At 67.3% G+C, this 57,671-nt stretch carries 47 protein-coding genes, 1 tRNA gene and 2 pseudogenes (1 of these 50 only partly in view); 33 read left to right on the top strand and 17 right to left on the bottom strand.

The features are described 5' to 3' along the window. Positions 1-851 (top strand): alpha/beta fold hydrolase (locus ASD67_RS10960; RefSeq protein ID WP_235535634.1); only part of this gene is annotated, 851 nt, incomplete at its 5' end. Here the strand turns inward: ASD67_RS10960 and ASD67_RS10965 are convergent. The 7 genes from ASD67_RS10965 to ASD67_RS10995 all read right to left on the bottom strand — a co-directional run bounded on the left by ASD67_RS10965 (position 805) and on the right by ASD67_RS10995 (position 7,547). Beyond that, positions 805-1,557 (bottom strand): alpha/beta fold hydrolase, encoded by a 753-nt coding sequence (locus tag ASD67_RS10965; RefSeq protein ID WP_056346768.1) that lies wholly within the window; start codon positions 1,555-1,557, stop codon positions 805-807. The two genes, ASD67_RS10960 and ASD67_RS10965, sit on opposite strands and share 47 nt — an antisense overlap. Before the next feature lie 49 nt (positions 1,558-1,606). Then, positions 1,607-1,855, bottom strand: a complete 249-nt coding sequence (locus ASD67_RS10970) for a hypothetical protein (protein ID WP_056347314.1) — start codon at positions 1,853-1,855, stop codon at positions 1,607-1,609. 273 nt (positions 1,856-2,128) lie between these two features. Then, entirely contained in the window at positions 2,129-3,211 is a 1,083-nt protein-coding gene (locus ASD67_RS10975) for a helix-turn-helix transcriptional regulator (RefSeq protein WP_056346770.1), read from the bottom strand. Positions 3,212-3,289: 78 nt separating this feature from the next. Next, the gene (locus tag ASD67_RS10980; protein ID WP_056346773.1) at positions 3,290-3,829 is read right to left on the bottom strand and encodes a phosphatase PAP2 family protein; all 540 of its coding nucleotides are present in this window, start codon (positions 3,827-3,829) and stop codon (positions 3,290-3,292) included. Between the two features lie 258 nt (positions 3,830-4,087). Further along, positions 4,088-5,341, bottom strand: coding sequence for an N-succinylarginine dihydrolase (locus ASD67_RS10985; protein WP_056346775.1), 1,254 nt, complete (start codon positions 5,339-5,341; stop codon positions 4,088-4,090). Beyond that, positions 5,338-6,339 carry an arginine N-succinyltransferase gene (locus tag ASD67_RS10990; protein ID WP_056346777.1) on the bottom strand — a complete coding sequence of 334 codons (1,002 nt, stop codon included), beginning with the start codon at positions 6,337-6,339 and terminating at the stop codon, positions 5,338-5,340. Before ASD67_RS10990 ends, ASD67_RS10985 begins: the two co-directional genes overlap by 4 nt. Next, positions 6,336-7,547: a hydrolase gene (locus tag ASD67_RS10995; RefSeq protein WP_056346779.1), complete on the bottom strand. Its 1,212-nt coding sequence runs from the start codon at positions 7,545-7,547 to the stop codon at positions 6,336-6,338. Before ASD67_RS10995 ends, ASD67_RS10990 begins: the two co-directional genes overlap by 4 nt. Positions 7,548-7,720: 173 nt before the next feature. On the opposite strand from ASD67_RS10995, the gene ASD67_RS11000 reads away from it, so the two are divergent. From ASD67_RS11000 to ASD67_RS11015, 4 genes are all read left to right on the top strand, one after another. Beyond that, positions 7,721-8,935, top strand: coding sequence for a GGDEF domain-containing protein (locus ASD67_RS11000; RefSeq protein WP_056346781.1), 1,215 nt, complete (start codon positions 7,721-7,723; stop codon positions 8,933-8,935). Between the two features lie 90 nt (positions 8,936-9,025). After that, the gene (locus ASD67_RS11005; protein WP_056346783.1) at positions 9,026-10,696 is read left to right on the top strand and encodes an MFS transporter; all 1,671 of its coding nucleotides are present in this window, start codon (positions 9,026-9,028) and stop codon (positions 10,694-10,696) included. After that, a complete protein-coding gene (locus ASD67_RS11010) occupies positions 10,693-11,886 on the top strand; it encodes an HlyD family secretion protein (RefSeq protein ID WP_056346784.1) in 1,194 nt (397 codons plus the stop codon). The genes ASD67_RS11005 and ASD67_RS11010 overlap by 4 nt, the downstream gene beginning before the upstream one ends. Then, positions 11,886-13,244, top strand: a complete 1,359-nt coding sequence (locus ASD67_RS11015) for an efflux transporter outer membrane subunit (RefSeq protein ID WP_056346786.1) — start codon at positions 11,886-11,888, stop codon at positions 13,242-13,244. Before ASD67_RS11010 ends, ASD67_RS11015 begins: the two co-directional genes overlap by 1 nt. Here the strand turns inward: ASD67_RS11015 and ASD67_RS11020 are convergent. Further along, positions 13,241-13,912: a spermidine synthase gene (locus tag ASD67_RS11020; RefSeq protein ID WP_056346788.1), complete on the bottom strand. Its 672-nt coding sequence runs from the start codon at positions 13,910-13,912 to the stop codon at positions 13,241-13,243. The genes ASD67_RS11015 and ASD67_RS11020 overlap by 4 nt on opposite strands. 114 nt (positions 13,913-14,026) lie before the next feature. On the opposite strand from ASD67_RS11020, the gene ASD67_RS11025 reads away from it, so the two are divergent. The 3 genes from ASD67_RS11025 (at position 14,027) to ASD67_RS11035 (ending at position 19,042) form a co-directional block, all read left to right on the top strand. Next, the gene (locus ASD67_RS11025) at positions 14,027-15,688 is read left to right on the top strand and encodes a phage tail sheath family protein (protein WP_056346790.1); all 1,662 of its coding nucleotides are present in this window, start codon (positions 14,027-14,029) and stop codon (positions 15,686-15,688) included. Between the two features lie 69 nt (positions 15,689-15,757). Beyond that, complete coding sequence (locus ASD67_RS11030) at positions 15,758-17,857, top strand: malate synthase G (protein WP_056346792.1); 2,100 nt, start codon at positions 15,758-15,760, stop codon at positions 17,855-17,857. A gap of 207 nt (positions 17,858-18,064) precedes the next feature. Further along, positions 18,065-19,042, top strand: a complete 978-nt coding sequence (locus ASD67_RS11035; protein WP_056346794.1) for a magnesium transporter CorA family protein — start codon at positions 18,065-18,067, stop codon at positions 19,040-19,042. Positions 19,043-19,109: 67 nt separating this feature from the next. Here the strand turns inward: ASD67_RS11035 and ASD67_RS11040 are convergent, their stop codons facing one another. Beyond that, positions 19,110-19,595 (bottom strand): hypothetical protein, encoded by a 486-nt coding sequence (locus ASD67_RS11040; RefSeq protein ID WP_156377664.1) that lies wholly within the window; start codon positions 19,593-19,595, stop codon positions 19,110-19,112. 22 nt (positions 19,596-19,617) lie between these two features. On the opposite strand from ASD67_RS11040, the gene ASD67_RS11045 reads away from it, so the two are divergent. The 3 genes from ASD67_RS11045 (at position 19,618) to trhO (ending at position 22,886) form a co-directional block, all read left to right on the top strand. Further along, positions 19,618-19,965 carry a hypothetical protein gene (locus tag ASD67_RS11045; RefSeq protein ID WP_200938006.1) on the top strand — a complete coding sequence of 116 codons (348 nt, stop codon included), beginning with the start codon at positions 19,618-19,620 and terminating at the stop codon, positions 19,963-19,965. Positions 19,966-20,007: 42 nt separating this feature from the next. Next, a complete protein-coding gene (locus tag ASD67_RS11050; RefSeq protein ID WP_056346800.1) occupies positions 20,008-22,029 on the top strand; it encodes a GMC family oxidoreductase N-terminal domain-containing protein in 2,022 nt (673 codons plus the stop codon). A 131-nt stretch (positions 22,030-22,160) separates the two neighbouring features. After that, complete coding sequence (trhO, locus tag ASD67_RS11055; RefSeq protein ID WP_082544965.1) at positions 22,161-22,886, top strand: oxygen-dependent tRNA uridine(34) hydroxylase TrhO; 726 nt, start codon at positions 22,161-22,163, stop codon at positions 22,884-22,886. A 128-nt stretch (positions 22,887-23,014) separates the two neighbouring features. Here trhO and ASD67_RS11060 read toward each other — a convergent pair whose 3' ends face one another. Then, positions 23,015-24,310 carry a caspase family protein gene (locus ASD67_RS11060; RefSeq protein ID WP_056346801.1) on the bottom strand — a complete coding sequence of 432 codons (1,296 nt, stop codon included), beginning with the start codon at positions 24,308-24,310 and terminating at the stop codon, positions 23,015-23,017. Positions 24,311-24,329: 19 nt separating this feature from the next. After that, complete coding sequence (locus tag ASD67_RS11065) at positions 24,330-24,953, bottom strand: class I SAM-dependent methyltransferase (protein WP_056346804.1); 624 nt, start codon at positions 24,951-24,953, stop codon at positions 24,330-24,332. Positions 24,954-25,045: 92 nt separating this feature from the next. On the opposite strand from ASD67_RS11065, the gene trxB reads away from it, so the two are divergent. Continuing rightward, a complete protein-coding gene (trxB, locus tag ASD67_RS11070) occupies positions 25,046-26,011 on the top strand; it encodes a thioredoxin-disulfide reductase (RefSeq protein ID WP_056346805.1) in 966 nt (321 codons plus the stop codon). Positions 26,012-26,108: 97 nt separating this feature from the next. Here the strand turns inward: trxB and ASD67_RS11075 are convergent, their stop codons facing one another. The 4 genes from ASD67_RS11075 to ASD67_RS11090 are packed head-to-tail and all read right to left on the bottom strand — an operon-like array spanning position 26,109 to position 28,999. Continuing rightward, positions 26,109-26,933, bottom strand: a complete 825-nt coding sequence (locus ASD67_RS11075; RefSeq protein ID WP_056347316.1) for a hydrolase 1, exosortase A system-associated — start codon at positions 26,931-26,933, stop codon at positions 26,109-26,111. Next, positions 26,918-27,586, bottom strand: a complete 669-nt coding sequence (locus ASD67_RS11080; protein WP_056346807.1) for a hypothetical protein — start codon at positions 27,584-27,586, stop codon at positions 26,918-26,920. Before ASD67_RS11080 ends, ASD67_RS11075 begins: the two co-directional genes overlap by 16 nt. Positions 27,587-27,603: 17 nt before the next feature. Continuing rightward, on the bottom strand, positions 27,604-27,888 hold the full coding sequence (locus tag ASD67_RS11085; RefSeq protein ID WP_056346809.1) for a phosphopantetheine-binding protein: 285 nt from the start codon (positions 27,886-27,888) through the stop codon (positions 27,604-27,606). 7 nt (positions 27,889-27,895) lie between these two features. Beyond that, entirely contained in the window at positions 27,896-28,999 is a 1,104-nt protein-coding gene (locus tag ASD67_RS11090) for a GNAT family N-acetyltransferase (RefSeq protein WP_056346811.1), read from the bottom strand. A gap of 35 nt (positions 29,000-29,034) precedes the next feature. Between ASD67_RS11090 and ASD67_RS11095 the strand changes: the two genes are divergently transcribed. The 19 genes and pseudogenes from ASD67_RS11095 (at position 29,035) to ASD67_RS11185 (ending at position 49,890) form a co-directional block, all read left to right on the top strand. Then, a complete protein-coding gene (locus ASD67_RS11095; protein ID WP_056346813.1) occupies positions 29,035-30,558 on the top strand; it encodes an acyl-CoA ligase (AMP-forming), exosortase A system-associated in 1,524 nt (507 codons plus the stop codon). Next, a complete protein-coding gene (locus ASD67_RS11100; protein WP_056346816.1) occupies positions 30,555-31,784 on the top strand; it encodes a pyridoxal-dependent decarboxylase, exosortase A system-associated in 1,230 nt (409 codons plus the stop codon). Before ASD67_RS11095 ends, ASD67_RS11100 begins: the two co-directional genes overlap by 4 nt. A gap of 321 nt (positions 31,785-32,105) precedes the next feature. Continuing rightward, on the top strand, positions 32,106-32,765 hold the full coding sequence (locus tag ASD67_RS11105; protein WP_056346818.1) for an XrtA/PEP-CTERM system exopolysaccharide export protein: 660 nt from the start codon (positions 32,106-32,108) through the stop codon (positions 32,763-32,765). Between the two features lie 52 nt (positions 32,766-32,817). Further along, complete coding sequence (locus ASD67_RS11110; protein WP_056346819.1) at positions 32,818-34,365, top strand: XrtA system polysaccharide chain length determinant; 1,548 nt, start codon at positions 32,818-32,820, stop codon at positions 34,363-34,365. 373 nt (positions 34,366-34,738) lie between these two features. Then, positions 34,739-35,429: pseudogene (locus tag ASD67_RS24030) on the top strand (AAA family ATPase); the annotation flags it as partial. 2 nt (positions 35,430-35,431) lie between these two features. Next, positions 35,432-37,159 carry a hypothetical protein gene (locus ASD67_RS11120; RefSeq protein WP_235535635.1) on the top strand — a complete coding sequence of 576 codons (1,728 nt, stop codon included), beginning with the start codon at positions 35,432-35,434 and terminating at the stop codon, positions 37,157-37,159. 13 nt (positions 37,160-37,172) lie between these two features. After that, positions 37,173-37,973 (top strand): annotated as a pseudogene (locus ASD67_RS11125) (XrtA/PEP-CTERM system-associated ATPase); the annotation flags it as partial. Positions 37,974-38,936: 963 nt separating this feature from the next. Further along, positions 38,937-39,797 carry an XrtA system polysaccharide deacetylase gene (locus ASD67_RS11130; RefSeq protein WP_200938007.1) on the top strand — a complete coding sequence of 287 codons (861 nt, stop codon included), beginning with the start codon at positions 38,937-38,939 and terminating at the stop codon, positions 39,795-39,797. Further along, positions 39,794-40,840, top strand: coding sequence for a FemAB family XrtA/PEP-CTERM system-associated protein (locus ASD67_RS11135; protein ID WP_056346824.1), 1,047 nt, complete (start codon positions 39,794-39,796; stop codon positions 40,838-40,840). Before ASD67_RS11130 ends, ASD67_RS11135 begins: the two co-directional genes overlap by 4 nt. After that, positions 40,840-42,045 carry a TIGR03087 family PEP-CTERM/XrtA system glycosyltransferase gene (locus ASD67_RS11140; RefSeq protein ID WP_056346825.1) on the top strand — a complete coding sequence of 402 codons (1,206 nt, stop codon included), beginning with the start codon at positions 40,840-40,842 and terminating at the stop codon, positions 42,043-42,045. Before ASD67_RS11135 ends, ASD67_RS11140 begins: the two co-directional genes overlap by 1 nt. After that, complete coding sequence (gene xrtA, locus ASD67_RS11145) at positions 42,042-43,559, top strand: exosortase A (protein WP_056346828.1); 1,518 nt, start codon at positions 42,042-42,044, stop codon at positions 43,557-43,559. The genes ASD67_RS11140 and xrtA overlap by 4 nt, the downstream gene beginning before the upstream one ends. Before the next feature lie 13 nt (positions 43,560-43,572). Continuing rightward, entirely contained in the window at positions 43,573-45,468 is a 1,896-nt protein-coding gene (locus ASD67_RS11150; RefSeq protein WP_056346829.1) for an XrtA/PEP-CTERM system amidotransferase, read from the top strand. 151 nt (positions 45,469-45,619) lie between these two features. Continuing rightward, positions 45,620-46,825 (top strand): GNAT family N-acetyltransferase, encoded by a 1,206-nt coding sequence (locus ASD67_RS11155; RefSeq protein ID WP_056346831.1) that lies wholly within the window; start codon positions 45,620-45,622, stop codon positions 46,823-46,825. After that, positions 46,822-47,688, top strand: a complete 867-nt coding sequence (locus ASD67_RS11160; RefSeq protein ID WP_082544967.1) for a cupin-like domain-containing protein — start codon at positions 46,822-46,824, stop codon at positions 47,686-47,688. The genes ASD67_RS11155 and ASD67_RS11160 overlap by 4 nt, the downstream gene beginning before the upstream one ends. A 73-nt stretch (positions 47,689-47,761) precedes the next feature. After that, positions 47,762-47,980 (top strand): translation initiation factor IF-1, encoded by a 219-nt coding sequence (gene infA / locus ASD67_RS11165; protein WP_010162480.1) that lies wholly within the window; start codon positions 47,762-47,764, stop codon positions 47,978-47,980. Further along, positions 47,977-48,567 carry a Maf family protein gene (locus ASD67_RS11170; RefSeq protein WP_082544968.1) on the top strand — a complete coding sequence of 197 codons (591 nt, stop codon included), beginning with the start codon at positions 47,977-47,979 and terminating at the stop codon, positions 48,565-48,567. The genes infA and ASD67_RS11170 overlap by 4 nt, the downstream gene beginning before the upstream one ends. Beyond that, positions 48,551-49,534: a ribonuclease gene (locus ASD67_RS11175; RefSeq protein ID WP_327197015.1), complete on the top strand. Its 984-nt coding sequence runs from the start codon at positions 48,551-48,553 to the stop codon at positions 49,532-49,534. The genes ASD67_RS11170 and ASD67_RS11175 overlap by 17 nt, the downstream gene beginning before the upstream one ends. Continuing rightward, positions 49,524-49,718: a DNA gyrase inhibitor YacG gene (locus tag ASD67_RS11180; protein WP_056346836.1), complete on the top strand. Its 195-nt coding sequence runs from the start codon at positions 49,524-49,526 to the stop codon at positions 49,716-49,718. Before ASD67_RS11175 ends, ASD67_RS11180 begins: the two co-directional genes overlap by 11 nt. Before the next feature lie 96 nt (positions 49,719-49,814). After that, a tRNA-Phe gene (locus ASD67_RS11185) sits at positions 49,815-49,890 on the top strand. A gap of 40 nt (positions 49,891-49,930) precedes the next feature. Here ASD67_RS11185 and ASD67_RS11190 read toward each other — a convergent pair. Further along, entirely contained in the window at positions 49,931-51,058 is a 1,128-nt protein-coding gene (locus tag ASD67_RS11190; RefSeq protein WP_056346838.1) for an EF-hand domain-containing protein, read from the bottom strand. Between the two features lie 286 nt (positions 51,059-51,344). Here ASD67_RS11190 and ASD67_RS11195 point away from each other — a divergent pair, with 286 nt between their 5' ends. Continuing rightward, on the top strand, positions 51,345-53,987 hold the full coding sequence (locus ASD67_RS11195; RefSeq protein WP_056346840.1) for a TonB-dependent receptor: 2,643 nt from the start codon (positions 51,345-51,347) through the stop codon (positions 53,985-53,987). 126 nt (positions 53,988-54,113) lie between these two features. Here the strand turns inward: ASD67_RS11195 and ASD67_RS11200 are convergent, their stop codons facing one another. Next, positions 54,114-57,146 (bottom strand): TonB-dependent receptor, encoded by a 3,033-nt coding sequence (locus tag ASD67_RS11200; protein WP_156377666.1) that lies wholly within the window; start codon positions 57,144-57,146, stop codon positions 54,114-54,116. A 437-nt stretch (positions 57,147-57,583) separates the two neighbouring features. On the opposite strand from ASD67_RS11200, the gene folE reads away from it, so the two are divergent. Then, on the top strand, positions 57,584-57,671 hold the 5' end (the start) of the coding sequence (gene folE / locus ASD67_RS11205) for a GTP cyclohydrolase I FolE (protein ID WP_056346841.1). It continues 509 nt past the right edge of the window; only the first 88 of its 597 coding nucleotides appear in the window; its start codon is at positions 57,584-57,586; its stop codon lies beyond the right edge, outside the window.

Consider the following 57,671-nt stretch of genomic DNA (forward strand, 5'->3'; position numbering starts at 1 on the left):
CCGGTCCGGCGGGGCAGACCATCCATTACCGCGATCAGGGAAAGCGCGACGGTCCGGTCATCGTCCTGCTCCACGGGTCGAACTCCAGCCTCCAGACGTGGGAGCCGCTGGTGAAGCGCCTCGGCGGCGATTACCGCATCGTCACCCTCGACCTGCCCGGCCACGGCCTGACTGGCGGTACCCCCGACAAGGATTATGGCGCGAGCGGCATGATGGCGGCGGTCGACGTCGTCGCGGCCAAGCTCGAACTCGACCATTTCACCCTCGGCGGCAATTCGATGGGCGGCTGGGTCGCCTGGCGCTATGCGCTGGGCCATCCCGAGCATGTCGATGCGCTGCTTTTGCTCGACGCCGCCGGTATGCCGCTGCGCGCGGGCGAAAAGCGCCCGCCGTCGAACATCGGTTTCCGCATCCTGCAATATCGTTCGGGACGCTGGCTCGCGACCCAGATCACCCCGCGTTCGCTGGTCGAGGAATCGCTGCGCGGGTCGGTGTCGAAACCGGCGATCATCGACGACGCGATGATCGACCGTTATTGGGAATTGCTGCGTTTCCCCGGCAATCGCGAGGCGACGTCGCTGCGCGCGACCCTCGACCGCGAGCCCGCGATGGCGGACCGGATCGGCGACATCAAGGCGCCAACGCTGATCCTGTTCGGCAAGCAGGACCGGCTGATCAATCCGAGTGCGGCGCAGAGTTTCCACGACCGTTTGCCGGGGTCGGAGGTCGTGTTGCTCGATGGCATCGGCCACCTGCCGATGGAGGAAGCGCCCGACGAAACCGCCGCGGCGATCGCCGATTTCCTCAAGCGGCGGCTTGTTGCCCCGCCGGCGCGTCCAGAAAGTCGCTGATCCGCCCGGCGATCTTCGCCGCATGGGTAAAGGGAAACATGTGCGACCCCTGCACCACTTCGAGCAGCGCGCCGTCGATCAGTTCGGCGATCAACTGGCCGTGGCACGCGGGTACGACCCCGTCCTGCTCGCCCATCAGCACCAATGTCGGGATGCTCTTCAGCGTCGGCAGCATCGCCGCGCTCGTCCAGCCCGCCATCGCCATGCTCTGATAGGCCAGGCCGAGCGGGGTCGCGGTCGGCAGCTTGAGGCCGCTCGCCAGCATGTCGTCGTCGAGCAGCGCTGCCCAGCCGATGCCCGGCGCCGACACGGCCGGGGTCGTCGCCATCAGCACCATCCGCCGGATGCGACCGGGGAATTGCACCGCGACCTGCTGCGCCATGGCACCACCCCAGCTGAAGCCGGCGATGTCGATCGTCTTGTGGCCGAGGCGATCGGCGATCTCGATCAGGACCGCGGCCATCGTCGGGGCGCCATAAGGCAGCAGCGCATCGGGCGACCCGCCGACGCCCGGCATGTCGAGCGTCCAGACCTCGCGGTCGTGAAGCTGCGCCAGCAGCGGTGCCGCGGCGGCGATATCGGCGCCGATCCCGTTGAGGAACAGCAGGGGCGTCTCGCCCGCGCCGACGCGCCAGCGCGCGACGCGCAGCGTCAGGCCGTACACATGTTCCATGCTGAGGGCGGGGGCGCCGCTGATCCTGCTCATGGCGCGATCCTTGGCAGCTTTTGGTGACGCGCGAAAGTCCGCGCGCGCCTCAGCCCGGCTGGTGGACGGGGGCGGCCGCCTTCTCGGCGCGCTCGTAGCGCAGGCAATCGAAAATCTTGGCGCCGGCGAGGAACACCGACCCGCTGCACGCGGCGAGCAGCAATTTGCCGCCGAACCCCGGATATTCGTGGAGATAGATCATCCCGCGCGCCATCGCCCCGACCCCGAGCGCGTAGATGATGAGGCAAGCCTCGAGCTTGGTTTTGATGACGAACAGGCGTCCGATTTTTTTCAGCATCACCATCTATCCAGCAAGAGCCGTGCCAGTGGCGCAAATCGGGGATTCGGCGCGACGGGCTTATGGTAAACTGTAAGTTAATCCGACAAGCGAGGGAAGGGCGGGGAAAGATTGTTCCAAAACGCATCGCCGAAATGGAAAGCGGCACCCCCGCATCGCTGCAAGGGTGCCGCTGACTGACAACCCAGGGTCGCAGAAGGGCCGGCAGTTGCGCACCTTATCGCTACCCCGGACCCACCCCGCATCCTCCATATGGAGGATGGAACGAAATATTCAGCCGGGTGTCGTCGCGCCGATCCGCGCCAGCAGCGACGCGAGGTCGGCCTGCCGCGCACAGCCGGTCTTTTCGAGCACACGGCGCAGTTGGGTGCGCACCGTGCTGATCGCGACGTCGCCATCGGCGGCGATCGCCTCGGGGGTCTCGCCCCCCGCGATGCCCCTCGCGACGCGGGCCTCGGACGGGGTCAGGTCGAACAGCGACTTCATCAGCGTCGCCGACGGCGCGCGTTCCGACGCGACCGGGATCAGCAGCAATAACGCATAGGAATCGCCGAACACGTCGTGCGCGCTGCGCCGTACCGGGACGACATGCGCGACCAGTTCGGGATCGCCCGTAAAATCGCGGATCGGAAAGGATCGCACCCGGTCGCCGGCATCGCTGCCCAGCGCCGCGAGCGCCTCGGCCAGCATCGTGTCGGCCTGTTTGTCGGCCAGCCGCAACCGCCCCATCGCGCCCCAGACCAGATGGTCGCCCAGCTCCTCGACCAGCGGGCTCGCCTCGGCGACGTCGCCGTTCGCGTGGAGCAGCAGCGCGGGCAGGCGCAGCGCCGCCAGCGCCTCGGTCGCCCCCTCGGCGCGCTTCAGCTGCAAGCGTGCGCTGACCAGCGCGCTGCGCGCGATATGCGGGCGGAGCCCATTCAGCCGCGCGACATTCTCGGGCTCGATCGGCCCGCCGTCGAACGCGCGCTCGACGCTGAACACGATATTGTCGCCGGTCGGCAGTTGCAGCCCGGTCCCCGCCGACCAGCCGAGCCCGCGCGGGCGAAAGAAATCGCGGTACACCGGATCGGCGCTCAGCTGCTCCTCGCTCCAGAAATCATATTCGACGAAGAAGGAGGGCGCCTCCTGGCTCATCAGGCAGACGCGGCGGCTGCATTTGCCGAACCAGCCGTCGTTGACATAGGCATCGAACGCCTCGGCGACGCTGTCCGACGCCGTCCAGTTCAGCGCCTTGCGCGCCGAGAACAGCAACCCGCCGGTCGACCCGGCAAGCGCCGCGACCTCGTCGAGCACGGCGGGCCAGGCCTCGGGCACCACCGAACATTCGTAGATGCGGTCGATCAGATCGTCTTGCATCGAAAAGCCCCCCGGCGAATTGTCGCCATAGTCGGACTTTGACGGTGGAATGCAAGCGCGTCGCGACGGCGCGGGTCTTCAGAAGCGCATCGTTATCGCGACGCCGCCGCTTTTGGTGCCGCCCCAGGGCAATATCTGGACGCGGTCGTTCGCCTTGCGGGTGATCAGAAAACCCGCGGCTTCGCCGATGGCGGCGCCGACGAGTACGTCGTGCACATGATGCTTCTCCGCCTCGACGCGGCTCAATCCGACGAAGGCCGCAACCAGCTGCGCGGGAACGCCGACCTTCCAGCCGTAGCGATTCTGCAGCGTCGCCGCAGCGGCGAAGGAAATCGAGGTATGCCCGGACGGGAAGCTCTTGTTGTCGCTGCCGTCGGGGCGGCGTTCGGGAAAAGCCTCCTTCAGCCCATAGGACAGGCCCCCGGCCACGCCGACGCTTCCCCCGGCTTGCAGGACGCCGTCCCAGTCGCCCTGCGCCGCCGGCACGCCGAAAGCCGCGACGACGAGCGCGTCGCGCGCGAGCGATCCGGCATCATTCCATCCCTTGTCGCTCGCGTGAGCGGAGGGGGCAAACGCCAGCGCCGTGGCGCCACCAAGAACGATCAGCGATCTACGCACGGCATCTCTCCCGACCGGCGACCAAAAGGGTCGAATCGCTGCCGTACCGGAGTGCGTTTGCGTCAGCGACGCACAGGAACGGCGGAGCACCGCGCGGCGCAATTCGACGACGGCAGGCCCGTCGCTCAAAGGCTAGGGCCGCGACCGGATCATGCCCATAAGCAGACGCTCAAAGCGCCCGACATAAGCGGGAGTCCTACGCCGTCACGGCGCCGCGAGGGTCAGGTGCCGGTCGGGTTGTCCGGCCGTCCGGCAAGATCAGGCCAGCTCGCTCAGCTCCAGCGCCTCCAGCAACGCCGCGCGCGCGCGCCGTACGTCGGCGGTCAGACCCGCCGAAGCGAGATCGGCCGCTGCAATCGCCTCCGGCCAATGCCGGGCCACGATCTCGGAAATCCGGTCGAGCCTGTCGGTATCGGCCATGAAGCGCGGATCGACCGTCGCCGGATCGGCGACGACGCGCAGCCGCAGGCAGGCCGGGCCACCGCCATTGGCCATCGACTGGCGGACGTTGACCGGCAGCAGCTTGCGGATGGGTCCGTTGCCCGCGACATGCGCTTCGAGCCAGTTCCACACCGAAGCGGTGTCCTGCGCCTCGGTCGGCAGGACGAGTCCCATGCCGCCGCCGTCGGGCAGTGAAACGAGCTGGGCGTTGAACAGATAGGATTTGATCGCGTCGGGCAGGCTCACCGCCTCGGCGGGCACCTCGACGATTTCGACAGCGGGGAAGGCGGCGCGGATTTCGGCGTGCGCCGCTTCGCGGTCGTGGAAGGCGGTCTCGTGGGTGAACAGCACGCGCTCGTTCGCCACCGCGACGACATCGTTGTGAAAGGCGCCGCCCTGGATCGCGGTGTCCGACTGGCGGATGAAGAGGATGCGTTCGGGATCGAGCCGGTGATGCCGCGCGATCGCCTTCGACGCGTCGAGGTGCTGGCGCGCCGGATAGCGCCCGCCACCGACGCCATAGACGAAGATCTCGACCCCGGCGGAGCCGTGGCCGTCGCACAGCCGCATATGGTTCGCCGCGCCCTCGTCGCCGAAGGGGGCAGGGACGGGGCCGTGCACCGCAAAGGCGGGGTCGGCGAAAGCCACCCTGAGCTGCTTCAGCGTGCCCTGCCACTCGTGGCTGCGGTGCGGCATGGTGACGAGGTTGGCGACGGTCAGATGGCATTTACCGTCGTCGCTGTCGGGCGCGGGCGAGACCGTCGCGGCGTTGGCGGCCCACATCGACGACGCCGACCACGCCTGTGCGCGCAGGTGCGGTTCGGCGCCTTCCAGCGTCGTTCCCAGCACCTCCAGCCATGCGGCATCGGGTCGGTCGAGCGGGGTGAAGAAGCCTTGCGGCAATCCGAGCGCCAGATTGTGGCGCATCTTGTCGATGCCCTGCAGTGCCGCGGCGCGCGGCTGCGACACGTCGCCGGCGTTCGACGCCGACGCGATATTGCCGCGGCTCAGCCCCGCATAATTATGCGTCGGGCCGATGATCCCGTCGAAATTGATTTCGGTGAGCATCAACGCCCGATCCAGCTGATGTCGTCGCCCTCGCCCACACCCAACAGCTTCGCGGCCGCGCCGTCGAGCGTGTCACCATCGCCGACTTTGCCGAAACAGCAGCGGAAATCGGCGAGCCGCCCGGTCGCGACCAGCGCATCGGCGCCGCCTTCCGCAACCGCCGTCACCGTGCCATGCCGGGCGTCCTTGATGCTCGCGACCTGGTCGGTGCGCGCGGTCATCGTCGGGCCGCCGTCGAAGATGTCGACGTAATTTTCATAGGCGAAATTCTCATTTTCCAGCATCCGCATCGCCGCGCGGCCGCTGGGGTGCGGCACCCCGATGACGCTGCGGGCATGGTCGTTCAGCATCGCGATATAGACCGGATGCTTGGGCATCAGGTCGGCGATGAACTGGTTGCCATGGACCGCGTTGAACTGGTCGGCCTCCTGAAAACTCATCCCGAAGAATTTGCCCGCGACCCCGTCCCAGAAGGGCGATCCGCCCGCCTCGTCGATCACCCCGCGCAACTCGGCGAGGATGCGGTCGCCAAAGCGCGCGCGGTGCCGCGCGATGAACAGATAGCGCGAGCGTGCGAGCAGCAGCCCGAGCCCGCCGGCACGCGCCGCGGGGTGGAGGAACAGCCCGCCGACCTCGCTCGCGCCGTTGAGGTCGTTGCTGAGCATCAGCACCTGCGCGTGAAAGGTGCGGCCGAGCTGCTCGCTATGTTTGCTGTCGGTGCCGATGCGATAGGAGTAGAAGGGCCAGCGCTGGCCGACCTGCCCGAAAATCTGGCACGTCCCGCGCACTTCGCCGCTGTCGAGATCCTCGAGCACGAGCAGATACAGCTCGTCCGACGGATATTCCTTCTCGCACGCGAAGCTCGCCTCGGCGCGCTCGAGCTTGGCGCGCAGCGCCTGCCGGTCGGGGGGCAGGTTGGTGAAGCCGCCGCCGGTCAGTTTCGCCATCTCGTAAATGCTCTGCAAATCGCCCGGCTTGGCCGCCCGGATCACATAATTCACACCGTCCCCCGTTCCGCTATTTTCATCATGGTCAGCGCCGACAATTGCGCCCGTTCGGCCAGGCTGTCGACGATCAGAAATTCGTCCGAAGAGTGAATCGCGCCGCCGCGCGGTCCCATGGTATCGACGACGGGCACGCCGCACGCCGCGATATTGTTGCCGTCGCACACCCCGCCGGTCGCGTTCCAGCTGATCGGCGGCAGGCCGAGCGCCGCGCCGCAGTCGCGCACCAGCTCGAACAGGCGCGTCGCCGCGGCGTCGAGCGGCTTGGGCGGGCGGTTGAAACCGCCGTGGAGGTGGCAGTGGACGTCGTGGTCGCGCGACACCGCAGCGATCGCATCGCGCAGCGCGACCTCGGCGGCGACCATCGCTTCGGGGGTCGAGGGGCGCATGTTGATGCGCAGGATCGCTTGGTCGGGGACGACATTGTTCGGCCCGCCGCCGTCGATTTTCGCCGGATTGACTTTCAATTCCAGGGATTTGAGCGCGTTCAGGCGCAGGGCCAGATCGGCCGCCGCGATGAGGGCGTTGCGCCCGTCGTCGGGGTTGCGCCCGGCATGCGCCGAAAGGCCGTGCACGGTGATGCTGAAGTTGCCGCTTCCCGGCCGCGCGCCCGCCAGCGTGCCATCGGGCAGCGCGGGTTCGTAGGTGAGGGCGGCGGTCTTGCCCTTCGCCAGTTCGGCGATCAGCGCGGCGGAGGCGTGGCTGCCCGTCTCCTCGTCGCTGTTGATCATCACGTCGTAGCCGACACGAGCGGCGAGCGGCGAGGCTTCGAGCGCGGTCAGCGCGGCGAGGATCACCGAGATGCCCGCCTTCATATCGGCGGTGCCGGGGCCGTTGAGCACGCCGGGCTCGCGCCATTGCAATGTCTGGAACGGATGATCGGCGGCGAACACCGTGTCCATATGGCCGGTGAGCAGCAACTGCACCGGCGCCGCGGGCCGCACCCGCAGGTGCAGGTGGTCGCCGCGCTGCGTCGTCCGGATATTCCCCGCCGCATCGACGCTTTCGACCGGATCGGGCGCGACCAGCCGGATGTCGCCGGGCAGTACCGCAAAAGCATCGGCGAGCATGGCGGCGACGGTCTTCAGCCCGGCAAGGTTGCCGGTGCCGCTGTTCACCGCCGCCCAGCGCTCGACCTGTCCGAGCATCGGCGCATCGGCGGCGCGTTCGATGGTGGCGCTTTCGCTGGTGGTGAGGCTGGTCATGCGAAGGGGTATAGCGAGCGAGGACTCGCTTTGGCACCCCCCGCGCTGCAATATCGTTGCGGATGATACCGTAACAATCTGGCCCGCCGCATCATCGCGTCGCAAGGGGCGCCATTAACGAAAGATTCGTCGCTGCGATCCTATCGACCGCGACATCATCGCAGTCCGGGTCCATGACAGCCGCCTTCATTCTTTCCACCAACATGTCGCTCGTCGGCATCTTCGCGATCGCTTTTGCGGTGGTCGCGGCGATGAATCGCGACGCGCGCGGCGTGCGCTGGATCGCGCTCGGCTATGCGATGGGAATCGTCTATCTCGCGCTCGAATATCTGCAGACGACGCAGGTCGACCCGACCCCCGTCGGGGTCGGCATCTTTCTGGTCTTCCTGCTCTCGCAGAGCTTTTGCATGATCGGCGTCGCGCGCCATTATGGCGTCGCGCCGCCGTGGATCGCGATGGCGGCGATCTGGAGCCTGACCATCTTCGCGGTGCCGGTCGTTTTCAGCCTCGTCTATGGCTCGCCGTTGCGGTCGATCCTCTATCAGGCGCCCTATGTCGCGATGCAGTTGCTGTTCGCCGCGCTGGTCTGGCGATCGCACCGCCGCCAGCCGCTCGACATGCTGTTCCTTGCGCTGCAACTGGTCGTGGCGCTGCTCTATCTCGCCAAGCCGCTGATCGCCGCGATCGTCGGCGCGGCAAGCTCGCCGCAGGGCTATATGGACTCGGCCTATGCCGCCATCTCGCAGAGCGCGAGCGTCGTGCTGCTCGTCGCGATCGCGCTCGTGTTGCTGCTCGTCATCATGCGCGACACCGCGGCGGAGATGGTCGCGCGGTCGGAGACCGACGTGCTGTCGGGGCTGCTCAACCGGCGCGGGTTCGATGCGCGGGCCGAAGATGCGCTGGCCCGCGCACTTCGGCTTGGCGAGCCTGCGGTGGTGGTCGCCGCCGACCTCGACCATTTCAAGGCGATCAACGATAGTTTCGGCCATGCCGCGGGCGATGACGTGATCGCGGCCTTTGCCGGATTGCTGCACGACCATATGCCGCCCGGCGCGGTTGTGAGCCGTCTGGGGGGTGAGGAATTCGCGGTGTTCCTGACCGGGGCATCGCTCGCCGAAGCACGTGGCTATGCCGAAGCGGTTCGCATGGCGTTCGCCACGGCGTCGCTTGTCCATCTCGGGATCGCGCGCGCGGTCACCGCCTCGTTCGGCGTCGCACAGGCCGTGGCGGATGACAGCCTGCTCACCCTTTCGCGGCGCGCCGACGCCGCGCTCTACCGGGCGAAGGCGGGCGGCCGGAATCGCGTCGGCACCACGCTTTCCGAACTCGCTCCGACGACGGCGGCGCCGGGGCTCGCGATGGGATGGGAGGCGCGCCGGGACCGATAAGGCGTATCGCATCCGGCCCACGCTGCTATAGGAGGCCGATGATCGGAAACGGCCGGCCCATCCGCGCGGGAACCGCGCCCTTTACTCGCCATGGCTGAGGGGGCCGCATCCGGCGGCTATGTCTACAAGCCGCACGAACGCCCGATCATGCCGGGATCGCCGGCGAACCCCGACCATCCGGGGCGGCGCAAGCTTTTCTACCTGTTCATCGGTTTTTATCTCGCGATCGTCGGGGGTTTCCAGAACGGGCTGCTGCTCGCCAACCTGACCGTGTTGCAGGGTCATCTCGACCTCACCCCCGTCGAGTCGGGGTGGGTCACCGCCGTCTACAGCATGACCAACGCCTGCATGAGCATATTGCTGTTCAAGGTGCGGCAGGAATTCGGCATCCAGCGCTTCGTGCGCGCGACGATGTGGGCGCTGCTGCTCGCCAATTTCCTGCAATTGTTCGACGCGGGATACCGGCTCGAACTGGTGTCGCGCGGCATATCGGGGATCGCGGCGAGCGGGCTGTCGACGCTCGCGGCCTTTTATCTGATGCAGGGCATGCCCGCCAAGGCGCGGATCGGCGGGCTGCTGCTGGCGATCGGCATCTCGCAGGTCGGCCTGCCGCTGGCGCGCGCGATTTCGCCGCTGCTGCTCGCCGACGGCAATGTCTATAATCTGTTCGTGCTGCAATTCGCGATGTCGCTGGTCGCGGTCGGGCTGGTCAATGTCCTGCAATTGCCGCAGGGCGATACCGTCCGCTCGTTCGGCAAGCTCGACCTCGTGACCTTTCCGCTGCTCGCGGTCGGGGTGGGGTTGCTCTGCGCCTTTTTTGTCCAGGGCCGCATCGTGTGGTGGACCACCCCCTGGCTCGGCGGCACGCTGGCGGCGGCGATCCTGCTGATCGGTATCGCGTTCCTGATCGAGCATAACCGGGCCAATCCGATGCTCCACACGCGCTGGATGGGGAGCAGCGACCTGCTGAAATTCGCGCTGACCGGCGCCGCGGTCCGGGTGCTGCTGTCCGAACAGAATTTCGGCGCCTCGGGCCTGCTCACGGCGGTCGGCATGGGGAACGACCAGCTTGTCACTTATTATGCGATCCTCGCGGCCGCGACGCTGGCGGGCGGCGTGCTCGCGGTGGCGCGGCTCAACCCGCTCGACCTCCGGCGGCCGATCCTCGTCTCGCTCGCGGTGATCGCGGTCGCCGCGTTCGCCGACACCCATTCGGGCCTGATGACGCGGCCCGGGAACCTGTATCTGACCCAGGCGGCGCTGGCTTTTGCCGCGGTCTATTTCATGGGACCGATGCTGATGGAGGGCTTTGTGCGCGCGCTCGCCAAGGGGCCGTCGTACGTCATCAGCTTCCTCGCGGTCTTCAATCTGTCGCAGACCTTGGGCGGCCTCGCCGGGGTCGGCGCGCTGTCGGCGTTCCACACGCTGCGCACCAAGCAGCATCTGATGACGCTGGGCAGCAGCCTGTCGACGAGCGACCCCGGGGTGGCGCAGGCGATCAACGCGCTGGCGAACGGGCTGGGCGGCACGATGACCGACCCGGCGCTGCGCAGCGGGGTCGCGGGCGCGCAGGTGGTGCAGGAGGTGGCGCGCGAAGCCGCGATCCTCGCCTTCAACGATATTTTCTTCGTCATCGGCAGCCTGTCGGCGCTGGCCTTCGTGGTCATGTTCGCGCGCTGGCTCTATGATCGCCGGCGCGGGGTCAACCCGCTGGCGAAGGAACTCGAAGCCCTCCAGAAAATGTTGGCAAGGACTCAATGACCGACAAGACCACAATCGATCCCGCGCCAGCCGGCCCGCCGCCGGTTCCCGCCGAAACGGCAAAGCCTGCGCCCGCGCCGACGCCCGCACCCGAACCGGCCGCGCCGCCCGCCGATGCCGCGCCCGCCGAAAGCGGCGAAGCCAGCGGCTGGCGGCCCGATCGTTCGCGGCGGCAGATGGTGCTGTTCGGCCTCGTCATCGTCGCCGGGGTGCTCGCGGCGCTCTATGCCTGGGGCCTGCCGCCGTTCCGCGCGTCGAGCCAGACCACCGACAACGCCTATGTCCGCGGCCAGACGACGATCATCGCGCCGCAGGTCGGCGGCTATGTGACCGAGGTGCTGGTGCAGGATTTCCAGACCGTGCAGCCCGGGCAGGTGCTGGTGCGGATCGACGACAGCATCTATCGCCAGCGTGTCGCGCAAGGGGCCGCCAGCATCGCGGCGCAGACCGCCAGCCTCGACAACAGCGCGCAAAGCCAGCGCTCGGCCGAGGCACAGGTCAAGGCGCAGGACGCCGCCGTCGCCAATGCCCGCGCCCAGTTGCAGCGCGCGCAGGCCGACATGCGCCGCGTCAATGAACTGGTCGACGCGGGGTCGGTGTCGCTGCGCGAACGCGACCAGACGCTCGCGGCGCTGCGTCAGGCCGAGGCCGGGGTCCGCGCGGCCGAGGCGCAGCGCCAGATCGCGCTCGAGCAGGTGCGCTCGGTCACCGTCGGGCGCGGCGGGCTGCAGGCCGGGGTCGAGAATGCCAAGGCGACGCGCGGTCTTGCCGACATCGACTTGATGCGGACGGTCGTGCGGGCGCCGCGCGCCGGCAAGTTGAGCGAAGTGACGGTGCGCGTCGGCCAGCTCGTCAATCCGGGCACCCAGATGATGTATCTGGTACCGCAGAAACATTGGGTCGTCGCCAATTTCAAGGAAGCGCAGACCGCGAAGATCCGCGTCGGCCAGTCGGCGACGCTGCGCATCGACGCGCTCGGCGGCGCCGAACTCAAAGGGGTGGTCGAAAACATCGCTCCCGCGGCGGGCAGCGAGTTCAGCATCGTCAAGCCCGACACCGGGTCGGGCAATTTCGTCAAGGTGCCGCAGCGCATCGCGGTGCGGATCCGCATCGAACCCGGCCAGAAGCTCGCCGAGCGATTGGGACCCGGCATGTCGGTGATCGCGACCGTTCGTACCGGGGCCGAGTGATGCGGCGCGTTCTTCCGATCGCGGTGCTGCTGCTTGCGGGCTGCGCCCCGGCGATCACGCCGCGCCCCGATGCCAGCCTCGTCGCGCCGCCCGCCGACTGGCGCACCGCGATGCCCGCCGCCGGTCCGGTCGAGCGCGCCTGGTGGGCGGGTTTCGGCGATGCGCGCTTGTCGGCGCTGGTCGACCAGGCGCGCGCGAACAATACGGATCTGGCGATCGCGGCGGCGCGCGTCGCCGAGGCGCGGGCGCAGGAACGCGTCGCCCGATCGCTGCTCCTGCCGACGCTGTCGGCCAATGTCCCCGGCGCCGAGGCGCGCAGCGTCAACGCCTTCGGCCAGCCGAGCGAGAGTTTCTCGGCGCAGCCGGCGTTCCAGGCGGCCTATGAGATCGACCTGTTCGGGCGCAACGCTGCGACGGTCGACGCGGCGCGCGCCAATGCCGCCGCCGTCGCGGCGGCGCGCGAGGCGGCGACGCTGTCGGTCAGCGCCGCGACCGCGAGCAGCTATATCGTGCTGCTCGCGCTCGACGAGCGGCGCGCCTTGCTGGTGCAGACGCTGGCGTCGCGCGGCGAGGCGCTGCGCATCGCGCGCGACCGGGCCGAGGCGGGCTATACGTCGCGGCTCGAACTCAGCCAGGCCGAGGCCGAATATCGCGGCACCGAGCAGCAGATTCCGGCGATCGAGGCGGCGATCGCGCGGCAGGAAAATGCGCTGTCGGTTCTGGTCGGCGACGCGCCGCGCGCGATCGATCGCGGCGCCGATTTCGACGCGCTCGTCACCCCCGGGGTGCCCGCCGTATTGCCCTCCGACCTTGTCCGCCGCCGCCCCGACATCGCGCAGGCCGAATATGCGCTCGCCGCGACCGACGCCAATCTGCGCGGCGCACGCGCGCAGTTCCTGCCGCAAATCCGCCTGTCGGCGTCGGCGGGGGCGGCGATCTCGTCGCTGCTCGATGATCCGATCTCGGTCTGGTCGATCGGCGGCAGCATATTGGCGCCGATCTTTTCGGGCGGGCGGCTGCAGGGCCAGTTCGACGCCGCGACCGCGCAGCGCGACCAGGCCGCCTTCGCCTATCGCCGTACCGTGCTCACCGCCTTTCGCGAGGTCGAGGACCAGCTGGCGGTGATCGACCGGATCGGGGTGCAGCAACAGGCGCTGCTCGCGCAGCGCGCGGCGGTCGCCGAAACATTGCGCCATGCGACCAACCGCTATCGCGCCGGCTATTCGCCCTATCTCGAACAGATCGACGCGCAGCGCGCGCTGTTCGCGGTCGACATCGCGCTGATCCAGCTGCGCACCGACCGGCTCACCGCCTATGTCGCGCTCTATCAGGCGCTGGGGGGCGGGGCGCCGACCTAGGGCGTGCGCGCGAACCAGATGACATGGCGGCCGCCCTTGCCGTTCGCGCGGGCGCGCACTGCCGCCTCCTCGACCGCGAAGCCCGCATCCTTGAGCTGACGGGTGAAGCGGACGTCGGGTGCCGCCGACCAGATGGCGAGGATGCCGCCGGGACGCAGCGCCGACCGCGCCCGCGCCAGACCAGCCATCGAATAGATGCGGTCGTTGCCGGTGCGCGTCAGCCCATCGGGGCCGTTGTCGACGTCGAGCAGGATGGCGTCGTAGCGCCGCGTCGCACCGCCGATCAAAGCGCCGACATCGTCCAGCACCAGGTCGACGCGCGGGTCGTCGAGGCAGCTCGCGGTGAGCGCGGCCATCGGCCCGCGCGCCCAGTCGATGATCTCGGGCACCAGCTCGGCGACGGTGATGCGGGCGTCGGCGCCGAGCCGCGCAAGCGCCGCGCGCAGGGTGAAGCCCATGCCGTAGCCGCCGATCAGCAGGTGCGGGGCGGCGTCGTCGCGCAGCCGGTCGCACGCCATCTCGGCGAGTGCTTCCTCGGACCCGCTCATCCGGCTGGTCATCAATTCGCTGTGGCCGAGCGTGATGAAATAATCGTCGCCGCGCTGGAACAGGCGCAGCGGGTCGCCGCCGGGGACGTCGGCGGTGGCGAGGAGGATGCGCGGGGTCATGCGGCGCGTATAGACGGATGGCGGGGCGTTTGGCGAGGCCTCGGCGCCGCGGTCACGCCAATCCGCTGGCCGCCCTGCGCCGGCTCTGCCATTGTGAGCCAAAGGAGATACCGGATGGCGACCCAGTATAGAACGCCCGGAGTCTATATCACGGAAATGAGCGCCTTCGGGTCGTCGGTCGTCGGCGTCGCGACCGGCGTGCCCGTTTTCGTCGGCTATACGCAATTTGCCGGCAACCCGGTCACCGGGGCGTCGCTTTACAACACGCCGGTCGCGATCGCGTCGATGGCCGAATTTGTCAGTTATTTCGGCGGCCCGGCGGTGCAACGCTTCGTGGTTGCGGCGGACGCGGCCGCCGCGGACGGCTTCACCCTGGCGCCGGTCGCGGGCGGGGCGGGCCCCGACGCCTTCAACCTTTATTGGCAGATGCGCCTGTTCTTCGCCAATGGCGGCGGCGATTGTTTTATCGTGTCGGTCGGCAGCTATGGCGCCGACGACTATCCGAACAACGCGGAAAATATCGGCACGTCGCCGCCCGGCGCCATCCGCGCCGCCGACCTGATCGGCGGGATCGACGCGGCCGGCCATGCGGTCGGCCCGGCGATGCTGGTGGTGCCCGAGGCGTGCCAGCTCGATCTTGCCGGTTATGGCAGCGTCGCCTGTGCGATGCTGACGCAGGCGGACAGCCTGCAGGACCGTGTGGCGATCCTCGACCTGCCGGGCTGCCTTGCCGCCGATAGCTTCGCTTCGCTGACCGCCGCGCAGGATGACTTCTGGACCGCGATCGCCCCGGCGCTGGCCAGCGTCCGCTATGGCGCGGCCTATGCGCCCGCGGTCCATGCGTCGATCGTCGCGCCGGCCGACACAAGCTATACGCAGTTGCGCGCGGCGGACGGCGGCAATGATGCGATCAACGGCTTGCTGACGGCCAATGCGGTGGAGCTGTACCGGGACCCCCAACTGGCGACGGTGCAGGCGGCGATCGCGACGGCGTTTCCGCCCTCGGCCGGGATGACGGGCAACAGCGCGACATATTCGGCCGACGGCAGCGCCTATCCCGTACTCGCCCCGCCGCAGACGCCGGCGCAATGGCAGCTCACGCTCGATGATCTGTTGCGGGCCGCGCTGCCGCTGTACGCCCGAATCGCGCAGGCGATGACCGATGCGCTGAATGTCCAGCCGCCGAGCGGCATCGTTGCCGGGGTGTGGGCGCAGAACGACCAGCAACGCGGCGTGTGGAACGCCCCGGCGAACGTCGCGCTCGCCGCGGTGACGTCGCCGCTGTGGGTCTTCACCGACGACGAGCAGGGCGGGTTCAACGCCCCCGTCAATGGCCTGGCGATCAACGTCCTGCGCGCGCAGACGGGGCGCGGGGTGGTGGTATGGGGCGCCCGGACGCTCGACGGCAACAGCAATGACGATCGGTATATCCAGGTGCGGCGCGAACTGATCTATATCGGGCAGTCGATCAAGGCGGCGCTGCAGTCCTTCGCCTTCGCGCCCAATGACGCGACCACATGGGCGACGGTCAGCGCCGCGATTTCCAGCTTCCTGACGGGGCTGTGGCAACAGGGCGGGTTGATGGGCGACAAGGCGAGCGATGCCTTTCAGGTGCAGTGCGGTCTTGGCAAGACGATGACAGGACAGGATCTTCTCGACGGCCGGCTGGTCGTTTCGGCGACGCTGGCGATCACCCATCCGGCGGAGTTTATCGTGCTGACGTTCGAACAGATGATCGCGAGCGGCGCACCCCCCATTGCCAATATGCCGCAATGAAGGCATAGGGCGGCACCCTTTCCTCCCCGGACCAACGGGCGCGAATGCGCCGAACCAAAGGGTGCTGCAATGACCGAATTTCTGGACCGCCACGGGCTGTCGATCGATGCGCGGCTGGTCGATTTTGTCCAGGATCGCGCGCTGCCCGGCACCGGGCTCGACGCCGACAGATTCTGGGCGGACTTCGCCGCGCTCCTCGGAAAATTCGCGCCCGAAAATGCGGCTTTGCTCGCGAAGCGCGAGGATTTGCAGGCAAAGATCGACGCCTGGCATATCGAACGGGCCGGGCAGCCGCACGACCCCGCCGCCTATCAGGCTTTCCTTCGCGAGATCGGCTATCTCGTCCCCGAACCCGCCGCCTTCCAGGTCGGCACGCAGAATGTCGACCCCGAAATCGCGACGATGGCGGGACCGCAGCTTGTCGTCCCCGCATTGAACGCGCGTTTCGCCCTCAACGCCGCCAATGCGCGCTGGGGCAGCCTGTACGACGCCTTTTACGGCACCGACGCGCTCGATGCGCCGCCCGCGCAGCCCGGCGGTTATGACGCGGCACGCGGCGCGGCGGTGATCGCGCGCGGCAAGGCTTTCCTCAATGAAGTCGCGCCCTTGGCGGTCGAATGGGAAGATGTTGTCGATCGGGCCGAAGTCGAACTGTTCGTCTGTGAAGACGGCCAACCGGTGGGCTCGACCGACCGGTCGCTGCTTTTCCGGCACAATGGCTTGCATATCGAAGTGGTTTTCGACCGCAACCACCCGATCGGAAAGACCGATCCGGCCGGCATTTGCGATGTGATCGTGGAAGCCGCGCTGACCACGATCATCGACCTCGAGGATAGCGTCGCGGCGGTCGACGGCGAGGACAAGACCCTCGGCTATACCAACTGGCTCGGGCTGATGCGCGGCGATTTGACCGAGGTGTTCGCCAAGGGCGGCGCCACCGTCACCCGCGCGATGGAGCCCGACCGCGAGTGGACCGCGCCGGACGGCGCCGCCTTCACGCTGCCCGGCCGCAGCGTGATGTTCGTGCGCAATGTCGGCCATCTGATGACCACCCCGATGGTCAAGCTGTCGGATGGCAGCGAAGCGCCCGAGGGGATTTGCGATGCGGTGTTCACCAGCCTCTGCTCGCTCCATGATTTGAAGGGCCTCGGCACGCTCCGCAACAGCCGCGCGGGCAGCATCTATATCGTCAAGCCCAAGCAGCACGGGCCCGAGGAATGCGGCTTCACCGACCGGCTGTTCGACGCCGTCGAGGATATGCTCGGCCTCGCGCGCCACACGATCAAGGTCGGGGTGATGGACGAGGAACGCCGCACGAGCGCGAATCTGGGTGCGTGCATCCATGCGGTGAAGGACCGCATCGTCTTCATCAACACCGGCTTCCTCGACCGCACCGGCGACGAAATCCACACCTCGATGCGCGCCGGCCCGATGATCCCCAAGGGCGAGATGAAGGCGAGCGACTGGATCGCGAGCTACGAGGACCGCAACGTTCGCATCGGGCTTGCCTGCGGGCTTTCGGGCAAGGCGCAGATCGGCAAGGGCATGTGGGCGATGCCCGACCTGATGAAGGGGATGCTCGACGCCAAGATCGGCCATCCGAAGTCGGGCGCCAATACCGCCTGGGTGCCATCGCCGACCGCCGCGACCTTGCACGCGCTCCACTATCATCAGGTCGATGTCTTCGCCCGCCAGCGCGAGATCGCGGGCGAGGCGGTGCCGTCGCTCGACCGGCTGCTCAACATCCCCGTCGCGACGGGGCGCAACTGGAGCGAGGCCGAAGTCACCCGCGAACTCGACAACAATTGCCAGGGCATTTTGGGCTATGTCGTGCGCTGGATCGACCAGGGCGTCGGCTGCTCGAAGGTGCCCGACATCGATGATGTCGGCCTGATGGAAGACCGCGCGACGCTGCGGATCGCCAGCCAGGCGCTCGCCAACTGGCTGCTTCACGGCGTCTGCACCGCGGCGCAGGTCGACGCCGCGCTGGTCCGCATGGCGGCCAAGGTCGACGCACAGAACGCGGGCGATGCGCTCTACGAAAAGCTGACCCCCGACGGCATCGCTTACCAGGCGGCGCGCGCGCTGATCTTCGAGGGCGTGACCCAGCCGTCGGGCTATACCGAACCGCTGCTCCACGCCTATCGCCAGAAGAAGAAGGCCGCGTAGCGGCGGCTGCCTCGCGAATTGACAGGCCAAACCGGCGGGCGCATAGCGCCGCCCGCCGGGGCGCGACTCCGGCATCAACCCAAGGACAGAAAAATGGACCCCGACAGTAGACGTCGTACCATCAGTCCAACAGCCAGGGCGGTCCGCCAGGGGTAATCTCCGGCGCATTTCCTGACGCTGGCGGACGCCAGCATCAGGAGAAAAGCCATGTTCACCGCTTTCGCTCGCGAAGCCGACCGCCTCGTTCGCATCGACGCCGCCGCCACCTCCACCGATGTGTCGCCCGCCATCCTGTGGGCCGACATCCTGCACCCCGACGCCGCCGACGCCGCGCAGGTCGCCGCGCTGCTGGGCATCGCGATCCCGACGCTGCAACAGATGGAGGAAATCGAACCGTCGGCCCGGCTGTATGAAGAGGCGGGGGCGCAATATTTGACGGTGCCGATCGTCGTCGGACTCGATGGCGGCGCCCCGCAACTGGCGCCGGTCACCTTCATCGTCGGCGCCGCGAGCCTCGTCACCGTGCGCCATGCCGCAGCGGCGCCGTTCGATCAGGTGATCGCGCGCCGGCTGCGCAGCAACGGGGCAACCACCCCCGAGACGCTGATGCTCGATCTGGTCGAGGCGATCGTCGACCGCGTTGCCGACATACTCGAACGGAGCGCCGGGCACTGCGATGCGGTGTCGCGCGACGTGTTTGCGCACAAGGCGTCAGGAAGCGAAGACGGCGCGGCGCGGGATCTCGACGCGATGCTTGGCCGGATCGGCCGCGAGGGCGATTTGCTGACCAAGCTGCGCGAATCCCTGGTCGGGCTCGCGCGGCTGCTATCCTATCACAGCGCGCGCAGCGCGGGGAATGCGCGGGACGCCCGCACGCGGCTCAAGACGGTGCAGCGCGACGTCCAGGCGCTGACCGACCATGCCAGCTTCCTGTCGAGCAAGATCAATTTCCTGCTCGATGCGACGCTGGGGTTCATCAACCTCGAGCAGAATCAGATCATCAAGATCTTCACCGTCGCGGCGGTCGCCTTCCTGCCGCCGACGCTGATCGCGTCGATCTATGGCATGAATTTCGACCTGATGCCCGAACTGCGCTGGCAGTTCGGCTATCCGTTCGCGATCCTGCTGATGATAGCCTCGGCGGTGTTGCCCTTCGCCTATTTCCGCAAGCGCGGCTGGCTGTGACCGGCGCGGGAGGGGCGGACCATGCGGATGATCGCGATGCGCCGGCGCCGCGCGATCTGATCGTCCGTCACCGCGACGACGGCTGGGACTGGCTGGGCTGACGGCGCTCGGCCTGCGGCGCCGACCGATAGGTCGACGGCCGCTTTTGCGCCACCATCGCAAAGCTGGCGCCGCCGTGATAGGTGACGGTGCCGCACATCCGGTTGCCATTGGCCGCGAGCGTGCCGTTGAACAGCACATCGCCGTCGCGTGAGGCGACGACCATCTGGATGGCGTTGCCGGTCAGGGTGATGCTGCGCACCACCACCGGCGCGGTCCGCACCGGGGCCAGCGATCCGCCATAGGCGTCGCCGACGAAGCCGATCGACATCAGCCCGAAACTCGCCTCCCCCCCGACCGCCATCAGGAAATCCCAATTGCCGTGGAGGTTCGGAGCCTCGCCGCCCTCCGCCGCCGCCGCCGCGCCGCATTCGAAGCGCATGTCGACGGCCTCGCTCGCCGCCGCCGGAACCGCTGTAAAGGCCAGCGCTACGCCTGTGATAATCGTTTTCATCCTATCCCTCCTTGACCATTTCATGTCGGCCGGTTGGCGCGGCGTGATGCCGGTCGGCAAGGCGGATAATCGTGAATGGCTCGCGCAATTTCGTGGGCGGCGGGCGATGCGGTTGGCGATGCGTGAATGGTGGGCGATGGAGACATGGCGGGTGCCGCTGAGTGTCGTCGCCTTTGGCGCGCTGTTGGGGGTCATGGGGCCGTTCGGATCGCAAACCGTGCTCGGCCCGGTCGCGCGCTTTACCTTCTGGACGCTCATCGCGCTCGTCGGTTTTGGTGCCGCGGCCGCTGCGGGGCGTGTTCTTGCGTCCGTTTCCCACCCCAAGCGCCGTCGTTCCCGTACAATAACCTCTTGCCTTCATTTGCTATAAACCCGCATTTGCGGACGCGGGGACTAACAGGGGGGCAGGGCGATGACGGCACCGTTCAATTTCGGGCAACTCAAATTTCTGGAGGCGCTGACCGAGGCGCTGTTCCACGGCGTCGACATGGCGATCACCGCCGAACAGGTCGTCGCCAATGTCGTCGAACTGTTCGGCAAGGTCGGCGGGACCAAACTCGACGAGCTGCGCTTCTCGCTTAACATGACCGAACTGGCGCTGGCGCCGGTGTTCGTCGAACTCGACGTCGACACCCGCGCCGAACGCGTCCGCGACCGGCTCCAGAACAGCGAGTTCGACCTGTTCCAGGACATGGCCCGGCTGCGCGGCATCATTTATGCGTGTTATTATGGCTATTGGCAGGGCGGCGAGCAGCCGCGCGACGCGGGGCAGGACGCCAATGTCGCGAACCCGGTGCATCAGCAGATCGGCTTCACCCTGCCGAAATTCCGCGCGCGCAGCGACCCGCCGGACCTTGAAATCAAGGACGTTGCGGGCCGCGAGATCCATCCCGACCATATCCTCACCGCCGACACGCTGGCGGACGAGTATGACGTCGTCGTTATCGGCTCGGGCGCGGGCGGCGCGGTCGCTGCCTATAATGTCGCGGCGCAGGGCTATAAGGTGCTGATCGTCGAGGCCGGGCCCTTTTATCCCTCGCCGCGCATCACCCACCGCGAACTCGACATGATCGCCGCGCTCTACAAGCATGGCGGCGTCCAGACGACGACCAACAATGATTTCGTGATCTTCCAGGGGCGCTGCGTCGGCGGGTCGTCGACGGTCAACAACGGCATCTGCCTGCGCGTCAACGAAGCAGGCCGCACGCATCCCGACGCGCCCGACGTGCTCGCCAAATGGGCGAGCATCGGCGCGCCCGTCGACGCTGCCGCCTTTCACGCCAGTTACGACGCCGTGCAGGCGAAGCTCGGCATCGGCCGCGCCGAACCGCGCAGCGGGCGCCACAACGGCACCCATCTGATCAAGGGCTGGCAGGCGCATGCCGCCGCTTCGTCGGACCCGCGCGAACAGCGCGCGGTGACCGACTGGTTCGACAAGAATTTCGGCCCGCCGAACACCCCGAACGCCTGCGCCTATTGCGGCTATTGCAATTCGGGCTGCCCCTATGGGCGGCGCATGGGCATGGCGCAGACCTATCTGCCGCAGGCGTGCCGCGACCATGGCGCGCGTATCCTGCCCGAAACCAAGGCCGAGGAAATATTGTGGCGCGACGCCGCGAACGACAAGCTGGAGGCAGAGGCGGTGCGCCTCGTCATGCCCGACGGGTCCCGCCGCCTCGTCCGCGCCAGCGTCGGGGTGATCGTCGCGGGCGGCACCATCGCCTCGTCGAAACTGCTCGACAGCAGCGGCATCGAAGGAACGGGTTACCAGATCTCGCTCAACGTCGCCTCGCCGGTGGTCGCGCTGATGCCCGCCGGGGTCGGCGGCAATGCGTGGGACGAGGACCAGATGACCAGCTATGTCGACTGCGGCAAATATCTGCTCGAAAGCCATTTCCAGCCGCCGATGGCGATGGCGTCGCTGATGCCCGGCTGGTTCGGCACCCATGCGGAGCGGATGCGGAATTTCAGCCGCGTCCATTCGGCGGGCATCCTCTTCCCCGCCGACCGGCGCGGGCAGGTGGTCGACGGCAAGCTGCACTTCCGCCTCGACGTCGACGACGACATGCCGGTGCTGCGCGAGGCGATGGCGACGCTGACCAAGGTCCATTTCGCGGCGGGCGCGCTCGAATGCTATCCCGCGCTGGCGAACGGCAAGACGATCAAGCCCGGCATGGACGTCGACGAATTTTTCGCCCGCGAGATCGGGCAGCAGGACGATCTGACGCTGTCGAGCAGCCACGCGCATGGCGGCAATGCGATCAACGAGAATCCCGAATATGGCATCGTCGATCCCGAATGCCGCGTCCACGGCACTACCAATGTGCTGGTCACCGACGCGAGCACCTTCCCCAGCTGCATCCGCGTCAACGCGCAATGGACGACGATGGCGATGGCGCATTATGCGACCGGGCGGGGCGATCCGTTTCGGTGACCCGACTCGTCATTGCGAGCGAAGCGAAGCAATCCAGGGCGGTTTACGCGGGCTCTGGATTGCCGCGTCGCCTTCGGCTCCTCGCAATGACGTAGCTTTTGTTTGATGAGCTGTGGGAGTAGGGGGCGCCGATGTTTCAAGTCGCCGCCCTCTATCGCTTCGCGCCCTTCGAAGACCCCGCCGCGCTGCGCCAGCCGTTGCTCGACCTGTGTGCGGCCGAAGGCGTCAAGGGCACGCTGCTGCTCGCGCGCGAAGGGATCAACGGGACCATTGCCGGCCCCGAAACTGGCATCGCCGCCGTCCTCACGCATATCCGCGCGCTCCCCGATTGCGCCGATCTCGATGTCAAATATTCGGCCGCCGCCGCGATGCCGTTCCAGCGGCTCAAGGTGCGGCTGAAGAAGGAAATCGTGACGATGAAGGTCGCGGGCATCGACCCGTCGCGCGATGTCGGCCGCTATGTCGCGCCCGCCGACTGGAACGAAGTGATCGCCGATCCGGGCACGGTGGTCATCGACACGCGCAACGATTTCGAGGTCGGTTATGGCAGCTTCGACGGCGCGATCGACCCGCAGACCAAAAGCTTCGGCGACTTTCCTGGCTGGTGGCAGGAGCACAAGGACGAATTCGCCGGCAAGCGGATCGCGATGTTCTGCACCGGCGGCATCCGCTGCGAAAAATCGACCGCGTACCTCCGCAGCGAAGGTATCGACGACGTGGTCCACCTGAAGGGCGGCATCCTCGCCTATCTCGAACAGGTTCCCGAGGCGACAAGCCGCTGGCACGGCAGCTGTTTCGTCTTCGACGAGCGGGTGAGCGTCGGGCACGGGCTGGTCGAGGTAGGGGAGAAGGAATAGCGGGGATCTGCGACCGCCGGCCCTCACCCTTCCGGCGCTTCGCGCCTCCCTCCCTCTCCCGCGGGGAGAGGGAAGGGGCCCGCCGGCAAAGCCGGTGGGAAGGGTGAGGGTGGTTTGCCGTTGAGCCGCTACTCCGCGCTCACCCGATAAGTCACCTTATACTCGCTGCGGTCGCCGTTGATCGTCCGCGTGAAAGTCCCGACCCGCGGCTCGAGGTCGATCGTTCCCAATATGTCGTTGCCTCCGACATCGTCGTCCTCGAGCAATTGCACCGTCGAATTGCCGTCGAAATCGAAACGGCGCGGCACGACCCAGCGCTGGCCCTTTTTCATCGTGTAGCTGTCCTTCTTGCTCTCGGGAAAGCGCTGGCTGCCCCCGAAGCGCAGGAACAGCTGGTCGGGTAGGCCCAGAAAGCCGGTGACCTTCACACATTCGATGACGATGTCCGAGACACGATATTGGCCGCCGCGCACCGCGCCGCCGTCGGCGCCGGGAGTCAGTAATCGCGCGATCGCGTCACTGGCGTCGGCGGCGTAACGCCCGCTTGGAAACTCCGACAGATAGGCGCTGAACGCGCGGACGCTGCTTTCGGCGAGCGCGCCCTTCCAGAAAATCTCCTCGCTCGCGGTGCGGTCGCCGGTGGGCACCGCCGGCGCCGCGGCGACCAGTGTCGGAACGGTGCGCGGCACCAGATAGACCGGGGTGCCGGTGATGCTGGCGCTGACGAAGGGTCGCTGGTTGCCGCCCGTCGCCGCGAGCACATCGTCGCGGATCGCGCCGCCGAGCAGTTGCACCGGCAGATCGGGTTCAGGCAATCGCCGCGCCAGCGCGAGCGCGAAGGGGCTGTTCGCGCCATTGCCGTCGCTCGCGGTCTGTCCGGGCGCGGCGGCGAAGATGACGAGCACATCGTCGGCCTCGACCCCCGCCATGCCGCGCGCCACGGCGCGCGTGCCCGACCGCCACTTGCTGCCGAAGGGATTGTTGCGGCATGCGTCGAGCACGACCATCCGCACCTGCGCGCCCGACACCGCCTCCATCAACCGGCTGAGCTCGATCGCCTCATAGGGCAGGTCGAGGTCCGATTCGAGCTTGGCGTCGACCGGGAGCAGCCAGTTCTTGCCCTGCGCCTCGATCCCGTGGCCGGCAAAATAGACCATCGCCACCTCGGCGCCGTCGGCCTTGGCTCGGAAATCGCGCATCGCGCCCTGAAAGGCCTGATTGCCGAGGTTGCTCGCGGTGACCACCTCGAAGCCCGCGGCTTTCGCGGCGTCGGCGACGATCCGGATGTCGTTCGCGGGGTTGGTCAGCGCGCCGGTGTTGGCATAGGCCGAATTGCCGATGACCAGCGCGACCTTGCGCGCCTCGGCGCTGGCGGGCGCCAGCAGCAGGAGGAGGGTCAAAAGGGGTAGCCAGAAACGCGTCATCTTAGCTGTCCTTTCGTCGTCAGTTCGGGCGGGCGGCTCCATATTCGACCCAGCCGAAGGGGCGCGGGGTCTTGGGCATATATAGCGCGGCCTGCCGGTCGACCGCGAAACCCGCGGCGGCATAAGCGTCCGATATCGGGCGGGTGAGGTGACAATTGCCGCCGATGCGTTTCCAGATCGGCTCGATCCGCCGCTGCCATTTCGCGACCCCGGCATCGGGCGCGCCGCCATGTTCGAGGAACAGCGCGGTGCCGCCGGGTTTGAGCACGCGGCGGATTTCGCTCAGCACCGCGCTCTGCTCGGCGACCGAGCAGAGGGTGAAGGTCGTCACCACCGTGTCGAAACGCGCGCTTTCGAAGGGCATCGCTTCGCCGACTCCGCCCTGGATATCGGCGTCGATGCCATGCGCCTGCGCCGCCGCGCGGCTCATCGCCAGCAATTCGGGCGAGGGGTCGAGCCCGGTGAAGCTGGTCACGCGGGCACGGTCGTAAAATTCCATGTTGATGCCGCCGCCGCAGCCAAGCTCGAGTACATCGCCCGCCGCATGCGGCACGACCTTGCTGCGCGCCTTCATGATCTGCCCCTGCGAACAGGCGCATTTGATCAGGCGCGGTACTCCGTGACGTTCCCACCAGCTCGCCATATCGGCACACTCCCCTTGGCGCGCAGCCTGTCCCTTGCTAGCGCGCTTGGCAACACCCATTTAGGCGAACCCCGCCAGGATTAAGGACGACCATGCCCGCCACCCACCACACCAAGATGCTCATCCTCGGTTCCGGCCCCGCGGGCCTGTCGGCCGCCATCTATGCCGCGCGCGCGGGCATGATGCCGATCGTGGTGCAGGGGCTCCAGCCCGGCGGCCAGCTCACCATCACCACCGACGTCGAAAACTACCCCGGTTTCGCCGAGGTCGTGCAGGGCCCCTGGCTGATGGAGCAGATGACCGCGCAGGCGACGCATGTCGGCACCAGCATGATCTGGGATACGATCGTCGATGTCGACTTGTCGCAGCGCCCGTTCAAGCTGACCGGCGACGGCGGCGACGTGTATCTGGCGGAAACACTGGTGATCGCGACGGGCGCGCAGGCGAAGTGGCTCGGCGTGGAAGGCGAACAGGAGCTGGGCGGCAAGGGCGTTTCGGCGTGCGCGACGTGCGACGGTTTTTTCTATCGCGGCAAGAAGGTCGTCGTGATCGGCGGTGGCAACACCGCGGTCGAGGAAGCGCTCTACCTCACCAACCACAGCGACGATGTGACGCTGATCCACCGCCGCGATCATTTGCGCGCCGAAAAGATCCTGCAGGACCGGCTGCACGCCAATCCGAAGATCAAGATACTGTGGAATAAGAAGGTCGATCGTTTCGTCGCGGGCGAGGGTGTTGCGGGTCTCGTCGGCGTCGACCTGATCGACACCGTCACCGGCGAGAGCAGCCACGAGCCGACCGACGGCGGCTTCGTTGCGATCGGCCACAGCCCGTCGACCGAATTGTTCAAGGGCAAGCTGCCGCTCGACGCCGACGGCTATCTGGAGGTCACGCCGGGTACGTCGCTGACGTCGATCCCGGGTGTGTTCGCGGCGGGCGATGTCACCGACAAGGTGTACCGCCAGGCGGTGACCGCGGCGGGCATGGGCTGCATGGCGGCGCTCGACGCCGAGCGGTTTCTGGCCGAGGCGGAGTATCACGCGATGGTGGATGCGTAACAAACCGTCGCCCCCGCGAAGGCGGGGGCCGCTGTCGGTTTACACAGCGACGCAGATTTAGGCCGATTGCGGCCCCCGCGTTCGCGGGGGCGACGGGTTAGCTGAGGGCGGCCAAAATCCGTTCCGCCAGCCACTCGGCATCATCCCCCGCAAAACTGTGCGACGGGCTCGCCAGCCGCTCTACGCGGATCGATCCCGGATTTTGCTCGATATAGGCGAGCGATTTCGCTAGCTTTTCCATGAACGCCTGCGCCGTCCGGTCGCCGGTTGCGAGCAGGATCGTCACCGGACAGAAGACCTCGGCCAGCAGGCTGTCGAGTTCGTCGGCGAGACTGCCGAACGCCGGCGCTGCGGGCTTTTTCCCCAGCGCCGACAGGCCGCGAAACAATTTCCGGAAATCGACCTCGCCCTTCACCAGCCGCAGCAGGCTTTTCGGGTCCTTGAGCCGCGCCAGATAGCGCGCGCGGATCGCCGAGGGCGGGGGCAGGGCGGGTTCGTCGGCTTCCGCGTCGTCGTCGCCGTCATCCTCATAGGTCCAGGGGTTGGCGAGGATCAGCCCGTCGAGCGCCAGCGGCTGGTGCAGCAGCAAGGCGCTCGCGGCGTCGCAATTGCCGAACGCGAGGATGCGGCTCATCTGCGGTACCGCGTCGCGAAACGCCGCGATCGCTGCCGCGATGTCGGGGCCGCTCGACCGATAGCCGCCGTTCGTTCCCTCGCTGTCGCCGATCCCACGCCGGTCGAAACGCAACACCGGATGCCCCGCCGCGGCGACGCGCTGCCCCAGCATCGCCATGCCGCGATGCGCGCCGCTGCGAATCTCGTTGCCGCCCGACACGATCAGCAGCCCGGTCGTCCCCGGCGCTTCGTCGAGCGTGGCGGCGATCGCCGCGCCTTCGCAGGCGAAGCTCAGTTGACGCCGCATGCCGCCCCCCATGCCGCAATATCGTCGGCGATCGCTTCGGCCATCGCGGCGTCTTCGCCGGGTTCGGCGCGCAGCCATAGCGGCGTGCCCGCGATGCCGTCGGCGCCGAGCGCGACGTTGCGCAGCGGCTCGACCGGCTGGGCCTCGGCGCTGCCCAACTGCGCGATCATCGCGGGCGACAGCCGGTTGCCCGCGAGCAGCAGTGGTTCGCGTTTCGCCGTGTCGGTCAGGCTTTCGAGCGACGATGTCACTCCCGCCTCGCGATCGGCCGAGACGCGCGCGCGGAGCAGGGTGCGCAGCAGCGAGGCCCCGCCCGCTGGCGCCAGTCGCCACCAGCCGGCGGCTTTCACGCGATGGTCGATCAGCGCCCCGCCGCGGACCGATGCGACAAGGACGGGGCCGTCGATTGTCGCCGCAACTTCGGCGAGGGCATTTCGCCACATGTCGAGGTCGACGCTTTCCAGCGCCACGAGGCTCTCATTCTGCCCCGGCAGGTCGGGCATCTCCGCCGCGAATCCGCGCACGGCGAGCGCGCGCATCGCGAGCACGAGGGTGCGGCGCGTGCGGTTCGCTTCCTCGAACAGCGGGGGGACGATCAGGATGGTGGCGCGCGGCGTTCCGGCGGGTGTGACGCGCAGATGATGTTCGCCCATGCGCGCGCCGATAACGGTCAGTCGGTCACTTTGCGCAGCGAAAATGCCAGCAAATTGCCGTAGGTTTCGAAAATCTCGCCGTCGATCTCGTCGTCGTCGATGATGATGCCGAGGCGGTCCTCCATCTCGGTCAGCACCGTCGCAACCGCCATCGAGTCGAACTCGGGCAGCGCGCCGAACAGGCCGCTGTCCTCGGTCAGCGCCGCGGCGCGGGCTTCGCCCAGGCCCAAAATGTCGGCGAGCAGCGCGCGCAGGGTCGCATCGACGCCGGAAGAGGTGGGGCTGGCGGGGGTATCGGTCATCACGTCCTCACTCGCGTGCCGTAAGGGAACGCGCAAAAGCCTTTATCGCGGGTCCCCATGCCGCGATGCGCGACGGATTGAAAGCCTCCAATCGCCACAGCGGTTCGTGGCGGTTCATCCAGTCCTTCTTGTAGCCGTCGTTGCCGGTCCCGAAATCGACGCGCTCGACATGGTCGACGTCGATGACATGGCGGAACAGCGCCGCCGACAGCAGCGTGCCGGGCGAGGCCTTCAGACTGTCCTCGACATGCGCCAGCTTGTGGATGAAGGCGGTGCCGTCCTCGACGGTCCAATATTGCGCGGCGACCGGGATGCCCGCGATCCGCGCGATTCCCATGCGCAGCGTGCCGCGCGCGCTTTCGGCCTCGGCAAAGGCGCGCAGCAGGGCGGGATGGCCTTCCTCGGGCTTCCAGCTCGCGGCATAGATGCTCTCATAGGCGGCCCAGCTGCCGGGATCGAAGGCGGTGAGCAGCTGGATATCGACCACGCCCTTCTTCGCCTTGCGCTTGACGGTGTTTTTGAGCGCGCCGGGGCGACTTTCCCACCACGCGTCATGCGTCAGGCCGGTCAGGTCGAGCCAGTGGCGGTCGCCCGCCGGGGTCGCCTTGACCCACCAGCCGGCGGCGCGGAGCGCGGTAGCGAGGTCGGCCTGGTCGGCGTCGGGCACCGGATAAAGCGACAGCCGTGCCGCCCGCTTGCGAAGCTTGGAGAACAAATCGACAAGCGCCCCATCTCTCTCGCCCTTGCCGATTCCCCCAACTGCTCCCTGGAGAAAGCCGGGGTCAAGGCTTCGGTCGCCAACCGCAGAACCCGCACGCTCTGGGCCCCGGCTTTCGCCTGGGATCGCTGCCCGATATAACGGTCGAAGGGCGAAGCTGTACCAGTTGGTGAGGCCGGCAAAATGGCCGGGCTGATCGCGGCGCAGCGGCAGCCAGGCGGTGACATCGCCTGCATGCCCATGCGCATCGACGCGGCCTTCGCCCGCAAAACCATAGTCCGTCAGCAGGTCGAACCACGCCGCGCGGTCGAACGGCGACGCGGGCGCGGCGGCGTGCGCGCCGTCGGGCAGCCCCGCGTCATCATTAGCGCGATGTTCACCGTTCCCTTGCATAGGCTGGCGCTCTATCACCCAGTCCTAAAGAACCGATGACCGAAGCCCTGATCCCCTCGTCGCGCCCGATCGACCATCTCGCCCGCCGCGGCGCGGCGGATGCACCCGCGTTGCTGATCGGCGACCGGGTGACGAGCTTCGGCGATCTCGATGCCGGCGTCGGCCGGCTCGCCGCGTGGCTGCTCGAGCAGGTTGGCGGTCCCGGCGAACGCGTCGCCAGCTGGAGCGCGAAGACGCGGGCGGCCTGCCTGATGCCGCTCGCCGCGGCGCGCGCGGGGCTGATCCATGTGCCGGTCAATCCTCTGCTCAAGGCGCCGCAGGTCGCGCATATCCTGGCGGACAGCGGCGCGAAGCTGCTCGTCACCAATGCGGCGCGTAGCGACACGCTCGGCGAAGCCCTGCCGGTCGATTGCGTCGTGCAGGATTTGAAGATCGCCGAGGAAGTGATTGATTCGGGCGGGCAGGGGCTTCCCCCGTCGCTCGCTGAACCCGGCGATCTGGCGGCGATCCTCTATACCAGCGGCTCGACCGGGCGCCCCAAGGGCGTGATGCTCAGCCACGCCAATTTGTGGCTCGGTGCCGAGGCCGTTGCGGATTATCTGAAGATCGTTCCAGAGGATCGTGTGCTCGCGGTGCTGCCCCTGAGCTTCGACTATGGCCAGAACCAGCTGCTTTCGACCTGGTTCGCCGGCGCCGCCGTCGCCCCGCTCGACTATCTCACCCCGCGCGACGTCGTGAAGGCGGTGGCGCGGCATGGCGCAACGACGCTGGCGGGCGTGCCGCCGCTCTGGGTGCAACTGGTCGAGAGCGAATGGCCCGCCGAAAGTGCGGCGCATCTCAAGCGCCTGACCAACAGCGGGGGCGCGCTGACGCCCTCGCTGATCGACGCGATGCGCGCGACTTTCCCGAATGCCGATATCTATCCGATGTACGGGCTGACCGAGGCCTTCCGTTCGACGTACCTCGAACCGAGGCTGGTCGCCGACCATCCGACCTCGATGGGCCGCGCGATCCCGCATGCCGAGATTTTGGTGTGCCGCGCCGACGGCACGATCACCGCCGACGAGGAGCCGGGCGAACTCGTCCATTGCGGGCCGCTCGTCGCGCAGGGCTATTGGCAGGATGACGAACGCACCGCCTTGCGTTTCAAACCCGCACCGCGTGCGTCGCAATATGGCGGCATGGCGGTGTGGTCGGGCGACACGGTGCGCCGCGACGCCAATGGCCTCCTCTATTTCGTCGGCCGCGACGATGCGATGATCAAGACCGCAGGCAACCGGGTCAGTCCGACCGAGGTCGAGGATGTCGCGATCGCCTCGGGCCTGATTTACGAGGCGGTGGCGTTCGGGGTCCCCGACGCCCGGCTCGGCGCGGCGATCGTGCTGATCGTGCGCGGCAAGGGGGAGGGCGATGCCGAGGGGCTGGCCGCGTACCTCAAGGCGAACCTGCCCAATTTCATGCAGCCGCAGGCGATCGAATGGCGCAGCGAACTGCCGCGCAATCCCAATGGCAAGCTCGACCGCGTCGCGATCGCCGCCGACTGGAAGGTGGCAGCATGAAACCGCATGGTCCGATCCCGCCCGGCTTCGCCGCCGATGCCGACGGCATGTTGCTGATCGGCGGCCAGCGCGCCGACGACCTCGCCGAGGATGCCGGCGACACGCCGCTGTTCGTCTATGACAGCAAGCTGCTCACCGCGCGCGTCGCCGAATGGCGCGCCGCGATGCCCGCCGAACTGCAGCTTCATTATGCGATGAAGGCGAACCCCTATGGCCCGCTGCTCGGCCATATGGCGGCGATGGTCGACGGACTCGACGTCGCCTCGGGCGGCGAACTCAAGGCCGCGCGCACCAGCGGCATGGCGAGCGGGCACATCAGCTTCGCCGGTCCCGGCAAGCGCGACAGCGAACTCGAATATGCGATCAAGGCGGGTGCGACACTCAATCTCGAATCGGCGGGCGAGGCGACACGCGCGCTCGCGATCGGGGCGCGGCTCGGCATCGTCCCGCGACTCGCGGTGCGGGTCAATCCCGACTTTGACCTCAAGGGGTCGGGCATGAAGATGGGCGGCGGCGCCAAGCCCTTCGGGGTCGACGCCGCCGAGGTTGCGGCGCTGGTCAAACGCCTGCTCGATGCCGGCGCCGACTGGCAGGGTTTCCATATTTTTGCCGGATCGCAGGCGCTTGATGCCGGCGCCATCGCCGATACGCAGGCGCAGACCGTCGCGCTCGCGGCGCGGCTCGCGAATGAAATCGGCGCGGTGCCGCCGCTCGTCAATCTCGGCGGCGGCATGGGGGTGCCCTATTTTCCCGGCGACAAGGCGGTCGATGCGAAGGCCGTCGGCGACGCGCTCGCCGCGACGCTCGCGGCGCGCGACCCGATGCTCGGCGCCAGCCGCTTCGCGATGGAACTCGGGCGCTGGCTCGTCGCCGAGGCGGGGGTGTATCTGACCCGAATCGTCGATCGCAAGACCAGCCATGGGGAAACCTTCCTCGTCACCGACGGCGGTCTCCACCATCAGCTCGCGGCGAGCGGCAATTTCGGCACCGTGATCCGCCGCAACTATCCGATCGCGCTCGCCAGCCAGTTCGGCGCCGATCCCGTCGAGACGGTGTCGGTCGTCGGCTGCCTCTGCACGCCGCTCGACCGGCTGGGCGACCAGGTCGCGCTGCCGCGCGGCGAGGTCGGCGATCTTGTCGCGATCTTCCAGGCGGGGGCTTATGGCGCGACCGCGAGCCCCTCGGCTTTCCTCGGCCAGGGTCCGGCGCGCGAGATGCTCGTTTAAGATCCTCCCCATCGCGAAGCGTTGGGGAGGGGGACCGCCGCGAAGTGGCGGTGGAGGGGTTGAAAGGTTGCACCGACGCCTGACGGCGTCGACCCCTCCGTCAGCCCTGCGGGCTGCCACCTCCCCAACGCTACGCGATGGGGAGGATCGGAATCGCCCTTTCTGTCCCGAACCGGCACAGAGTGCGACGAACGCGGCGAGAACCTAGCCGACTACTAACGGTATATTCACCCTTTTCGGTCATCGCTGACCCTGACGCATTGGCTTTCGCCCCGGGCATTTAGCTCGCGGCGACGCCGCTGCCGCAGGAAAGGTGATACCATGACGACGTCCTTCCCCGCCCTTCGCGCCGCGCGAGTGGCCCTCGCGTGCGGGATCGCCGCGACCGCGCTGACCGGCTGCATGGGCGGCGGCGCCGCCGCGCCGCAGCTGCCGAGCGCGACCTTCGTCCAGAATCAGGAAGGACCCGGCGAGGAATATATCATCGGCCCGCTCGACGAGCTGCAGATCTTCGTGTGGCGCAACCCCGAGCTGGGCGGCAAGGTCCAGGTCCGCCCCGACGGCCGCATCACCACCCCGCTGATTACCGACATGCCCGCGGTCGGCAAGACGCCGACGATGCTGCAGCAGGACCTGAAACTCCAGCTCAGCCAGTATATCACCGACCCGATCGTCAGCGTCATCGTCACCAGCTTCAACAGCACTTTCTCGCAGCAGGTGCGCGTCGTCGGCGCGACCGAAAAGCCCGCGTCGATCCCGTTCCGCGCCAATATGACCGTGCTCGACGCGATGATCGCGGTCGGCGGCCTCGGCGAATATGCCGCGGGCAACAAGGCGCGTCTCGTCCGCTACGACAAGGGCAGCGGCAAGCAGCATGAATATGGCCTGCGCCTCAACGACCTCGTCAAGCGCGGCGACATCAAGGCGAACGTCCGGCTCCAGCCGGGCGACGTGATCATCATCCCCGAAAGCATGTTCTGACGCGTTACCGCGCGGCCGACTCCCCAAACCTGCCAAGGACTGAAACCAGACAATGAACGGCCTTTACGACGAATTCCGGGTGGCGCTGCACAGCGTCTGGACGCGCCGCTGGCTGGTTCTGGCCGTGGCCTGGGGCATCTGCATCCTCGGCTGGCTGGCGATCGCATCGATCCCCAACCGTTATGATTCGCGCGCCCGCCTGCTCGTCGACATCAACGAGATCGTTCCGGCCGACAGCCAGAGCGGCCCCTATGCCGACCGCGCCCAGATCGACCAGATTCGCGAGACGCTGACCAGCGCGCGCAACCTGGAAAAGGTCGCGGTGACGACCGGCATGTTGCCCGCCGGCGCCGGCGAGCGCGAAAAGGCCGGCGCGGTCGCGATGCTGCAAAAGAATATCAAGGTCATCCCGCAGCAGGAAAATATCTTCGAGATCACCTCGTCGATAGGGGTCGGCAGCCTGTCCGACGCCGACAATGCCAAGCTTGCGAGCGGCGTCCTCGACAGCCTGATCACCGTGTTCCGCGACGAACAGCTGCGCGGCGGCCGGATGACCGCGCGCGAGGGGCTGAAATTCCTCGACGCCCAGCTCGCCGACCGCGAAAAGGCGCTCGGCGAGGTCGAGGCGCGCCGCGCCGCCTTTGAAGCCAAGAATATCGGCCTGATCTCCAGCGGCACCGGTTCGCCCGGCCAGCGCATCGACGCCGCGCGTGCCGAGCTTGGCCAGATCGAAACCCAGCTCGCTGCGGCGCAAGGCTCGCTCGCGGCGGCGAACGGCCAGATGGCGTCGACCCCGGCGACGATCAACGTCCCCGGCATGGGCGGCGTCGGCGGCGGCGTCGCGCGCCAGCAGCTCGCCGGGGCGCAGAACGAACTGTCGTCGATGCGCGCGCGCGGGCTGACCGACGCGCACCCCGACGTCATCGCGCTGAAAAGCCAGATCGCCTCGCTGAAGGCGATGGCCGACCGCGAAGGCGCGGGCGGCGGAGGCGGCGGCAACGCCCAGAACCCCGCCTATGCGACGCTGCAGGCGATGCGCGCCGAACGCCAGGCGACCGTCGCGGCGCTGTCGTCGCGCAAGGCGCAATTGTCGGCCGACATCAACCGCATCACCACCGCGCAGATCCAGAACCCCGGCGTCGCCGCCGAATATGAACGGATCAACGGCGAATATACCGCGCTCAAGGCGCAGTCGGACCGGCTGATGGCACAGCGCGAACAGGTGCGCATGCGCGGCGAGGTGCAGACCGAAACCGATGCGATCAAGGTCGAACTGCTCGACCCGCCGACGAAACCGACCTCGCCCGCGGCACCGAACCGCCCGCTGTTTCTGACGCTCGTGTTGTTCGCGGGCATCGGCGGCGGCATCGGGGTCGCCTTCGGCCTCGGTCAGGTGCGCACCAGCTATGCGACCGCGGCCAAGCTCGAACGCGCCAGCGGCCTGCCGGTCATCGGATCGATCACCGAGGTCGTGACGCCCGAACGGCACGCCGACCGCAAGAAGAAACTCGTCTGGCTCGCGGGGGGCAGCGGCGCGCTGGTGGCGCTGTTCGTCCTGCTGCTGGTCGCCGAATTCGTCCAGCGTGGCATGGTCGCGTGACGGGGGACAAGAAAATGAACGAACATCGCCCCATCAAGCGCACGCCCTCGCTGCTCGAACGCGCCGCCGACATGTTCGGCACCGATCCCGCCGCCGGCGCACCGACGATCGACGTCTCGGGCCTGCCCGAAGAGCCGGTCCGCAAGGGCAAGGCGAAGAAAAAGGCCGGGCCCGAAGCGCCGGTGACGCCCCCACTTACACCCGAGGCCGAAATCCTCGACCCCGTCGTCGAGGCCGCGCCCGCGGTCGAGGCGGCGCCGAAGCCGTCGCCGCGCAAGGATATTGCCAGGGCGGCGCCCGCCGTCGTGCCGACGCGTCAGGGAACGATCGATCGCGAACGGCTCGCCGCCAGCGGGGTGATCGTGCCGGGGGNGATCGTGCCGGGGGCGGCGGTCAGCGGCATTTCCGAAGAATATCGCATCGTGAAGCGCGAACTGATCCGCAACTTCGCGGGCAGCGGCAGCCGTCCGGTGTTGCCGCGCGGCCACCGCGTGCTGATCGGCTCGGCCAATCCGGGCGAAGGCAAGACCTTTTCGGCGGTCAACCTCGCGCTCAGCCTCGCGGTCGAAACCGACCATGACGTGCTGCTGATCGACGCCGACATCGCCAAGCCCAGCGTGCTGAACGCGCTCGGGCTGGAGGACGGTCCCGGGCTGATGGACGCGCTCGCCGACCCGCACCTGCCGCTCGGCGACTGCCTGATTCAGACCGATATTCCGGGGCTGAAGGTCATGCCCGCGGGCACGGCGCATATGCACGACACCGAATTGCTCGCCTCGGCGCGCACCGAAACCTTGCTCGCCCAGCTCGAAGCGGGCGCGCCGGGCCGGATCATCATCCTCGATTCGCCGCCGGTGCTCGCGGCGTCGCCCGCCGCGGTGCTCGCCGGCCATGTCGGCCAGCTCATCATGGTGGTGCGCGCCGATACGACGCTCGAAAGCGCGCTGCGCGACGCCATCGGGCTGATGGGCGCCTGCCCGCACATCCAGCTGCTCCTCAACGGGGTCAAATATTCGCCGGGCGGTCGCCGCTTCGGCACCTATTATGGACAAGGAGGCGCCTGACCATGCGCACCATTCTTCCGCACGCGCGCCATGGCGTCATGACGGCGGTTGCCTTGCTGCTCGCGGGCACCGCGACCAGCGCGCATGCGCAATTCTCGGGTCCCGAAGGCGGCAGCGGCGATGGCGCCGCGTCGTCGGCACCGGCCTCGGCCGAAAGCGGCACTGGCAAGCGCGACGAGCGCGGCCAGAAGCGCAGCAAGCGCACGGTCGAAGTCACACCCTATCTCGAAGTCGGCCAGGTGCTGCAGGCCGATCTCGAGAATAACGGCGATGTGCTCACCTACACGACGCTCGCCGCCGGGGTCGACGCGGTCATCGCGACGCGCCGCGCCGAAGTCGCGGCGACGCTGCGCTACGAATATCGCATCGGCGAATCGGGCGGCCTCGGCGATTCGGATACGATCAGCGGGCTGCTGCGCGGCCGTTACGAACTGGCGCGCGGGCTGAATATCGAGGCGGGAGCGCTCGCGACGCGCACCCGTGCCGACGGGCAAGGCGCCGACAATCCGATTTTCGTCGGCAATGGTTCGAACTCGGCCGACGTCTATTCGATCTACGCCGGCCCGACCTTCGCGCGCCGCATCGGCGGACTCGACGTCGGCGCCGGCTATCGCTTCGGTTACAACAAGGTCGAGGTCGATACCCCTGCGGTGCTGCCGCCGGGCGCGACCAGCCAGGATATTTTCGACAGCTCGACCAACCATGTCGCGTGGGGCAGCGTCGGCCAGCGGCCGGGCGACCTGCCGTTCGGCTGGCAGGTGTCGGGCGGTTACGAGCGCGAGGATGCGAGCCAGCTCGACCAGCGGTTCGAGGGCAAGTTCGCCCGCGCCGACGTGACGGTGCCGATCGGCCCGACCGTCGCGCTGCTTGGCGGCGTCGGCTATGAAGATATCGAGATCAGCGAACGCAACCCCGTCGTCGACGCGAACGGCGTGCCGGTCCGCGACGCGAACGGGCGCTTCGTCACCGACAAGTCGAGCCCGCGCCAGCTGTCGTTCGACACCGACGGGCTGATCTGGGATGCCGGCGTGATGTGGCAGCCCAGCCGCCGCACCTCGCTGACCGCCAAGGTCGGGCGCCGCTATGGCGACACCATTTATACCGGCAGCTTCTATTACCGCCCGGGCCATGCGACGCAGATCCAGGTCGGCGTCTATGACGGCATCTCCAGCTTCGGGCGCGGGCTTTCCGCTGGCCTCGCCGGCCTGCCGACCCAGTTCGACCCGACCCGCAACCCGATCGACGGCGATATCAACAGCTGCCAGTTCGGCGCGCAGGGCGGCGGCTGTCTCAACAACGCGCTGTCGAACGCGACCGGCGCGCAGTTCCGCAGCCGCGGCATCCAGGGCATCTTCACCAGCCGCGCCGGGGCATGGAGCTATGGCTTCGGCGCCGGTTACGATCGCCGCCGCCTGCTCGTGCCCGCGCTGTCGCAGATTGCCGACCTCAACGGGGTGACCGACGAGAATTATTATCTCTTCGCGTCGATCGGGCGTCAGCTCGGCCGCGATGCCGATCTGTCGTTCAGCGGCTTCTACAATTATTTTGACAATGGCTCGCCGGGCGCGACCGACGTGCAATCCTATGGCGCTTCGGCGGTCTATTCGCAGCGCTTCTGGCGCGGCCTGACCGGCAGCGCGGCGGCCAGCATCACCGGCTTCGACCAGGACGGTTTCAACAGCCAGCTCGTGGCATCGGCGCTGTTCGGTCTGCGCTACAATTTCCGGTAACGGGGAAGATAATATGTACGATCAATATTATGGCTTTACGGGACGTCCTTTCCAGCTGACGCCAGACCCGAATTTCTATTTCGAGAGCGGCACCCACCGCAAGGCGATGTCCTATCTCGGCTATGGGCTGGCGCAGGGTGAAGGCTTCATCGTGATCACCGGCGACGTCGGCGCGGGCAAGACGACGCTCGTCGGCCATCTGATGAACACGATCGACCCCAACCGCCTGACCGCGGTCAAGCTGGTGTCGACGCAGGTCGAGGGCGACGACCTGCTCCGCCTCGTCGCCGAACAATTCGGGCTCGACTGGGAAGGCGAGAGCAAGGCCGAACTGCTGCGTTCGATGGAACAATATCTGCGCGAACAGGCGCGCGCCGGCCGCCGCACGTTGCTGATCGTCGACGAGGGGCAGAATCTCGCGATCTCGGCGCTCGAAGAATTGCGCATGCTGTCGAACTTCCAGCTCGGCGGCCATTCGCTGCTGCAGATCTTCCTGCTCGGCCAGCCCGAATTCCGCCAGACTTTGTTCCACTCGCCGCAGCTCGAACAGCTGCGCCAGCGGGTGATCGCGACGCATCATCTGGACCCGATGGAGCCCGAAGAGGTCGAACCCTATATCCTCCACCGCCTCGGTAAGGTCGGCTGGACCGGCAACCCCAGCTTCAGCCCCGACGCCTTCGAGGAAATCTTCGATTACAGCGAAGGCGTGCCGCGCAAATTGAACGTGCTGGTCAGCCGCCTGTTGCTGTTCGGCGCGGTCGAGCAACAGCATCGCATCACCGCCCAGCATGTGCGCGACGTCGTCGCCGAGATCGAGGCCGATCGCGGCATCGACGCGAAGACGCTGGTGCCGGCGGCCCCGGTCGAACCGGCCTTCGCCGCACCTGCGCCCGTACCCGCACCCGCTGCCTTCGCACCGGCGCCGGTGGCGTCGCTCGCGGCGATTGCGGCCCCGGCACCGAAACCCGAACCGGTGTGGGCCGAACCCGCGCCCGTGGCGGAAGCCGAACCCGAAGAGGCGCCGTTCGAACTGGTCGAGGCCTTCGTCGAACCCGACCCCGTCGTCGCGCCGGTCGAACCCGAAGCTGAACCCGAACCCGCGCCCTTTGCCGCCCCGGTCGCCGAGGTCGAAGCCCCGCTCGAATGGCCGGCTGCCGCCGCCGTCGCCGAACCGGTCGTCGAAGCCGAAAGCGTCGAAGCGGCGCCGCCGCCCTTCGCCGCCCCGGACGAAGAAGCCCCCGCCATGGGCCTCGAACGCCTGTCGATGCGCGCCGCGCTCGAAGAGGTCGACATCCTGCCGCCGTCGCACGCCGCGACGAGCTTCGTCGAAGCCCGTTCGCTCGTCGCCGAACAGCTTGGCCTCGCGCCCGCGGCGGCCGCCGAAGTCGAACCCGTTGCCGAAGCGCGGCGTTTCGCCATTGCCCCCGACCCCGTCGAAGCCGCGGTTGAGCAGGAAGCAGAAGCATCCGAACCGAGCGCGGCCTTCGCCGAACCCGAAACGATCACACCCGAACCGGTCGAAGCCGAGGCATCGACCGGCGCCCCGGCGGCCGCGTTGGTCGACGAGGCGCAACTGGTCGCGCTCCAGCGCCAGCTCGCCGGGCTGGAGGCGCGGATCGCCGAGCAGGATGTGGCGCTGCGCCGTGTGCTTGATTTGTTGATCGATTGGGTCGAACGCGATCCGGCGAATGCGCCCGATCCGACGCTGACGCAGACCTGGGCCGCCTGACGGCGTCCCGGTCGCGGCTGGCTGCCGGATCGATGAAGGTGAGGGATCATGCAGAACGGCCTGTCGGTCGATGTCGAGGACTGGTTCCAGGTCGGCGCCTTTGAGCGCGTGATCGACCGCGCCGACTGGCCGGCGCTCGAATGCCGGGTCGAGGCGAATTGCGACGCGGTGCTGCAACTCTTCGCCGAGGCCGGGGTCAGCGGTACCTTCTTCACATTGGGCTGGGTCGCCGAGCGCTATCCGGCGCTGATCAAACGCATCGTCGATGCGGGACACGAACTCGCGAGCCATGGGTACGACCACCAGCGCGTGTTCGCGATGACCCCCGACGCCTTCGCCGCCGACCTGAAGAAGACGCGGGCGATCCTTGAGGATCTCGGCGGCGTGCCCGTGCGCGGCTATCGCGCGCCGAGTTTCTCGGTCGACCAGCGTACCCCATGGGCGCATCCGATCCTCGCCGAACAGGGCTATGCCTATTCGTCGAGTGTCGCGCCCGTCGTTCACGATCATTATGGCTGGCCCGCCAGCCCGCGCCACGCCTGGCGCCCGGTCGCGGGCAGCGACCTGGTCGAATGGCCGGTGACCACCGCGCGCTTCGCCGGACGCACGCTTGCGGCGGGCGGCGGCGGCTTCATGCGCCTGCTCCCCTATGGTTTCACCCGCTGGGCGATCGCGCGCATGAATGCCGAGGGGCATCCCGCGATCCTCTATTTCCACCCGTGGGAAATCGACCCCGGCCAGCCGCGCGTCGCCGACGCGCCGCTGAAATCGAAGATCCGCCATTACAGCGGCCTCTCAGCGATGGCCGGCAAGCTGCGGAAGTTGCTCGACGATTTTGAATGGACGCGCGCCGACGCCTTGCTGCCCGCGCAACAGGGCCGCGCCGTGCCGTGGAAGCAGGCGGCATGAACGCGCCCGCACATCCGGTTGCCGCGCCGCTGCCCGACGACGCGGCGTGGGACGCCTATGTCGCCGCGCACCCCGACGCGACGCCTTTTCACACCCGCGCCTGGTGCGAAGCGATCACGCGGGCGACGGGCCACAAGCATCATCTGATCGCGCAGCGCGACGCGGCGGGGCAGATCGTCGGGCTACTCCCGCTGCACCATGTCCGCTCGCCGCTGTTCGGGCAGGCGCTCGTCGCCAGCGGCTTCGCGGTCGGCGGCGGCCTGCTCGCCGACAGCCCGGAGATCGCCGCCGTCCTTGCCGATGCCGCGATCGACCTCGCGGGCTCGCTCGGGGTCCCGTCCATCGAATTGCGGGGTGGTTCGTTGCCAGAGGGATGGCCTATCGAGGAGGGCGTCTACGCCGGCTTCGCGCGCGACCTTGCCAGCGACGAAGAGGCCGAACTTCTCGCCATCCCGCGCAAGCAGCGCGCCGAGGTCCGCAAGGCTCTGGCGAGCGATCTGAAGGTCACCGTCGGCACCGACGAAGCCCACCGCGCCGACCACTACCGCGTCTACGCCACCAGCGTCCGCAACCTTGGCACACCTGTGTTCCCCAAGACCTTGTTTTCACATGTTCTTGACGCATTCGGACCCGACGCCGACATCCTCAATGTGCGCAACGATCGTGAAGTTGTGGCCAGCGTCCTCAGCCTCTATTGGCGCGGCACGGTGATGCCCTATTGGGGCGGCGGGCTCGCCTCGGCGCGGAGCTTGCGCGCCAACGAAATGATGTACTTCGCGCTTATGAACCACGCGCGTTCCCGGGGTTGCACCCGCTTCGACTTCGGTCGCTCGAAACTCGGAACCGGGCCGTACAGCTACAAGAAGAATTGGGGCTTCGAGCCCGAAGCACTGACCTACGCGCGCTGGCTCGCCGAGGGTGAGACCCCGCGCGACACCAACCCGACCAGCGCCAAATACCGCCTGCAGGTCGACCTGTGGAAAAAACTCCCGCTCTGGGCCGCGAACCGCATTGGACCGCTGATCGCGCGCGGGCTGGGTTGATGGCCGAAATCCTGTTCCTCGTTCACCGCGCGCCCTGGCCCCCCGACCGCGGCGATCGCATCCGCAGCTGGCATATGTTCGAGGCGCTGGCGAAGCTCGCGCCCGTCCATGTCGCCGCGCTCGCCGACAATGACGCCGAGGCCGAGGTCGCACGCGGGAAAATGACGCCGCTCTGCGCGAGCCTCGCCATCGAAGTGCGCAAGGTGTCGCGCCCGCTCGCGCTGGCGCAGGCGGTGTTGCGTGGCGAACCGGTTTCGAACCGGCTGTTCCGCAACGCCGCGCTGGCGCGCCACGTCGGCGGCCTGATCCGCCACGGCGAGATCAGCCATATCGTCGCCTTCTCGGGCCAGATGGCGCAATATCTGCCCGCCGATTTCGCCGGCCCGGTGCTGATGGACTTCGTCGACGTCGATTCGGCCAAATTCGCCACTTACGCGGCGCAGGACAAGCGCCAGCCGCTGCACTGGGTCCATGCGCGCGAGGCCGACCGGCTTGGCGCCTATGAGGCCGAAGTCGCGGGCCGTGTCGACGCCAGCCTGTTCGTCAGCACCGCCGAAGCCGCGCTGTTTCGAGGTCGCAGCGGCCTTGATGAGGACAGGGTCCGCGCGGTCGAGAATGGCATCGACACCGACACATTTGATCCGTCCTTGCCGCACGATCCGGTCGGGCAGGGCGAAGGCCCGCTCGCGGTGTTCACCGGCCAGATGGACTATCGGCCGAATATCGATGCGGTGCGCTGGTTTGCGACCGACATATTGCCGCTGATCCGCCGGTGCCATCCGGCGGCGCGCTTCGCGATCGTCGGCCGTGCGCCGACCGACGAGGTGCGCGCGCTGGCCGACCTGCCCGGTGTGGCCGTCACCGGCGAGGTGCCCGACGTGCGCCCCTGGCTCGCCGCCGCCGATGCGGTGGTCGCGCCGTTGCTGCTCGCGCGCGGCATCCAGAACAAGCTGCTCGAGGCGATGGCGATGGCGCGGCCGGTGGTCGCGAGTGCCGCCGCCGCCGAGGGCATCGATGCGACGCCCGGCGATCATCTGCTCGTTGCCGATGGGGCTGATGCCATGTCGGCCGCGGTGTGTTCGCTTTTCGACGACTGCGATCGCGCGCGGGCGATGGGGCAAGCCGCCCGCAAACAGATGATCGCGCGCTACGGCTGGGATGCGCGCCTCGCGCCGCTCGGGCAATTGCTGGGTCTCGCGGCATGACGGCCGGGACCGCGAACCTCGTTCGTCCGAAAAGCTGGACGCGCTGGCAAGCGCATCTGGTCGCGCTGATCGGGCTGTCGGCGGCGATCCTCGCGCTCTTTCACCGCGACGCCGCCGATATGGCGGGCATTTGGTGGCACAGCTCGACCTTCACCCACTGCCTGCTGATGGTGCCGATGATCGGCTGGCTGGTGTCGCAGCGCGCCGCGCTGCTACGCCCGCTGACGCCGGTTTATTGGTGGCCGGCGCTGATCTGGATGGCGGGGGCGGGGCTGGTGTGGCTCGTCGGCGAGGCGGCCGGGGTCGGGCTGTTCCGCCAGCTCGGGCTGATGCTGATGCTGCAGGGCGCGGTCGCGGCGACGCTGGGCGAAAAGCTGGTGCGCGGGCTGCTCTTCCCGCTCGCCTATGCGCTGCTCCTCGTGCCCTTCGGCGAGGAATTGGTGCCTTTGCTCCAGACGCTCACCGCGCATATCAGCATCGCCCTGCTCCATCTGATCGGGCTCGAGGCGCATATGGAGGGCGTGTTCATCACCACCCGCGCCGGTTTCTTCGAGGTCGCCGAGGAATGTTCGGGGATCAGTTTCCTGATCGCGATGTTCGCTTACTCGACCTTCGCCGCGCATCTCTGTTTCAAAAGCTGGGCCCGGCGCATCGTCTTTGTCGTCGGCGCGCTCGCGACGACGATCCTCGCCAACGCGCTGCGCGCCTGGGGCACGATGGTCGCCGCCGAAATCTGGGGGATCGAGGCGGCGGGCGGGATCGACCATATCTTTTATGGCTGGATCTTCTTCGGGCTCGTCATCCTGATCGTGATGCTCGTCGCGCGCCGCTGGTTCGACCGGCCGGCGAACGATGTCGCGGTCGATGTGTCGGGGCTTCAGGGCGCGGCGCGCTTTGCGGGCGCCGCGAAGGCCGTGCTGCCCGCCGCGCTGGCGGTGCCGCTGCTGTTCGCCGGTTGGGCGGCGCTCGTCGGTGCGCGCTCGGCGCCGCTGCCTGACAAGATGGAGATCGCCGTCCCCGCCGGCTGGACCGAGACGATCGGCGAAGGCACCATCTGGGCGCCGCGTTTCGACGGTGCCGACCAGCTCTGGCTCCGCCATTTCATCGATGGCAAGGGGCGCCGCGTCGCGGTCGGACTAGGCGGTTACGAACGGCAGGACGAGGGGCGCGAGGTCGTCGCCTTCGGGCAGGGCGCGATCGACCCCGACAGCATATGGGCGTGGAGCGCGGCGCTGCCCGCGATCGACCGCGGCAAGACCGAACGGTTGCTGCACCCCGGGCCGGTGCTGCGCGACGCCGCGACCTTCTATGTCGTCGACGGCGCGGTCACCGGCAACCCCCGCGCCGCGAAGCTCGCGGGGCTCAAGGCGCGCCTGCTCGGCGGCGACCCGCGCGCGCTGTCGCTGATCGTGTCGAGCGAGGAGCGGCAGGGCGGCGTATCTGCGATCACCGATTTCGTTTCCGCGTCGGGCGGAGCGCAGGCGATGGCTGACCGCGCGCTGAAACTGCGCTAGAGCCTCGCCGAATATGTGTGGGATCGCGGGCCTTTATCATCTGGACACGGCAAAGCCGGTCGATCCGGCGCGGCTGCGCGCGATGCTCCATCCGATGGCGCATCGCGGCCCCGACGGCACCGGTGTGTGGACCGCGCCGGGCGTCGGTCTCGGCCATCTCCGCCTCTCGATCATCGACATCGCCGGCAGCCCGCAGCCGATGGCGTCTGACGATGAGGCGGTGACGCTGACCTATAACGGCGAAATCTATAATTTCCGCGAGTTGCGCGCCGAGCTGGAGGAGCGCGGCCACCGTTTCCGCACCAGCGGCGACACCGAGGTGATCATCGCGGCCTGGCGCCAATGGGGCGTCGAATGCCTGTCGCGGCTCAACGGCATGTTCGCCTTCGCGCTCCACGACCATCAGCGGGGTTGCCTGTTCCTCGCGCGCGACCGGCTGGGGGTGAAGCCGCTGCACCATGCGCGGCTGTCCGACGGGTCGCTCGCCTTCGCGTCCGAGCTCAAGGGGCTGCTGCGGCACCCGCTGCTGCGGCAGGAGGCGAACCTGTCGGCGATCGAGGATTTCCTCGCGTTTGGTTACGTCCCCGACGACAATTGTATCGTGGCGGGGGTGCAAAAGCTGCCCGCCGGCCATTATCTGCTGCTCGAACGCGGCAAGCCGGTGCCCGCGCCGACCTGTTGGTGGGCACCCGATTTCTCGAAACGCATCCGCGCCAGTGAAGGCGAAGCGGCCGAGCATCTGACGCACCTGATGCGTGCCGCGGTGACCGACCGCATGGTGTCTGATGTGCCGCTCGGCGCTTTCCTGTCGGGCGGCGTCGACAGCAGTGCGGTCGTGGCCTTGATGGCCGAGGCGAGCAGCAAGGCGGTCAAGACCTGCACCATCGGCTTCGACCAGGCGGTGCTCGACGAGACCGCCTACGCCCAGCAGATCGCCGAGCGCTTCGCGACCGACCACCGCACGCGGACGGTAGCGGCCAGCGACTTCGACCTTGTCGACCGGATCGCCGACATGTTCGACGAGCCCTTCGCCGATGCGAGCGCGCTGCCGACCTATCGCGTCTGCGAACTCGCGCGTGAAGAGGTCACCGTCGCGCTGTCGGGCGACGGCGCCGACGAAGCCTTCGCGGGTTATCGCCGGCTGGTGTTCCAGCATCAGGAGGAACGGCTGCGCGGGCTGATCCCCGGGGTGCTGCGCCGGAATGTTTTGGGTCCGCTGGCGAAGGTCTGGCCGCAAATGGACTGGGCACCGCGCCCGTTGCGCGCGCGCGCGACGCTGACCAGCCTGTCGAAGAGCGGCGCCGAAGGCTATGCCGAGGCGGTCGGTGTGACCGGCCCCGGCCAACGCGCGCGGCTGTTCAACGATGCGGCAAAAAATGCGCTTGGCGATCATGTCGCCGAGGCGCGTTATTGGCAGGCGATGGCCGATGCGCCGGCGCGCGAACCGCTCGATCGTGCGCAATATGCCGATCTGAAAATCTGGCTGCCCGGCGACATATTGACCAAGACCGACCGGATGAGCATGGCGGTGAGCCTCGAAGCGCGCGAGCCGTTGCTCGACTATCGCCTCGTCGAATTCGCCGCATCGCTGCCCGCGTCGATGCGGGTGAAGGGCGGCACCGGCAAGGCGATCATGAAGCAGGCGATGGAGCGTTACCTGCCGCCCGATATCCTCTATCGCCCCAAGATGGGGTTCGTGACCCCGGTATCGCACTGGTTTCGCGGCCCGCTGGTCGAACAGGCGAAGGCGCTCGCGACCTCGGCGACGCTGGCGCGGTCGGGCTGGTTCGACATGGCCGAGATCGAGCGCGTCGTTGCCGCGCACCAGAGCGGACGGCGCGATCACGGGCGGCTGATCTGGCAATTCTTCATGCTGGAAAAGTCGCTGGCGAAGCTGTTCGGGATATAAACTCCCCTCCCGCCTGCGGAAGGGGCCGGGGGAGGGCCTGTTTTCAGACGCTGTCCAATCCGACAGGCCCTCCCCAAACCCCTCCCGCAAGCGGGAGGGGCTTATGTTTGCAGCCACCTCATCTTAACCCCTCGCTGCTAGCCTGCCCGCAATGACGGTTCATCCCGCCTTTCCCGCCGACGGTATGCCCGCGCCCGCCGCCGCCACGCCGCTGACGGTGCGCGTCGTCGATCCGCTGGCGCTGTCTCCGGCGCTTGCGGCCGCGTGGGACGCGGTTGCGGCCGAGGCGAGCGAGCCGAACCCCTTTGCCGAACGCTGGTGCCTGCAGTCGGCGCTGCACCTGCTCGATCCGGAGCGGCTGACGCGGCTCGTCATGGTCCGCGACGGCGCCGAAGGGCCGGTGATCGGCGTCATGCCGCTGGCGCCCGCTGGCCATTATGGCCGCCTGCCGCTCCGCCATGTCACGGGTTGGGCGCATCCCAATCATTTTCATGGCGCCCCGCTGGTCCGCGCGGGCTTCGAAAGCTTGTTCTGGTCGATCCTGCTCGGCTGGTGCGACGCCGCGCCTTGGGCGAAGACGCTGGTCCATGTGCCGCGCCTGACCGAGGACGGCCCGCTTCACCGCGCGCTGGTCGACGTCGCGCGCGGTCGCGGCGCCGAGGCTGAGATCGTCCATCGCGAAGAGCGGGCGCTGCTCGAAAGCACCCTGTCGCCCGAGGATTATTGGGACGGCGCGGTGCGCGCGAAGAAACGCAAGGAACATCGGCGGCAGGCGAACCGGCTGGCCGAACAGGGGGCGGTCGCCTTTCGCCGCTGGTCGGCGGACGAGCCGGTCGAACCATGGGTCGATGCCTTCCTCGACCTCGAAGCGCGCGGCTGGAAAGGGCGTGCCGGATCGGCGCTCGCGAGCCATGGCGAGACCGAGGCGTGGTTCCGCGCTATCCTCGCCGGGGCTGCGGAAGCCGGGCGGCTCGACATGCGTGCGCTCGACCTCGACGGCCGGCCGCTCGCGATGCTGGTCAACTTCCTCTGCCCGCCGGGCGGCTTTTCGTTCAAGACCGCGTTCGATGAGGATTATGCGCGCTTTTCGCCCGGGGTATTGCTGCAACAGGCGAACCTCGACCTGCTCGCCGACGACCGCGTCGACTGGGTCGACAGTTGCGCCGCGCCGGGCCATCCGATGATCGACAGCGTATGGCGCGAACGCCGCGCGCTCGTCTGGATCAATGTGCCGCTGAGCGGCGCCGGCGACCGGCTGCGCTTTTCGCTGCTCACCAAGGCCGAAAAGGTGTGGCGGCGGCTGAAACGGACCGATGCCGCACCCGCCGAAACGCCCGAAGACCAGGACCAGTCATGACCGCGCACCAGAAGATCGATACCCGCGTCTTTCCGCCCGAGACGCTCGAAACGATGGAACGGCTTTATCCGCAACAGGCGGGATTGCTGCATCACCGGCTGCCCGACCATCCGCTGCTGTCGCTCGAAGCGCTGGCGCGGCTCGGCGAAGGCCTGCCCGCGGGGCAGGTCGAATATAATCCGGGCGACGTGCCGATCGGCATATTGCCCGAAGACATTCCCGCCAACGGCCTGTCGATCGGCGAGACGATCCGCACCATCGACACCAACCGCAGCTGGGCGGTGCTCAAGAATATCGAGAGCGAGGGGCCGTATCGCGAGCTGCTGATGGCGTTGCTCGGCGAACTCGAACCCGTGGTGCAGCCGCGCACCGGCGCGATGCTGACGCCGCAGGGGTTCATCTTCATCTCCTCGCCCGGATCGATCACCCCGTTCCACTTCGACCCCGAGCATAATATCCTGCTGCAACTGCGCGGGACGAAGGTGATGAACGTCTGGCCGGCCGGCGACGAACGCTTCGCGCACCGCCGCGAGCATGAGCGTTATCACACCGGCGGACACCGCAACCTGCCGTGGGAAGAGGGCTATGAGGGCGGGCAGAAAGCCGTGCCGCTCGCGCCCGGCGACGCGGTTCTGATGCCCGTCATGGCGCCGCATTATGTCGCCAATGGCGACGCGCCGTCGATCTCGCTGTCGATCACCTGGCGCAGCGAATGGAGCTATCGCGAATCCGAAGCCCATGCGGCCAACGCCGCACTGCGCCGCATGGGACTCGACCCCGCGATGCCGCCGCGCTGGCCGAGCTACGCCTGGGCCAAGACCGTCGGCTGGCGGCTCGCGCGGAAGCTGCGGCTTGTCCACTGACAGATGGCTTTCCATCGCCGCCTTTTGCGGCTATGGGCGCGCATCCCAATTTGTTCGAGACCCTTGAGGATTGATGGCGAAAGAAGAACTTCTGGAAATGCGCGGCCAGGTGGTCGAACTGCTTCCCAACGCGATGTTTCGCGTCAAACTGGAAAACGATCACGAGATTCTCGGCCACACGGCCGGCAAGATGCGCAAAAATCGCATCCGCGTGCTCGTCGGTGACGAGGTTCTCGTCGAACTGACCCCCTATGACCTGACCAAGGGTCGGATCACCTATCGCTTCAAGTGAGCGGCGCGGTGGATTTCCCTGCGCTGGTGCTGGCCTCGACGTCGCCGCGCCGGCTGGAACTGCTCGCGCGCATCGGCCTGACCCCGGCGCGTATCGCGGCCCCCGAAATCGATGAAACGCCGCTGAAGGGCGAACTGCCGCGCGCCTATGTCGCGCGGCTCGCCGAAGGCAAGGCGCGCGCGGTCGAACGTGCGCCGAACGAGGTGGTGCTCGCGGGCGACACCACCGTCGCGGTCGGACGCCGCATCCTCGAAAAGCCCGTCGACGAGGCCGATCTGCGCCGTATGCTCGGCCTGCTGTCGGGACGGCGGCACCATGTCTGGTCGGGCGTCTGCGTTGTCGGCGCCGACGGCAAGCCGCGCGTCCGTGTCGCCGACACCATCGTCGCCTTCAAGGTGCTGAGCGCCGCCGAGATCGACTGGTATGTCGAATGTGGGGAAGGCATGGGCAAGGCGGGCGGCTATGCGATCCAGGGCCGGGCCGAAAGCTTCGTCCGCTTCCTGTCGGGCAGCCATTCGAACGTCGTCGGCCTGCCGCTGTTCGAGACGCGCAGCCTGCTGAGCAGCGCGGGTGTGCCGCTTGGCTGAGTGGCTGTACGAAGCCGGGATCGGCGAGGCGCGTGCCGCGCTGGTCGAGGACGGTGCAATCGTCGAGGTCCGGATCGAACGCGACGATGAAGGTCCCCTCGTCGGAGCGATTGTTTCCGCCCGGCTGGTCGAATCGGGCAAGGTCATGCTCGATGTGCCGGGCCAACCCCTCGCGGCGATCGCGGCGCTGCCATCCCCCATCTCGCTCGGTACGAGGCTCATCGTCGAAATCACGCGTATGGCGCTACGCGAACGCGGACGCGACAAGCCCGCCCGCGTTCGGCTGGCGACCGAGGGCAGTTCGCCGGTTGCGGGACCCGATCTTCGCGCGCGCATCGCCGCGACGGAATTTCCGGTGGTCGACTTGCGCCCGACAGACCCCGACCGCCTTGAAGAGGCCGGGTGGTCCGAGGTGATCGACCATGTCCGCGCCGGCTATTGGCCCTTTGCCGGTGGCGCGCTGTGGGTCGATACGACGCCGGCGATGACGCTGATCGATATCGACGGAGAAGGTGACGCCCTGGCGCTCGCGAAGGCGGGGGCAGCGGCGGCGGCGCATGTCATCCGTTGCTGCGATGTCGGCGGGTCGATCGGAATCGACTTTCCGTCACTTCGCACCCGCGCCGAACGGCTGGCCGTCGACGCGCTCATCGACGAAATCCTGCCACAGCCTTTCGAACGCACCGCAACGAACGGGTTCGGCTTGCTGCAGATCATCCGCCGCCGCGAGCGGCCGTCGCTGATCGAGCAGGTGCGGTTCGATGCGGTCGCGACCGACGCGGCGCTGCTGCTGCGGCAGGCAGAGCGCGCGGCGGGGACGGGGGTGTTGCGCCTGACCGTGCGCCCGGCGGTTGCCGACCATATTGCGGCGCACCCTGCGTGGACCCATATGCTGCAGACACGCACCGGACGCCCGGTCGAACTCATCGCCGATGCCGCCATCAAAGGATCGGGCCATGCCCAGTAAACCCGCCGCCAGACCGCGTGCCTGTCCGCTATGCGGCCAGCCGCGTGCCGACGAATTCAAGCCTTTTTGCAGCCGCGGCTGCCGCGACCGCGATCTGCTCAACTGGTTCGGCGAGGGCTATCGCGTGCCCGTCGACCAGCCCGCCGACGGCACCGCCGACGAGGATAATTTCACCGACGAATGAGCGGTCGAAACACGACAACAAAGGTGCTGGACAGGACGCGAGACCCTGCCTATAGCCGCCGCTCGCCAGCGGGCCGGTCGGCTTCGCGAGGCCCGTGCCCGGGTAGCTCAGTTGGTAGAGCATGCGACTGAAAATCGCAGTGTCGGCGGTTCGAATCCGTCCCCGGGCACCACTTTCCCCATCCTTGTGACGTCAACCGGACGGTCTCTCGGTCATTCGTCCGGCGTCGCCGCGATCGTGCCCGAGGGTAGCGATATCCGGTCGGCGGCATAGTCGGCGAACATCGCGTCGGGATCGCGCTTCAGCGAAAAGCGGATCGATGCGCGCGCGCGCTCGGCCTCTTCCTCGGTGGTCGAGCTGAAATAATTGGGGCACCCCGCCTTCGAGATCGTGACCTTCCTCGCCGGCACCCCGGTGACGCCCGCCGCCGATATGGATCCGCGCCCGGCGCGGTAGGAGGACGCCACGACATGGCTCACCCGGTCCGTCGCGCCGGTGAGGCGCCAGAGCGTCGTTTCATAGGATGTCAGCACCAGATAGAGCGGTTGCCCGCCCGGCTCGATCGTCACCTCGACCAGCCGCGTCTTTTCCCGCTTGTCGTTGCTCTCGATCTGGACGGGCGAGATCGTCCGGCTCTCATAGCCGCCATAGGCGATCAGCCTCGCAGCGGTGGGCACGGCTGGTAACGGGCAGATTTCGGCCTGCCAGGTCATCTGGCTTTCGCGTATCCGGCCCCGGATCGACGCAAGTTCCGGCTCCGATGTGGTGCCGTCGCCATCGGCATCGACGGCGCGGAATGCCTTTTCCGCCAAAACGGTCAGTTCGGCGGCGGTCAGCCGGCCGTCGCCGTCGGGATCGGTCGCGAGCAGCGCGACGAGCCGATAGTCCCATGCCTGCTGGCGCGCGGTCGCGGCGGCTTCGGGCAGGGTAATGACGCCATCGCCGTCGATGTCATATTGCTGGAGATGATGCTCGATGCGGCGATCGCGCGCGGTTTGATCGTCAGGCGTGCCGGAATCGGCGCTCGTGCTCGTCCCGATTTCGTCGCGGGTGATGCGGAGGTCGCCGTCGAGGTCCATCGGCAGGATTCGCTGGATCGGCCCGGTGCGCTGGACCGCCGCGCGCCGTGCCATGGCAAAGTCGATGTCGCCTTGGTCGAGGCCGTCGCCGGCCCGATCCGCCTGGCGAAGCTCGCCGACCACCCGCGCGACATAGTCTTCGATATGGCCGCCGCTGTGGAATCCGTTCACGAGGGCGATCGGAACGTCGGGCGCCGTGGGTTGTGCGGCAGCGGATGCCGCGATCGCCAGCGCGGCCGCCGCGGCGATCCCGGGGGTCATGCTCCTATGTGTTGCTTGCATCATGATCTCCTCGCTCGCAGTAGCGTCACCCTAAAGGGGCAAGGTTAAGACATGGCCTATTGCGGCGATGCCATGGCGTGACTTGACCCGTCATGGTGCAGTGCAAACTGTTGCTTTTTGGTCACTTAACCCCGGAAAATCAGTCATGTGATAACGCCGCCCCGTTGACGCGGCGAACCGGGCGGCTAGAGCCGCCAGTTCCTGCTGGAGCATCCCCTCCTTTGGCCCATGGGCCGCGTTCCGGCGGGTTGGAGAGAGAAACCTCATGACCTTGCGCAACATCTTGTTGGGCGCCACCATGCTGTGCGCCGCAACCACCCCCGCCTTCGCCTTTGCCCAGGACGCCGCCCCGGCCGCCGATACGACGACCGAAACCGTCGATTATGGCAACGAGATCATCGTCACCGCGACCAAGCGGTCGCAGACGCTGCAGGACACGCCCGTCGCCGTTTCGGTGACCTCGGCCGCCGACCTCGAGCGTTCGCAGATCCGCGACCTCATCGACCTGCAGTCGGCGGTGCCGAGCCTGCGCGTGTCGCAGCTCCAGTCGAGCGCGAACACCAACTTCATCATCCGCGGCTTCGGCAACGGCGCGAACAATGCCGGGATCGAACCGTCGGTCGGCGTCTTCATCGACGGCGTCTATCGCTCGCGCTCGGCCGCTCAGATCGGCGACCTTCCCGCCGTCGAGCGCATCGAAGTGCTGCGCGGTCCGCAGTCGACCCTGTTCGGCAAGAACGCCTCGGCGGGCGTCATCAGCATCGTGACGCAAAAGCCGCAGTTCAAGTTCGGCGGCAGCGCCGAAGCCACCTATGGCAATTACGACGCCATCACCGTGAAGGGCAATGTCACCGGCCCGATCAGCGACACGATCGCCTTCTCGATCGGCGGCAACTACAACCGCCGCGACGGCTATGCCCAGGACCTGAAGCTCGGCACCGACGTCAACGACCGCAACCGTTACGGCGTGCGCGGCCAGCTGTTGTTCGAACCGACCGACGCGCTGTCGATCCGCCTGATCGGCGACTATGACAAGATCGACGAAAATTGCTGCATCGCCGGCAACGTCATCGCCGGCCCGACCGTCGCGATCACCAACGCCCTGGCGGGCGGCCCCAGCGTCGACGCGAACAATCCCTTCTCGTACAATGTGTACAACAACTTCCTGTCGTCGAACAAAATCAAGAACTACGGCGGTTCGGCGCAGATCGATTACGATCTCGGCAATCTCGCGCTGACTTCGATCACCGCCTATCGCCAGGTTCGCGCCGACACCAACCAGGATTCGGACTTCACCGGCGCCGACCTGATCGGTGAGAAGAGCGATTATGTCGACATCGACACCTTCACGCAGGAATTCCGCGTCGCGTCCGATTTCGACGGCCCGCTCAACTTCCTGCTCGGCGGCTATTATTTCAACGAGAAGATCGACCAGCAGAGCGCGATCAAGTTCGGCACCCAGTTCCGTCCCTATGGCGATGCGCTGATCCGCGCGGCGAGCGGCAACGCGCTCAACGTCGCGCTTCTCGAGGGCACGCTCGGCGCGCTCGAAGGCAATCCGGCGAAATATGCCGGGACCTTCTTCAAGACCGGCACCGGGCTCGACGAAGCCTATCGCCTGAAGAATGAAGCCATGTCGATCTTCGGCACGGTCGATTTCGACGTCACCGATCGCCTGACCCTCACCGTCGGCGCCAACTACACCAAGGACAAGAAGCGCTTCGCGACCGACGTGGTCAGCAGCGATGTCTTCTCGGGCATCAATCTCGACGGCGCGGCCTATGCGCCGTTCCGCAACACGTTGCTGTTCCAGGGTGGTCTTGCGCAGCTCGTCGGCGGTCCCCAGGGTCTTGGCCTTGGTCGTCCGGCCACGGCCGCCGAAATCGGTGCGTTCGCCGGCACCAACCCCGGCGCCTTCGCGGCCTTCTCGGCCGGTGCGCAGGCCAACGCCAACGCCAATCAGAACAACCCGGCGGCGAACCCGCTCAACGGGTTGAAGGCGTTCCAGTTCCTGCCGCCGTTCCTGAACCTGCCCAACGCGGTCGAACCCGGTAAGACCAACGACAGCGATCTCGCCTACAGCGTCCGCGCGTCGTACGAGCTGACCGACACGGTCAACCTCTATGCGACCTATGCGACGGGCTTCAAGGCGAGCTCGGTCAATCTGTCGCGCGACAGCCGCCCGCTCGCCAGCGACCTGCCGGCGATCATCAGCGGCGGTCTGGGCACGGTGAACCTCACCTCGGGTTCGCGTTTCGCGGCGCCGGAAGAATCGACCGTTTATGAAGCGGGCCTCAAGGCCAACTGGTCGGTCGCGTCGCTGAACCTCGCGGTGTTCAAGCAGTCGATCAAGGGCTTCCAGTCGAACATCTTCACCGGGACCGGCTTCGCGCTCGCCAATGCGGGCAAGCAGTCGACCTTCGGCGTCGAGTTCGACGGCTCGGTCCGCCCGGTCGAGGGCCTGAACCTGACGATGGCGCTCACCTATCTCGATCCGAAGTACGACAGCTTCATCAATTCGGCGTTCGGCGATATCTCGGGCAGCACGCCCGCGGGCATCCCGGCGCTGACGGTGTCGGCTGGCGGTACCTACACGCATGAATTCGCGGGCGGTACGCGCGCGATCCTGCACGTCGACTATCATTATGAGAGCCCGGTGCAGATCGTCGAGGGCCTGACCGGTTTCCCGGCCAGCGTCGCGCAGAATCTGAAGCGCGAAGTCAACCAGCTCAACGCGTCGTTCACCGTCGCGCTGACCAATGGCGTCGAAGTCGGCGTGTGGGGCCGCAACCTCACCAACGCGACCTATCTGACGACGATCTTCCCCGCGGTTGCGCAGTCGGGCAGCGTTTCGGGCTATCCGAACCAGCCGCGCACCTATGGCGGTGTCGTTCGCTTCAAATTCTGAGGATCGGGATAGCGAGGGACGGCACGCCTGCTCCCCGCTATCGGGTCCCCGGATTTCGGGCATAGAAAAACCCGGCCTCTCCGCCGAGAGGCCGGGTTTTCTTGTGGGCGTTGCCGCCGTCGAGCTTTAGAACTTCACGCCCGCCGCGATGCCGTAGCGGCGCGGTTCGAGGGTGAAGATGTTGGTGTAGTTACCCGACGACTGGTCGGTGATGTACAGGCCCGTGACGCTCGACGAGTTGAACAGGTTCTGGATGAACCCCTTCACATACCATTTGTCGTCGGTACCGTTCAGCTGCATCTGGGCGTTGACCTGGGCATAGCCTTTGATCTTGTTCACGCTGCCGTTGAAGATGCTGCCATAGCTGTCGCCGGTGTAGGCGAGGTCGACGCGCGGAACGAGCGACATGCCGTCCCCGAAGTTGATGGTGTACTGGACGCCCGCCGAGAATTTATAGTTCGGCGCCTGCGGCAACTTGTTGCCCTTGAGGTTGACGGGGATGCCGGCCGAGAAATATTCGACACCGCCGAAGTTCGCAGGGTTGAGACCCAGCGGAGCGAAGGCGCCCTGTGCTGCGGCGCTCAGAACACCGCAAATGCCGAATGCGCCGGTCGAGGCAATGCCACCGTCGGACGGGAAGGGCGTTGTTCCGCGCAATCCGGCGCCGGGCTGGATGCCGGGGATGACGCGCGTGGTAACCGCCGGATCGGGATTGATGTCCGGGTTGGTGTTGATCAGATTGTTCACCTGATTCACGAACGCATTGATTCCCGCGACATTCCCCGATGTGGACGCGACGGCGCAGTTCGCGGCATTGGTGATGTCTTTGACGATCACCGCATCGGCACGGCCGCCGCCAAAGTCACGCGGGTTGCTGCTGAACTCGTCGCCAGACACTTTGGTGTTCAGATAGCTGAAGCCCAGGTTGATGACGAGGTTCGGATCGGGACGGACGATGCCTTCGGCCTCGAAGCCCCAGATATTGGCGTTGATATTGTCGTTGACCGCGGTACGGGCGACGATCTTGCTGAGCTGAAGATCCTTGTACTTGTAGTAGAAGGCGGTGAGGTTCAGCTGCAGCGCGCCGTTGCCGAAGGTGTTCTTCGAACCGATTTCGAACGCGTCGACCTGCTCGGGCCTGAAGCTTTCGGGCACCGCGAAGATCGGCTGCAGCGGCGGGTTGATGCCACCCGATTTATAGCCCCGCGAATAGGAGGCGTAGATCAGATTGTCCTCGGTGACCTTGAAGTCGAGGACCGCGCGTCCGGTCAGCTTGTTGAACTTCACGCTGCGCGCCTGGATGATCTGGTTGCCCGGCGTGCCGGGATCGGCGTCGAACGAACCGACGAAGGGCGAACCGAACACATCGCCGGTCTGGCCGAACGGCGTCAGGAAGCTGGCGAGGGTCGAGCGCGCCGTCACCGCCTTCTTGTCGTTGTTGTAGCGCAGACCCGCGGTCAGTTTCAGCCGGTCGTTGAACTCGAAATAAGCCTCGCCGAAGATGCCATAGGATTTGATCTTCAAATCGTCGGTGTTGTTGCGGAAGAAAGGCGTCGCGAGGAACGACGGCGGCAGGCCGTTGGCGAACGAGTTGAACGCGCCGAGAACGCCGGTCAGATAGTCGATCGGGAAGGCGTTCACATAATAGCTGTTCTCGGTCAGGTGATAATCGGCATAGATGCCGCCGACGAGGAAGTTGAACGGCCCGTCGAGATCGCTGCTGAGAATGGCTTCCGTCGACCAGCTGCTGTTATACTGGTTCGACCGGTCGAACTGCAGCGACGTCGCGTCGCAGATCTTGTTGCCGCCGAACGAGCCGAAGCCGGTTTCCTCGGGCAGCGAGGTGCAGAGCGGGCCGTTCGGACCCTGCGGAATGATCGCGGCGGCGACCGGCGCGAAATAGGCGGCCGAACCGGGAACAAAGGCGGGAAAGGGCGCCGGCAGACCGGTCGGGATGCCATTGGCGGCAAAGAAGGCCAGCGTGTTCAGGCCGCCCGCATACAGGGCCCGATTGCCGACGTTGCTGTTATAGTCCTGCATCGAGTCGAGCTTGACCTTTTGGTACTGGCCCGAAACCTGCAGCGAGACCGGCCCGAAATTATGCTCGATCTCGCCCTGCAGCGTCAGTTCGCTGGTGAAATATTGCGGGGTGAAGGCGGTGTTCACGGTACGCGAATCGGCGGGGATCGTCGTGTTGGCATAGACGTCGGGGCCATAGAGGCTGCCGAGTGCGAACGCCGTCGGGATACCCTGGGTCGCGAGGAATTCCCTCGACGTCAGCGCGGCGGTAAAGGTCGCATTGCCGTTGAACGGCGAATTGTCGCGGCGGGTGTTCAGACAGCCGAGGATGCCGGTCGGGTCGCGCTGGCACTGTTGTTTCTGGATGCGGGTGCGCTTGTCGCGTTCGTGGAAATAGGAGGCGAGGAAATCGACCGTGGTATCCGGGGTCGGCTCCCAGCGGATCGAACCGCGCACCGAATACAGGTCACGGTCGTCGATGCGGGTATTGAGGAACGTGTTCTTGGTATAGCCGTCGCGATTGAGGTAGATGCCCGCGACGCGCAGGGCCAGGGTGTCGCCGATGGGAATATTCACCATCGCTTTGCCCTTCATCGAGTCATAATTGCCGTACTCGGCTTCGGCGGCGGCTTCGAACGCGCCGAGCTTCGGCTTGGCGGTGATGACGTTGACCACGCCCGAGGTCGCGTTGCGGCCGAACAGCGTGCCCTGCGGCCCGCGCAGCACTTCGATGCGTTCGAGGTCGAAGAATTCGGTTTCGAACAGGCGGGTCGAGAAGAGCGGGTCGCCGTTCAGGTGGATCGCGGTCGCGCTGTCGCAGGTCGTGCCGACGCAAAGGTCGCCGATGCCGCGGATGGTGAAGCTCGCGCCGGTGAAGTTGGTCTTGGTGAAGGTGACGTTGGGCAGCGTCAGCTGAAGATCCGATGGCGTCTTGATCTGCTGCGCCTCGAGCGCTTCGGTCGAAAAGGCGCTGACCGCGATGGGAACATCCTGCAGGCGTTCGGACTGGCGCTGCGCGGTCACGACGATTTCGCCGCCGAATGCGTCGCGTTCGGTCTCGTCCGCCGCGTTTTGCGCGAACGCCGGGCTCGCCACCGACATCGCAAGGATCGAGGTGCCGATCAGTGCCTTGAACTTCATATATAGCCTCCCTTTTTCGATCCGCGTCGCGGATCGCCCAATTGCATCACTCAATTGGGAGGGGATGTGTCCAGACGTGTGACTACGAGCGCCGAACCTCACCGGTCCGGCGCGAGCGCGTGCGCGATATATTGTAGCCAGCCGTGCTGGGCATCGTCCTCTCCCCCCGGCGCTCGGGGAATAACGCCGGCTCTCCGATCACGGCCTGCTTGAGCAGGCTCTGTAACCTCATAAAACTGCGCCCAGTTGACGAAAGCGTCAAGTGACTTGTTGAACCAGATTCACCTGCTGGAATATTATTACGCGAGACGATAAAAAAGCTCCGATTCCGCAACGTAAGCTTTGCCCGCTGGAGCAAATTATTGTCGCGCGGGGCTTGCTTCGCGGCGCTTTCGTCCCGAAATGTGCGACATGATAGCAACAGTGAAGGCGGGCGGATGACGAAGGTGGAAGTGGGACCGGACGGCAGGCCGGTGGTGCCCGACGCGGTCCTCGATGCGGTCCGCACACTGATCACATGGGCCG

The sequence above is a fragment of the Sphingopyxis sp. Root1497 genome (assembly GCF_001427085.1).
In the GTDB taxonomy this organism is placed as follows: domain Bacteria; phylum Pseudomonadota; class Alphaproteobacteria; order Sphingomonadales; family Sphingomonadaceae; genus Sphingopyxis.

Excerpts from the sequence above, each read along its gene's own strand:
- ASD67_RS11005 (WP_056346783.1), top strand. The coding sequence starts at position 9,026 with ATGGCTGAGGGGGCCGCATCCGGCGGCTATGTCTACAAGCCGCACGAA.
- ASD67_RS11090 (WP_056346811.1), bottom strand. The coding sequence starts at position 28,999 with ATGCAAGGGAACGGTGAACATCGCGCTAATGATGACGCGGGGCTGCCC.
- ASD67_RS11105 (WP_056346818.1), top strand. The coding sequence starts at position 32,106 with ATGACGACGTCCTTCCCCGCCCTTCGCGCCGCGCGAGTGGCCCTCGCG.
- ASD67_RS11000 (WP_056346781.1), top strand. The coding sequence starts at position 7,721 with ATGACAGCCGCCTTCATTCTTTCCACCAACATGTCGCTCGTCGGCATC.
- ASD67_RS11080 (WP_056346807.1), bottom strand. The coding sequence starts at position 27,586 with ATGGGCGAACATCATCTGCGCGTCACACCCGCCGGAACGCCGCGCGCC.
- ASD67_RS11010 (WP_056346784.1), top strand. The coding sequence starts at position 10,693 with ATGACCGACAAGACCACAATCGATCCCGCGCCAGCCGGCCCGCCGCCG.
- ASD67_RS11155 (WP_056346831.1), top strand. The coding sequence starts at position 45,620 with ATGACGGTTCATCCCGCCTTTCCCGCCGACGGTATGCCCGCGCCCGCC.
- xrtA (WP_056346828.1), top strand. The coding sequence starts at position 42,042 with ATGACGGCCGGGACCGCGAACCTCGTTCGTCCGAAAAGCTGGACGCGC.
- ASD67_RS11130 (WP_200938007.1), top strand. The coding sequence starts at position 38,937 with ATGCAGAACGGCCTGTCGGTCGATGTCGAGGACTGGTTCCAGGTCGGC.
- ASD67_RS11190 (WP_056346838.1), bottom strand. The coding sequence starts at position 51,058 with ATGACCCCCGGGATCGCCGCGGCGGCCGCGCTGGCGATCGCGGCATCC.
- ASD67_RS10970 (WP_056347314.1), bottom strand. The coding sequence starts at position 1,855 with ATGCTGAAAAAAATCGGACGCCTGTTCGTCATCAAAACCAAGCTCGAG.
- ASD67_RS10965 (WP_056346768.1), bottom strand. The coding sequence starts at position 1,557 with ATGAGCAGGATCAGCGGCGCCCCCGCCCTCAGCATGGAACATGTGTAC.
- ASD67_RS11035 (WP_056346794.1), top strand. The coding sequence starts at position 18,065 with ATGTTCACCGCTTTCGCTCGCGAAGCCGACCGCCTCGTTCGCATCGAC.
- ASD67_RS11050 (WP_056346800.1), top strand. The coding sequence starts at position 20,008 with ATGACGGCACCGTTCAATTTCGGGCAACTCAAATTTCTGGAGGCGCTG.
- ASD67_RS11100 (WP_056346816.1), top strand. The coding sequence starts at position 30,555 with ATGAAACCGCATGGTCCGATCCCGCCCGGCTTCGCCGCCGATGCCGAC.
- ASD67_RS11065 (WP_056346804.1), bottom strand. The coding sequence starts at position 24,953 with ATGGCGAGCTGGTGGGAACGTCACGGAGTACCGCGCCTGATCAAATGC.
- ASD67_RS11140 (WP_056346825.1), top strand. The coding sequence starts at position 40,840 with ATGGCCGAAATCCTGTTCCTCGTTCACCGCGCGCCCTGGCCCCCCGAC.
- ASD67_RS11045 (WP_200938006.1), top strand. The coding sequence starts at position 19,618 with ATGTCGGCCGGTTGGCGCGGCGTGATGCCGGTCGGCAAGGCGGATAAT.
- ASD67_RS11135 (WP_056346824.1), top strand. The coding sequence starts at position 39,794 with ATGAACGCGCCCGCACATCCGGTTGCCGCGCCGCTGCCCGACGACGCG.
- ASD67_RS11025 (WP_056346790.1), top strand. The coding sequence starts at position 14,027 with ATGGCGACCCAGTATAGAACGCCCGGAGTCTATATCACGGAAATGAGC.
- infA (WP_010162480.1), top strand. The coding sequence starts at position 47,762 with ATGGCGAAAGAAGAACTTCTGGAAATGCGCGGCCAGGTGGTCGAACTG.
- ASD67_RS11195 (WP_056346840.1), top strand. The coding sequence starts at position 51,345 with ATGACCTTGCGCAACATCTTGTTGGGCGCCACCATGCTGTGCGCCGCA.
- ASD67_RS11075 (WP_056347316.1), bottom strand. The coding sequence starts at position 26,933 with ATGCGGCGTCAACTGAGCTTCGCCTGCGAAGGCGCGGCGATCGCCGCC.
- ASD67_RS11180 (WP_056346836.1), top strand. The coding sequence starts at position 49,524 with ATGCCCAGTAAACCCGCCGCCAGACCGCGTGCCTGTCCGCTATGCGGC.
- ASD67_RS11020 (WP_056346788.1), bottom strand. The coding sequence starts at position 13,912 with ATGACCCCGCGCATCCTCCTCGCCACCGCCGACGTCCCCGGCGGCGAC.
- ASD67_RS11095 (WP_056346813.1), top strand. The coding sequence starts at position 29,035 with ATGACCGAAGCCCTGATCCCCTCGTCGCGCCCGATCGACCATCTCGCC.
- ASD67_RS11060 (WP_056346801.1), bottom strand. The coding sequence starts at position 24,310 with ATGACGCGTTTCTGGCTACCCCTTTTGACCCTCCTCCTGCTGCTGGCG.
- ASD67_RS10975 (WP_056346770.1), bottom strand. The coding sequence starts at position 3,211 with ATGCAAGACGATCTGATCGACCGCATCTACGAATGTTCGGTGGTGCCC.
- ASD67_RS11120 (WP_235535635.1), top strand. The coding sequence starts at position 35,432 with ATGCGCACCATTCTTCCGCACGCGCGCCATGGCGTCATGACGGCGGTT.
- ASD67_RS11150 (WP_056346829.1), top strand. The coding sequence starts at position 43,573 with ATGTGTGGGATCGCGGGCCTTTATCATCTGGACACGGCAAAGCCGGTC.
- ASD67_RS10995 (WP_056346779.1), bottom strand. The coding sequence starts at position 7,547 with ATGACCAGCCTCACCACCAGCGAAAGCGCCACCATCGAACGCGCCGCC.
- trhO (WP_082544965.1), top strand. The coding sequence starts at position 22,161 with ATGTTTCAAGTCGCCGCCCTCTATCGCTTCGCGCCCTTCGAAGACCCC.
- ASD67_RS11160 (WP_082544967.1), top strand. The coding sequence starts at position 46,822 with ATGACCGCGCACCAGAAGATCGATACCCGCGTCTTTCCGCCCGAGACG.
- ASD67_RS11015 (WP_056346786.1), top strand. The coding sequence starts at position 11,886 with ATGCGGCGCGTTCTTCCGATCGCGGTGCTGCTGCTTGCGGGCTGCGCC.
- ASD67_RS11040 (WP_156377664.1), bottom strand. The coding sequence starts at position 19,595 with ATGAAAACGATTATCACAGGCGTAGCGCTGGCCTTTACAGCGGTTCCG.
- ASD67_RS11200 (WP_156377666.1), bottom strand. The coding sequence starts at position 57,146 with ATGAAGTTCAAGGCACTGATCGGCACCTCGATCCTTGCGATGTCGGTG.
- trxB (WP_056346805.1), top strand. The coding sequence starts at position 25,046 with ATGCCCGCCACCCACCACACCAAGATGCTCATCCTCGGTTCCGGCCCC.
- ASD67_RS11110 (WP_056346819.1), top strand. The coding sequence starts at position 32,818 with ATGAACGGCCTTTACGACGAATTCCGGGTGGCGCTGCACAGCGTCTGG.
- ASD67_RS11085 (WP_056346809.1), bottom strand. The coding sequence starts at position 27,888 with ATGACCGATACCCCCGCCAGCCCCACCTCTTCCGGCGTCGATGCGACC.
- ASD67_RS11030 (WP_056346792.1), top strand. The coding sequence starts at position 15,758 with ATGACCGAATTTCTGGACCGCCACGGGCTGTCGATCGATGCGCGGCTG.